Source organism: Candidatus Clostridium helianthi, from assembly GCF_045310795.1.
Classification (GTDB): Bacteria; Bacillota; Clostridia; order Clostridiales; family Clostridiaceae; genus Clostridium; species Clostridium helianthi.
Window position 1 is genome coordinate 1 of sequence record NZ_JBJIAB010000011.1, and the last position, 57671, is coordinate 57671.

A 57671-nucleotide genomic window follows, 5' to 3' on the forward strand; every position below is an offset into this window, starting at 1 on the left:
GCTTCGCTATCGGCTTTTTTTAAAAATTTCTAAAAGTTATCCACAGATTCGGATATTTTAATTATGAAATATCCTCATTTATGAAAAAGTGCGAAGCAAAACCTAGGATTTTTATGATTTATTGGAAACATGCGGGTTTAGTGGATTAAAAGATCATTATAAAAACAGATGTGAATTAGGAAAAATTATTCTAATTCACATCTATTTTTTTGCTCAAAAGCTCAGTAAAATTCAAATCAATTATTTTATTTAATAAACTTATAACGCATTATGTTATATAAATTGAAAATGGTAATTCTTATATGCTTCCATATGTTATAAAATATTTTATAAAAACTTATTAGACGTTATGCTTTCGATTTTTGGATTTAGTTGGAATATAAATTCATAAATAATAATATTATTATAACAGCTAAATTTCTAAAAGGGATAATTGCTCTTAAATAATAAACTTTCTTTAATAATCGATAGCATATTATAAAAATCTGGAGGTGTATAGAGAAATGACAAAGATTAAGACAGTACAGGAAGCAGTAAAAAATATTAAAGATGGCATGAAGATAATGACAGCAGGTTTTTTAGGAGTGGGTGCTCCATTAAAGATGATAGACACGCTAGCGAATACAAATATTAAAGATCTTACACTTATTCAAGCTGTATCAGCTCAACCAGGAGAGACTCATGATGTTGGTAAGCTCATAGCAAATAAACAAATAAAAAAATTTGTAGGGGCACATATTGGTACTTGCCCTGAAGCACAAGAACAATATAATGCAGGCACATTAGAAGTAGAATTTATACCTATGGGAACCATAGTTGAATGTATACGGGCTGGTGGCGCCGGACTTGGCGCAGTTATAACACCAACTGGACTTGGTACAGAAATCGAGAAGGGAAGAGATAAACTTATTGTAGATGGAAGGGAATATTTAGTATTTCCAGCTATAAAAGCAGACGTTGCATTAATTAAAGGCTATAAAGCTGATAAGTTCGGAAATATTGTATATAGAGGAACAACAAAAGGGACAAATACAAGTATGGCACTTGCTGCTGATTTAGTTATAGCTGAAGTGGATGAAATCGTTGAGGTGGGCGAAATCCCTCCTGATAGTGTTGGAACACCGGGTATATTAGTAGATATAATAGTTCAAGGTGATTCTTTTGAAGATAGAAGAAAATATTTTGAAGATTTATGGATAAGAACTAATAAAATGAGATAGGGGTGAAAATGATGAATGGTAAAGAGATAATTGCAAGAAGAATCGCAAAAGAATTTAAAGAAGGAATGGTTGCTAATTTAGGATTTGGTATACCTAATATGGCGGCTAATTACTTACCAAAAGGAATGGAAATAACACTACAATGTGAAAATGGCGCATTGAAGTTTGGCGCAACTCCAAAGATAGGAGAATCTGACCCAGATCTAGCTAATTCAGGTGGATCTCCAATCACTTTACTACCAGGATCATCAACCTTTGATATGGATTTATCTTTTGCAATAATAAGAGGTGGACATGTTGACATAACTGCATTAGGCGCTTTAGAGGTAGATCAAGAAGGAAATATTGCAAATTGGCAAATACCTGGAGTTTTTTCGCCTGGTATGGGCGGCGCAATGGATCTTTTAGTGGGAGCTAAATACGTAATAGCTGCATTAAGTCATAATGATAAAAAAGGGAATCCAAAAGTATTAAAAAAATGTACATTGCCTTTATCGGCTGCCAAATGTGTTAATCTAATAATTACAGATAAAGCAGTTATGAAAGTTACAGATAAAGGATTAGTTCTAATAGAAGTAGCACCAGGTTTAACTGTTGATGAAGTTGTAAAAACAACAGATGCCGATTTAATAATAGCAGATAATGTTAAGGAAATGGAAATATAATATAGAGTAAAAGTTGTTCCTATCTTTGTTTACTATGAGCTTTCTTTCGTGCATTTAGAGATGATCTGTTAACCAGTTACCAGAATCTTATAATTATCTTTCTAGAAACTGCATAACAGACCATCTTATCATTTGATAACCTATACTATATAAAAAAAGCATATTGTTATGTTTATTCTACTCTAGATTTCAATGCTTCAGACATTGAAATTTTGTTTATCTTTTTTCTGCTTAGTAATTTTGATAATTCAAAGGTTAAGTATATTATTACGAAACCAATTATAATATAGATATAATCAAGTGTTACAGGGAAAGATATGCTCATTTCTTTTGTCATTGATTTAAATAGTGCAGTTAAGGAACCAAGTAGGAGAGGTACTCCTAGTATGTAACCAAGTACCACTATAAACCTAGAACTATTTAAAATTAATGAGTAAATCTCTTTTTTTCTATAACCTAAAACCTTTAAAAGAGAAATATTATCTTTATTCTCCTCTATAGTTAGAGAAGTAACAACATATATTACAATAAGCCCGATTATAAAGGATATGAAAGCTATACTTCCGATTATTGCTTGGAGCGGTTTTGTCATTGTATCAAAGGCTTTTTTCATATCATCAACAGTTACAACTGTTAAGAGTTTATTTTCTGGAATGTCTATTTTTTCCGTGCTCCATAATCCAATATAACTTCCAGAAGGGAAAGCAAGCATATTATTAAGTGTATCTAGCGGCATATAAACGTATTGTCCTACAAACGTTTCTGCAATGCTGTCAACTGTTATGGTGTATTCTTTTGAATCCAATCTATTGATAACTTTTAGAGTATCCTTTGGCGCTATATTAAATTTATCGGCAAGAGGTTTTGTAACGATGATTCTATCTGGTTTCAATGTATTACCTGATTTATCTTTAAATGAAATATACTTTGAATCAGGATTTACACCATATACTGTAAAAGTAGTTTTATCGTCGTATTTCATCACAAATGGGATTTCCAAGAAGGGTTCTCCTTTTTCTGGCTCACCATTTTGGATAGAGTTAAATACATAATGATAATTATACTTAAAGGCTTCATTAAAAGATTCTTTAAGTAAGGAGTCAATTGAGCTCTTAGATGCAAAGCCCATGAGCAGCAGCATTGTTGACATAACTATGCCAAGTAACAGAAATATGCTTCTAGGTATGCTTCTTAGGAGTTCACGTATTTTAAATTTAGTATTAAAACTGAATCTTTCAAGGTTTACTTTTCTTTCTAAGAAACCAACCTTATTCTTTTCAGTCCCACCTCGCATTAGCTGGAGTGGTGAATTTTTTAGGGATTTATTAACCACAAAGTAACTGAAGATTACTAAGAAGAATATTGGCAGTAAAATGCTTACTATAATATAGCTTATATCATAGCTTAAAGAACCTACTGGAATATTAAAGAATGAAACATAATAGTTCATCATAGGTCTTAAGGTTAGTAATCCAAGGAGAGTTCCTAGAATACCGCCTACAAGTGAAATGACTATGGGGTATAGGAGATAGTGCTTCATAATCTCTTTCTTTCTATAACCCAAGGCATAAAGGGTTCCGATAATAACAGCTTCTCTCTTTAACATTCTATACATAACAATTCCAGTTAATATACAGGTTAAAAGAAGTACAGCTATAGGCATGGAAGAACTCATCTTATCAATACCAGAAAGCTTTGCTGTAAAATACGTAACTCTTGGATTATCACTTGTGTTCATCCAACTTATAAGAATAATATTTTCATTTCTTAGATAATCTTTAAACTCTGATATCTTGATATCTATATTACTTCTATCGCCATTAAATCTTATTGAATAAGAAACATTGCCTTTATTTAAACTATTAAAGTCCTCTTTACTTATAACAGCTACTCCAAAGCTGCTTGGATCATTCATTATGTCTGATTCGCTTTTTAAGGGATAGATATAGTTAGGAAGAGACATAAAACCTGATATTATAAAATTCCTATCATTAATTTCTATGCTGTCTCCAATATTTAATTTGTTAGCTTTTCCATATGAGGGATCTATGAGAATTTTACCGCTATTTAGAGCTTTTCCTTGAATTATAGCAGGAATATTAACCTTCTTATTTTCACTAAATATTCTTAGGGTTTTATCTTCTGATACCAAGTAGTCAAATGACTTTGTTTCCTCGATACTCATATTAAATTTTGTTTCCAGAGCTTCAATGTTATTTATTCTTGGAGTGGCTATAAAACTTACATCTTCTTGCTTATAATCTTTTTCAAAGGAAGAAGATAGTTTTGTAAGATTCCTCGAAACCAAATTAAACATTATAAAAAGCAGACAGCTAAAAACGATAAGTACTAATGAGCCTATATATTGTGATTTGCTTTCCAGCATGGTTCGTTTGATTTTTTTATTAATAATCATTACCACTCAATCCTTTCTGCAGGCATTGCGATGCTGTTAACTGTACTCTCTACAATTTCGCCGCTTCTAACCCTATAAACCTTATTGACCATAGCACTAATTGCAGTGTTATGAGTTATCATAAGTATAGTCGTGCCAAACTCTTTGTTTACCTTTTGAAGAAGCTTTAAGATTTCCCTTGAGGTTGAAAAATCTAGAGCACCTGTTGGTTCATCGCATAGCAAAAGAGTAGGATTTTTAACTATAGCTCTTGCAATGGAAACTCTTTGCTGCTCACCACCACTAAGTTCCCTTGGAAATCTATGCTTTTTATCAAGCATATCCACAGCTTTCAGTACCTCGTCAATGTTAAGCGGTGATTTGCTTATATTTGAAACAACTTCTATATTTTCACCTACAGTAAGATTAGGTATTAGGTTATAAAACTGAAATATGAATCCGATATTTTCTCGCCTATAATCTGTAAGCTGATTATCATTTAGTTTAGTAATGTCTATGTTATCAACTGAAACAATACCTGAATCGCATCTGTCAATTCCTCCTATAATATTAAGAAGTGTTGATTTTCCAGAACCAGAAGGCCCTAGTATTACTCCTATGTCACTTTTATCTAAACTTATATCGGTACCTTTTAAGACAGTAGTAGTTATATCACCCGTATTATAGCTTTTTCTTAAATTTTCAACTTTTAAAAACATTATTTATATTCTCCCATCATTAAAGTTCTGTTAATTAGAGATATCTTTTTTATGCTTCTAGTAAATAAAACATATTTCTTTAGACATAGTGTTCACTTAATAGCAAGGCCTTATTCAATATAAAGACGGTTTTGTAGACTTGCTAACAAAACCAGCTCTAGGACTTATTATTGATGAAGATAAAGTAAAAGAAGTTGCCATGGAAGGTATTAACTGGTCTAATCCAAGTTGGAAAAATTATGATGGAACAAAAGCTGAATGGTAGAATAATATAAGTTATATAGGAAATAAGATTAAGGGATAACTATAATAATTATGGTTATCTCTTTTTCTATGTAATGGTGACCAAAATATACTAATCTTAAAGTAATATTCAAAAAAAGTGATTATAAATTCATTCAACTTTATTTCTTAGCCATTAGATAAAATAAAGATTGCTAAATCTTAACGTAATAGCCATGATAAAATATAATTGTTAGTGATATTCATTATCAATAATAATTATAAGGAGTAGAAATATGATCTTTATTTGTACATTAATTCTAGTAACGATTTTATCATTACTTTTAACATCATCAATTAAGAAGCATTATTATCTTTATTATTCGCTGGCAACGGGTATTGCGATAATCACATCATTTTATGAAATACTACGGATAACATCTAACGCGAAGCTTGAAGGGGTTATTCTAACGCTTGAAAAAACTTCAATAAGAGGATTGATATCAGTATCATTTTTTATATTAGTAATGTATGCAGGAGCTTTAAATCAAAAATGGACAATAACAAAGAAATTACGCAGCATTAGAGCAGAATTAGCAATTATAGGTGCAATCATGCTGTTACCTCATGGAATAGTATATTTTATTCGATTTATAATACTCAAGCTTCCTAAAATCATTAATGAAGGTTCGTTTCCTGTATTATACTTAAGCTATATAGCAGTTGGACTCATTGGGTTTATTATAATGATACCATTACTCATTACCTCATTTAAGAAAATAAGACGTAAAATGCAAGGAAAGCAATGGAAGAGGATTCAAAGATGGGCGTATTTGTTTTACTTTTTAGCATATCTTCATATTATACTTATACTTTTAAACGAAAAGGAAATAGATTGGGTAAGGTTAAGCAGTTACACCATAGTGTTTATTAGTTATATGGGTTTAAAGTTATTAAAAAACAAAGAAATCAATATAGAAAAACCATTTAAATTAAGTAAAATGAACAACTAATATTTAATATAAATTTATGTAGTGAAAATATCAATATCTCTATAATCAAGTTTGTGATATTTTCTTATCATATTTAGAAAACAGCAACAAACATGAGAGTATTCAATTTAATTATATAATCAATTATTTATCTTTATTGCAATAATTTTAATGTTTGATAGAATAATTAAAAAAATGTTTCTTATATATTAGTTTATATCTTACTTATTTTCGAACAAGCACTTTATATGAATAAATATGTAGAAAAATAAGTGATATTAACTTGAAGTTGTTTTCACATAAAGACAATAATTTACAAGAAAATAAGTTATAATGTCAAATGAGAAAATACAATAGGCTATTTTCATAATAAGTTTATCCCTATTTCGAGCTAATTTAACTTTTAACTTTTTGTAATATTATATTAAGGAATTATTAACATAATCTAAAGATAATAAACAGAGATTTATAGTAACATATAAACATGAAAAAGCTGTACTAAGAGATTTAGAAATAAAACAATATTAAGGCGGTGATTTTATTTTATGAAAGATGTAAATATAGATACAATCAAAGAAACAATAAAATATCTTCCTGAAGATGAACAAGAGATAATATTGCATTTGACAGAAATATTTGAAGGCGAAGAAGAAAATATTAATGAATATGTTAAAAATGAATTAATAGGTGAATAAATTAAATATTAGTAAAACTAAGAATCCAGAAAATAAAGAATTGTACATACTGAAAATTCTGAATACGCAGAGTATGTGCTATCTGGAAAAGAATCATCTGAAGGAGAAAATGATGATTCTAGTGAAATTAAAAAAGTAAACCCATTGTGCTTAGCGCTGGCTGGAGTATTAGTAGCTATTTTTATTTTTGGGGGTATGTATTTATTAGGTTCATTTAATTAAAATAGAAATAGAAGAACTAAACTAGTTAATATATGACCTAAGATTTAAAGGCTAATGTTTAAGTGCATTAGCTTTTTTTATTGTAAAAAATATTTTTGAAGAGCATTTTATATAATATCTTTTTTTAATAGTATATAAAGCAGATAAAAATAGTCTTGTATAAATTTTAAAACTATGTTAATATTAATTTACACAATGCTAACATTATACTCCCAAGATAATTACAAACTTTCTTATAGAGCGGTTCATTTAATAAGGATAATAAACAGTAGAGATATTGTTTATTATCCTTATTTTTATTTCTGAATTAAAACTAAGTTTTATTTATTATTCTAAGCTTAATTAAGTTATAGAATCAAATCTCAAATATCCTCTTGTTTAAGTTTTAGTACTTTATTTAAGTTTTCAAATACAGACTGATCATAATCTTGGTGTACTGAAACTTCAATAACATCATAGAGTTTTTCCAATTGCTTTATTATTTGATCAAGTACAGAATCATTTTTAACAAGTAAGTACATTTTACTTGTAGAACCATCACCTATTTGTGCACATAAAATTCCTTCTAAATTAAATGCACGTCTTGCAAAAAGCCCAGTTATGTGGCTCATAACACCAGAATGGTTTCTAACATGTAGCTCTATAAGATAAAAGTTAGTATTAATCATTTAAATTTTCACCACCAATCATATCTATATTTGATTTACCAGGAGGAACCATGGGAAGTACATTTTCAGTTTCCTCAATAGGTATATTTATTACACAGGGTCCCTCAACGGTTAACAATTCTTTTAATTTTTCTAAAGGTTTTTCCTCATTACCTAAATCACAAGATTGTATTCCAAAGCCTTCTGCTATCATTTTGAAGTTAGGATTTGATATAAATTTTGATGCTATATAATGTTCATTATAAAATAATTGCTGCTGCTGACGCACTAGTCCTAAATGATGATTATTTAAAATAATTACTTTTATATTTAGATTAAAGTCAGCAAGGGTAGCGAGTTCCTGAATATTCATTAAAATAGATCCATCACCACAGAAAGAGATTATAGTCTTATCTTTATTGGCCAATGCAGCACCTATGGCTACTGGAAGTCCAAATCCCATAGTTCCAAGACCACTAGAAGTTAGTAAAGCCTTTGGTAATTTAAAAGGGTATCTTTGAGCTACCCACATTTGATGCTGCCCAACATCAGTAGTAATAACTGCATCACTAGGAACTATGTTTCCTACAAAAGGAATTATATTAGCAGGATGCAGTATGTTTTTATAAGAAGGGAGTGGATATTTAGATTTAAAACATTTAACTCTTTCCCTCCAAGTGTTTCGACTTTTACTTTCAATATGTGGAAGTATATCTTCTAAGAAGTCATCAACATTTGCGATCATAGATAAACTACTGGTTTTAACTTTATTTATTTCAGATGGATCAATATCAATATGAATTATAGAAGCATTAGGGCAAAACTTTTCTATATTACCTGTAGCTCTATCATCAAACCTTACTCCTAGGGCCAAGATTAAGTCAGCTTCGTTTAGAAGATAATTTGTATATGGTGCGCCATGCATCCCAAGCATTCCAATGCTCAATTCACCATCACAAGGAAAAGCACCAAGCCCCATAAGGCTTAAAGAAACTGGTATATTATTTTTCTTTGCAATTTTATATAAGTTGGATGAAGCGTTTGAATTAACTACACCTCCACCTGCATAAATTATAGGCTTCTTTGAATCATTAATTAATTCAGCTATGCAATAAAGAGTAGAGCTTTTTATTGCATCTCTTTTAGGTAAATCTTCAGATGCAATTTCAGAAGGAAAGTCTTCTAAGTCTATAAATTCATTCTGAATATTCTTAGGAATATCAACAAGCACTGGTCCAGGTCTTCCTTCTAAAGCTATTTTGAAAGCTTCTTTTATAACTGTAAAAAGTTCATGTATGTTCCTAATTAAGAAATTGTGCTTAGTAATTGGAATTGTTAATCCATAAGCATCAACTTCTTGAAAGGCATCAGTACCTATTGCTGATAGAGGAACCTGACCTGTTATAGCAACAAGAGGAATTGAATCAAGTTTAGCATCTGCAATAGCAGTTAAAAGATTAGTTACTCCAGGGCCAGAAGTTGCAAAGCATACCCCAACTTTATTTGTACTTCTTGAAATGCCTTGTGCAATAAATCCAGCGCCTTGTTCGTGACGTGCTAATATATGTTTGATTTTTTTGCTTTTATATAAAGCATCATAAAGTGGGAGATTAAATCCTCCTGGAATGCCTGATATATATTCTACTCCTTCGTTCTCTAATAATTTAATAACTATTTCAGCACCATTATATTTCAAAGAAATCACTCCTTACATAAATATCTTAGAATATTTCATTATCTTTATTGATTAAATAAAAGTTCGATTTTATTACTTTTTGATTACTTGATATAAGATTAAATATTATTTTGTGTAAAAAAAAACTCCCAATCCTATAAATATTATAGGACGAAGAGATAATCACCGCGGTACCACCTAATTTTGTATAATCAAATACACACTTATTAATAATACGGGTTAAAGAACCGATATTATTGTCCTTTTAACGGTAGACAATCCGTTTAATTCTACTCTCTAACAATTAAGATTTCGATTAAAAACTCCAAGGCTACATTCCATATATACATCATGAGAATTTCCAGCAATTATTCTCTCTCTTTATTTCAGTAATATATGTACTCTTCCTCTTCACAGTTTTTAAATTATATAGGTTTGTATAAATTATAGTAAAAAGCTATAAGCATTGTCAATAATTTTTTGAAAATTCTGCAAAATTAATAATTATGAAAACAATAATTAAGAAATTGATGTAAATAGAAATAAAAAAAGCAAAATAGTATATCGTTTACATATGGATTGTGTTATAATAAATATATAATCAGATCCATATTAAAGGGGGAATAATTATGCTAGGAATAGTAATTTTTGTTTGTGCTTTATTGATTGGTTGTAATGCTTTTTATAATACAGAAGATAATGAAGAAAGATATGAAATCTCAAGTCAAAATCTTAAAAAAAATAAATGAATCATTAATATATACAGTAATTATTTGAAACAAGATATGTTACTTTTAGACTATCTATATTATATAGGTAGTCTTTTTTTGTTTAAATTCAATCTAAATTTCTGTTTATGAGCATCCTATGTTAAAATAGTATGTATATAATCACATAAAGGAGTTTAAAATTAATGAATATAATTACTTTGGAAAATATAAGCAAGAATTATAGTGATAAAATATTATTAAATAATGTCTCACTAGGAATTAATGATGGAGATAAAATTGGTTTAATTGGAATAAATGGTGCTGGTAAATCAACATTTTTAAAAGTAGTTTCTGGCCGAGAGGAATTTTTCGATGGAAATATAGTAAAGGGTAAAAATGTTAGAATTGAATATCTTGATCAGAATCCTTTATTTGATGAAGATGCAACTGTTTTAGAACAAATTTTTAAAGGTGACACTAAAGAAATGAAACTTTTAAAAAGATATGAGGAGTTATTAGATAAGATTAATAGTTGCAATGGTGAAAACTTTGATTCTTTAAATAATGAATTACTTAAGGTTCAAAGTGAAATTGACTCCTTAAGCTTATGGGATATGGAGAGTGAAGCAAAGACAATTTTAAATAAAATTGGAATAAAGAATTATTCAGAAAAGGTTGGAAACTTATCTGGAGGACAAAAGAAGAGAATAGCACTTGCTTGTTCACTTATAACACCATGTGATCTTCTTATATTAGATGAGCCTACCAATCATCTAGATTCAGATTCCATTGAATGGCTTGAAGAGTTCCTAAATTCTAGGAAAGGCGCTCTTTTGATGATTACTCATGATAGATATTTCTTAGACAGAGTTACAAATAGAATTATTGAATTGGACAGAGGAAATTTATATACTTATCCTGGAAATTATACTGCATTCCTTGAAAAGAAGATTGAAAGAATTGAAGTAGAACAATCACAAGAAGAAAAGAAAAACGCTCTTATAAGAAACGAATTGAAATGGGTTAGACGTGGTGCTAAAGCCAGAACTACTAAGCAAAAGGCAAGACTTCAAAGATTTGACGAATTAGTAAGCGAAGAAAGCATTAAAAGACAGGAAGATGTAGATATATCATTTGTTGGTTCTAGGCTTGGAAAAAAAGTAGTTGAATTATACGATATCTCTAAGTCATTTGGAAATAAAGTTATAATTAAAGACTTTAATTATATATTTTTGAGAAATGATAGAATTGGTATCATTGGAGAAAATGGGGCTGGAAAAACAACTTTAGTTAATATTCTTAGGGGAAGACTTCCAATAGACAGCGGAAAAATTGAAATTGGTGATACAGTTAAAATAGGATGTTTTGCACAAGATAATAGCAACATGGATCCTAAGCTAAGAGTAATTGATTATGTTAAAGAAGGTGGAGAATACATACCTGTAGAAGATGGGACTAAAATAATGGCTTCTACTATGTGTGAAAGATTTCTATTCGATAGCACTATGCAGTATACTCCGATTGAAAAATTATCTGGTGGCGAAAGAAGAAGACTTCATCTTTTAAGAGTATTAATGGAATCACCTAACTTTTTAATATTAGATGAGCCTACTAACGATTTAGATATCGAAACATTAAAAATATTAGAAGACTTTTTAGATAAATTTATGGGTGTAATCATTGTTGTATCCCATGATAGATATTTCTTAGATAGAATTTGTACAAAGATATTCTCTTATGCAGGAAATGGGTATATCAAGGAGTATAACGGTAACTATAGCGACTTTTTGATTTCAAAAGAAATTGAGAAGATTAAATCTGTTGAGTCAAATGATAAAAGTGGCAATGAATTTGCAGCAGATAAAGGAAAAGGCGTTAAGGAAAAAACTAAAGACAATAAACCTAAGTTTACTTTTAAAGAGCAAAAAGAATATGAAACTATAGATGAAGATATTGCTAAGCTTGAAGAAAAAATCAATTCTTTAGAAAAGGAAATGGCAAAGAATGCTTCAAACTATGGGAAACTAAATGAATTGATGCATGAAAAAGAAGAAGTACAAAGTGAACTAGATAATAAATATGAGCGATGGGAATATCTAAATGAAATCGCTGAAGCAATTGAAGAATTCAAAAATAATAACTAAATATAATTTTAAAAGGAGGATATGGGATTATTTTTAAATTACTAATTTAAATAATCTCACCTAATGAAATGGAAATACATATATATTTAAAAGGAAAAAATGAACCTACTATATTTAATGCTGAAAGAATTGATATATTAGATATAAATATTGAAGGCCGTGACTATAAGCAAATAAGATATTTTAGAAAAGGGGTTTCTAAATCCCAATATATCAGTGTAGATTTAATTAAAAGAATTAAAGAAGTTAAAAATAAAAATGCAGGTGATAAACATTGATAAAACAAATTTTACTAGAGGGTTTTAATAAGAATATAACAAATTCATCTCTTACAAAAGGTCAACGTGTTCTGAAAAATGATTTGTTAAGAGAAATAAATGTTAAAGTAGATAAAGATTATATAAAAATAAACTCAAATGTAGTTTCAGAAAGCCTTCTAAGTGAATATTCGTGTAAGCTTGAAATTGATAATATGACTAAAGAAATTATAGGGACTCATTGTAGTTGTCTAGACTTTGAGAAAAACGAATTTTCTCGTGACAATTACTGTTGTAAACATATAATAGCTACTTTTTATACATTCTTAAAAAATATTGATGAAGATGAAGAGTTAAGAACTAAGTTAAATAATAATTTATCTGCTAAAAATAATAAAGCCAGAATTAAGGAGAATTCTAATGATGATTTATTATCTTTACTTGTTGGGGATACGGATAAAGAAAAGCTAAAATTCGAAGTTATTATTAATAAAAACAATTGGTCCTCTAAACTTCAAATTGAGTTTAAAATAGGGTTAAGAAGAAGCAATAAGATGTATATAGTTAAAGATATTAATCAATTTTTAACATGCGTTTATAATAAAGTACCAATTAAGTACGGAAAAGAATTTATTTTTGATATAAAAACTCAAAGTCTTTCTTATGAAGATAGAAGATTAATAAAATTCATGAATAATATAAAAAACTTAGCAGATCATGATAGAAATTTTAGACGTTATCAGGATAAGTTAATAGAAGGAAAGACTCTTACAATTCCTGATATGATGTTTAAAGAATTTTTATACATTATAAAAAAGAATAGAGTTTTTTTAGGCGATGGATTCTTTTATAGAATATTAGAATCTGAAATAATAGAAGAGGATATGCCTATTCCATTTGCTTTATTGAGTAAGAATAACAATATAATTTTAGAAGCTCCTAATGGAATACCAGAATCATTAACTCAAAATGAAGATGTATTCTTATTCGGTACTTCCATATACATTCCATCAATAGAACAATGTGAGAGATTATCACCATATTTAAAAATATTTAATGCTACTAACAAAGTTAGTTTCAATAAGATCAATGAAAGTAGAATTTTGAAAGAATTAATACCTTCGATTCAAAAAGTAACAAATGATTTAGTTTTATCTAAGGATATTAGAGAAAAAGTTGTAATCGCGCCCGTAATCTTCAGGTTTTATTTTGATAAAGATAAGGATATTTCATTATTGTTTAAGGTATCATATGAAGGACATGAATTTAATTTTTTTGAAGAATACAAAGATAAAATTATTTACAGAGATACTAATAAAGAATATGAAGTTTTAGGAGTATTAAAAAGTCTTGGATTTGAAGAAGTCAATGGAAGATTATTCTTTTTAAGGGATGATGATGAGGCTTTTAAATTCTTTAAATATGAAATAGAAAAGCTTCAACGATATGGTGAAGTATTTTATTCTGAGAGATTTAAGGGAATAAAAGATATTAAGAAATCAGATTTTGTTGGAGAAGTTAGAAAAGGTAAATTCAACTATTTTGAGTTTGGATTTAAAATTTCTGATATATCTCCAGAAGAAACTGCAAAAATACTTAGAAGCTTTAGAGATAACTTGAAATATTACAAGCTTGAGAATGGAGAATTCTTAGACCTAGAAGATGAAGCATTGAAAGAATCATTGACCCTTATAGATAATTTACTTTTAGAAGAAAAATTAAATGAGAATCTCATTAATGTTCCAATTAACAAGGGAGCTTATCTTGAAGATTATTTAGAAGACAAAGAGTTAAGATATATAAATAGCTGTGATGAAATTAAGGATCTTAAAGAAAGATTAAGTAACATTAAGGATAAAGCCTTTCAACCTCCATATGGACTTCAAGCTAAACTTAGAAAGTATCAAAAAGAAGGCTATAATTGGCTTAGAACTTTAGATTACTTAGGTTTTGGTGGAATACTTGGTGATGAAATGGGACTTGGAAAGACACTGCAAACAATAACATTATTGCTTTCAAAGCCAGATTCAAAAACTCTTATTATTGCACCTACTTCTTTAATCTATAATTGGAAAAATGAATTTAATAAATTTGCTCCATCAATGAAAATTGCAATCTGCAATGGGGTAAAAGAAGAAAGAGAAGAACTGATTAATAACTATAAAGAATATGATGTAATCTTAACTACCTATAATTTATTAAGACGTGACATAGAATTATATAATATGAATTTCGATTACTGTATCTTAGATGAAGCTCAAAATATAAAGAATCAATCTTCTTTAAGTTCTAAGTCAGTCAAGGAAATAAAAGCAAGAATCAGATTTGCATTGACAGGAACACCGATAGAAAATTCATTGATGGAATTATGGTCAATATTTGATTTTATAATGCCAGGGTATTTATATAACGAGAAGAAATTTGTAACTAGATATCATAGAAGGCTTGAAGAAGGACCAGAAATTCTTGAAGAGTTAAATAGGCTTGTAAAACCATTTATTCTTAGAAGGTATAAGAAAAATGTAATTAAAGAATTACCTGATAAAATAGAAAAAAGACTTCTTGTTCCTTTAAGTGATGAGCAAAAAGTTGTATATGAAACCTATGCTAACTATACTAAAGATTTAATTCAAAAGAAAGTTGAAGATTTTGAGTTTAGTAAGAGCAAAATAGAAATTTTGGCTTATATAACTAAGCTTCGTCAGATATGTTTAGATCCGTCTGTAACTATGGATAATTACTTAGGAAGTAGTGGAAAAATTGATGCATTAATTGAATTATTGGAACAAAGTATAGATGAGGGACATAAAATATTAGTATTCTCGCAATTTACTTCTGTATTAAAGAATATAAGCAAAATACTTAAAGAAAAAAATTTCTTATTTTCATATTTAGATGGATCAGTTTCATCAATCAATAGAATGAAGATGGTTGACGAATTTAATAATGGTGAAAATACCGTATTCCTGGTATCCTTAAAGGCTAGTGGTACAGGTCTGAATTTAACAAGTGCGGATATAGTAATACATTTTGATCCATGGTGGAATCCTGCAGTTGAAGATCAAGCAACTGATAGAGCACATAGAATTGGTCAAAAAAACGTAGTAGAAGTGATTAAGTTAATTGCCCAAGGAACTATAGAAGAAAAAATAGTGGAATTACAGGATTCAAAAAGAGAGCTAATAAATAAGATTTTAGGTGATGATTTATCCGTAGGAGAATTCATACATTCGTTAAATGAAAATGAAATTTTAGAATTATTTAATTATAATTAACAATAAGATACCAGCAATTATGAAGGTGGTTATATGGAGAATACAATAAATGAACTGACAAACTACTTAAGGGAAGTTAATACTGCATCTATAATTTTAAGGCTTACTCTTGCTACTATTTGTGCAGGGATTATTGGGCTTGAAAGAGGAAGAAAAAAAAGGCCGGCTGGTCTTAGAACTCATATATTAGTTTGTATTGGTGCAACTTTAATTATGATAACAGGGCAATACATGAGAGATATATTACACATTCAGGATGATGTAAGCAGAATGGGTGCTCAAGTTATAAGTGGTATTGGATTCCTTGGTGCGGGTACTATTATCGTAGTTGGGCGTAATGAAGTTAAAGGCCTTACAACTGCAGCTGGTCTTTGGGCCTGCGCATGTATGGGACTTGCCATTGGAATTGGTTTTTATGAAGGCGCTATTATTTCATGCTTTTTCTTATTAGGTGTATTAACAGTACTTCATAAAGCAGATTTACATTATAGGGCTAAGTCTAACGAATTGGATGTATATGCTGAGCTCAAGCATATAGCAGGCGTTACGAACTTTATGAATGCAATAAAACTAGATGGAACAAAAATTTCTAATCTAGAACTTAAGAAAGCGAAAGAGCTTGACAATCATATAATTGGGCTTAGAATGACTTTAACATTACCTGAAAAAATTAATCATTCAGAGTACATTTTAAAGCTTCATAGCCTTGAAAATGTAATTACAATAGAAGAAATTGTATAAGTTTTTATAAAAATACGAGAAAGCAAGAATTAAAAAGTAATCTTGCTTTTTTTGTATTCAAATAAAAAAATCGCAGGCGACTGTGGAGCCGGAGATTTTTTTCACGCATCTGCCTTTTCGAACGCATGTGAGAAAAATCTGCACATCAGAAATGGCAGCTATGCTGCATATAAGAACATTTTATGCAGGCGAATAAGATTTTCTTTTTATTCTTTTTTAAATACCCAAACTATCCAATAAACCTTTTTTAAGTTATCCATAGATTTTACTGGAATATAAATTCCTAAAGAATAAAAAAAAATTATCATTGTTAAAATCAAAACATAGTGGTAGAATATGTGTGGGTAGTATCGAAAAAGAGTTACACCAAATTTTTTAGCATTAATTATATATAATACAACTCATATCTATAATGAATGAGATTGAAATTAGGATGTTGTATCACTCACACGCATATGGAGGTGATACCATTAAAATTGGATTTATTGGTCCTGGGAAGGTAGGCGTGAGTTTAGGACGCTACTTTACTCATAAAGGGATAGAATTAAGCGGCTTTTATGGAAAAGATGACTTAAATACCATGGATGCAGCAAATATTACAAAATCTAAATTTTATAACAGCATTCAAGATATTATTAAAGATAGTGATATATTATTTATTACAACTCCTGATGACATCATTTCAATTATAGATATTGAATTATCAAAATTTGATCTAAATAACAAATCTATTTGCCACACAAGTGGTTCACTCAAATCAAATGTATTATGTAATGCGAAACATTCTGGTGCAATGATTTATTCTCTACATCCAATATTTGCATTCTCTAGTAAAGAAACAAACTTAAAAGAATTGGAAGACATATATTTTTCAATTGAAGGTGATATTTTAGAAGATTCATCTATTATTAGTGTACTTAAGCTCATTGGAAATAGGTACTTTGTTAGAAAAGCAGAAGATTCCTCAACATATCATTTAGCTAGCGTTTTTGTATCTAATTTGACATTATCTTTGCTTGATATAGGTACAAGTTATTTAAAAAAACTTGGGCTAGATGATGAAGAAGCTTTAAATGCTTTAAAACCTTTAATAAAGGGTAACATTGATAGTATTTATGCAAAAGGCTTTGTTAATTCTTTAACAGGTCCTATAGCAAGAGGAGATATCACAACAATTAAGAAGCATATTTCTGTTTTAGATGATAAAGATAAAGATTTATATAAGATATTATCTTTTAATCTATTAAAACTTGTGGCTTTGAGAGATAAAAATAATGCAGATATTACAGAAAACATAGAAGAATGTTTCTATGACATGGAAAATAAGAGTCAAATAGAAAATGTATTAAGTAATTCAAAGAAGCATTTGGAAATTTATAAGTTTTTAGGAGGCGTAAATTAGTGAAAAATACAGTATTAACTTTTAAACAAGCCAAAGAAGAGAAAAGGAAATTAAGTATGCTCACTGCATATGATTACTCAATGGCAAAAATCATTGATGAAAGTGGTGTTAACGGGATTTTAATTGGAGATTCTCTTGGCATGGTTATTAAAGGTGAAGAAGATACATTAGCTGTTACTATGGATGAAATCATTTATCATACAAAAGCTGTTAAGAAGGGTGCTAAAAATGCTCTTATTGTAAGTGATATGCCTTTTTTATCATATCATGTATCTATCGAACAAGCAGTTTTAAATGCAGGAAGATTAATTAAAGAAGGTGGAGCTAATGCTGTTAAGCTTGAGGGTGGCGCTAATGTTGCAGCTCAAATTAAAGCTATTGTAGATGCTCAAATACCAGTTATGGGACACATAGGATTAACTCCCCAATCAGTAAATGCTTTTGGAGGATTTAAAGTTCAAGGAAAGAGTGAAGCAGCGGCGAAACAGCTTATAGATGATGCTATACTTATTGAGAAATCAGGGGCATTTTCAATTGTTCTTGAGGGAATTCCTGAAAAAGTTGCAGAGCTTATAACAAATGCAGTTTCAATTCCAACAATAGGAATAGGAGCTGGAAAATATTGCGATGGTCAAATTTTAGTTTATCAAGATATGTTAGGCATGTTTAATGACTTTGTGCCAAAGTTCGTAAAACAATATGCAAATGTAGGTACCGTTATGAGAGATGCCATTAGCTCTTATGTTAAAGAAGTACAAGCCGGAGATTTCCCAGAAGAAAAACATACTTTTAAAATAGATGAAAATGAATTAAAGAAATTGTACTAAATTTATACTTATGTGATAATGAACCTAAATTTTAGTATTAAGATGAGAAGGGTGATCAGTAATGTTAGTTAAAGAGATTAAAGAGCTTAGAAATTTGATTAAGGCATGGAAGAGAGATGGACTTTCTGTAGGGTATGTTCCAACAATGGGAGCTTTGCATGAAGGTCATGAGAGCCTTATAAAAAGAGCTGTTGAAGAAAATGATAAGGTCGTTGTGAGCATATTTGTAAATCCAACACAGTTTGGCCCAAATGAAGATTATGATAGTTACCCAAGAAACATAAATAAAGATTTGGAACTTTGCGTTAATGCAGGCGCATCAATAGTGTTTAATCCAGAACCAAGTGAAATGTATTATGGAGATAAATCTACAAGTGTTAGTGTATCAGGTCTTACAAGTGTACTTTGCGGTGCTAAAAGACCAGGGCATTTCGATGGAGTATGTTTAGTTGTTTCAAAATTTTTAAATATAGTTACTCCTGATAAAGCTTATTTTGGAGAAAAAGATGCTCAACAAGTGGCTGTTATAAAAAGAATGGTTAGAGATTTAAATATTGATGTAGAAATAGTTGCTTGCCCTATAATCCGTGAAGAAGACGGACTAGCAAAAAGTTCAAGAAATACTTATCTTTCTAAAGATGAAAGAAATGCAGCATTAGTATTAAGTAGAAGTTTAGAAATAGCTAAAGATGCCTTAAAAAAAGGTGAAAGAAATGCTAATAATATTAAAAATGCAATAAAAGAGGTACTAAATTCAGAACCATTAGCAAAAATAGATTATGTAGAAATTGTAGATAGTGATTCACTAGAAAGTGTTGAAATCATTAAGAAAAATGTATTGATTCCAATTGCAGTTTATATAGGAAAAACAAGATTAATAGATAATTTTACATTTGAAATATAGTAAATAACAAACTTATACAACCGAAAGAGAGGGTACTCTGTTGTTCGGTCGCTAGAGAATATCACTGTGAATTTCTAACAGCAGAAGTTGTACCCAATTCTGCATGATCCCAAGACAAGCTTGTGACAAGCAAAATTGGAACAACTTCTACTGAAGAAATATCTACAGTGATATGCTCAATGCAACACTGCACAAAAAAGCACCTTCTCTTTCTGGTATAGTGTGAACTTTAGAATATAAAAATAATTAGTTTATCATGAGTAAGAGAAGAGAAATATATCAACTTTATTATATTTATATAAATTAGGAGGAATTCATAAATGATACTTACAATGTTAAAGGGAAAGATACATAGAGCTACAGTTACACAGGCAGAATTAAATTATGTAGGAAGCATTACAATAGACAAAACATTAATGGAAGCATCAGGTATCTTAGAAAACGAAAAAGTTCAAATAGTTGATATAAATAATGGTGCAAGGCTTGAAACATATGTGATTCCGGGTAAAAGGGATTCAGGAGTTATTTGTTTAAATGGTGCCGCAGCAAGGTTAGTACAACCTGGTGATAAAGTTATTATAATAGCTTATGCGCAAATGAATGAGGATGAAGCTAGAAAATATAAACCTTCCGTTGTTTTTATGAATGAAGATAATACAATAAAAGAAATAACAAATTATGAATCTAATGAATAATAACTATAGTAAAAGAGTAGGATACACAAAATCCTGCTCTTTTTTAATACCAATTAAAATATAAAAATTCAAGGATACAAAATCTAGTTATTTAAAGTTCTAAGAAAATTACTTCCATAGCGCACGTTAAAGTAACTCTTTTAATAATATAAAGCATGGAAACAAATTTGATAGATAACAATTGGTGTAGGAGGTCAAAGTTTAATGTGCGCTATGGTTAAAAAGATAATATCAGGAAATGAATTACTAAAAAAAAGAATAATAACAATGAATGCTTTTCTACCAAATGATAAATACATACTACTTAAAGGTACAGTCTGTAATCCGCATGGGAAGCCATTGTCAGGTGCGGCTATAGAAATTATTCAAATAAACAACACTTTGGATCCAGCAGTTGAAAAAAATATAGGAATAACATTTACATTAAATGATGGCTCTTATGGAATACCTTTATTATGGAAAAAAGGATATGCTTATAAATTAACTGCATATTCTCCATGATAAAGTTATAAATAAAACAATTATAAGCTAGATTTATATTATGAAATATATATCAGTTAAAAAATAGAAGAATTTTCATGGTCCTGTGAAATAACAATGTTTCTCCTTTCGGTGAATTATTGTATAATTCTAAGTTAAATATTGTTTATCTATAGTAACAATACAAATTTTTTTTCATATTATATAGGTAGAATAACTTTAGAAGAAGTATGTAAGGAGAGAATATTATGGCTAATTATAAACCAAAAACAATGGTAGTGCCATCGAGTGAAGCAAATTCAGGATTGCCTTTTACTCAAAAAATCAGCACAAATACGTGGGGAATGTTTTTATTGAAAGGAACTGCTTTAAGCCCTTCAGGCGCTGCTATGAAAAGTGGTGCTGTTCAGGTTTGGGAAAGTACTAGATTAACAACTGATCCTGCAGATCACACTACTTTTACAGATGCAACTGGTAGGTATGGTGTAACTTGTAGAGCTAAAACTCAATTAAGAATCAAATTCTTTGGTGCTTAGGATTACAAAAATATATGAATGTGTCTATCCCAAAATAATTTATAAGTTAATTTGGGATAGCTTTAATATATACCCGAAATATTCGTATCAAACAAATTAATATTTAATATTATATATTGTAAATAAAAATACCTTAGAGGTAAATAAGGGGATAGTATGCAAAAGGTAAAAACTTTAGATGGTTATCATGTTTTTAGTATAGAAAAAGATGATAATAATTGTTATCTGGCTGATAAAGAGAATTACAAAAAAGAAATTGAAAATTTATTAAGCTCAGTAAATGATATTAAGTTCGATTCATTAATTCTTATTTTTGGAATCGATACAGGAGAATACTTAGATAGCGTACATGATGTGCTATGTGAAAAGAACAAGGTACTAATATTTGAACCCAATAAAGATATATTTAACTACAATAAAGAAAAGATTAATAAGGACAATATTCATCTGATTTTTTATGATAAAGATAATATAAAAGCTAATTTATATAAAGAAATAAATAGTACAAATTTCAATAATTTATATGTTCATGCTTTTGGAAATTATGCTGAAGTCTACAAGTATGATTATGAAATATTTATAGAGAATTTAGACGATGCATATTATACGGCATGCTCTTCCATAAGTGTTGCAAATAGATTTAAAGATATATTTATCAAGAATTTTATAGCTAATTTGAAAGCTTTAAAAAATTCAACCCCTCTTAATTCTTATGAAGATATAAACAAAGGTATCCCAGCCATAGTAGTTTCTGCCGGACCATCTTTAGATAAAAATATAGCCGATATGGTTACGCATAAAAAAGAATTAGAAAGATACTTCATAATAGCTGGAAGCAGGACATTAAAAGCCCTTATAAAAAATAATATAAAACCAGATATGATAGTTTCAATAGATCCAGTAGATGATAATTACGATATGATGAAGGATTATTTAAAAGAAAATTCTCCCTTAGCATTTTATGAATATAGTAATAGATATTTAGTTAGAGATTATGAAGGGGAAAAGATTTATTTATCAACTTTCTTATCAAATACTATACAGGAATTAAATAATCTTAAAGGAACATTTTTAGGAGGATCTGTAGCGCATACATGTATAGATATTGCAAATATTATGGGCTGCTCTCCAATAATATTAGTAGGACAAGACTTAGCCTTCACTTATGATAAACATCATTCAGAATCAGCTATATTTGAAAGTGATGATACCAAAAATTATGAAGCAAGTTTAAAAGTTGAAAATATATTTGGTGAAAAAATAAGGACTAATATAACACTTAATCAATTTAGATTAAAAATGGAAGAATATATAGACTTCTACAAAACGCATAAGCAGGTAGAATTTATTAATGTATCTTATGGAGCAGAAATTAAAGGTGCACCTCATAAGGAATTATGTGATGTATTTAAGACGTATACAAATAATAATGTTAATAAAAAGTGTATTGTAGATAAATCTATACAAGTAGACGCAGAGACTGTCGTTTCAGATGTAATAAAATATCTAGAAGAATATATAGACAAAACAAATAATGGAGAAGCTCTGTGCAATAGTCTATTAACAAATGAATTAGATAAATCTTTAGTTGATATAGACGAAAATGATGAAGATTTTCAAAAGTTTCTAGACGTTATGGACATCGTAAATGACTTTGAATCATCTACGGAAAGGTATTATCTTGGCGGATACTATAATAAATTCTTGTTTGATGTAAAGGAAGAAATTTTTAATATGCATGCTGTAGATTACGAATCTTTGACTTCAAATTTAAAATATCAAAGTAAATGCTTCTTATCATACTTTCTTAAAATGAAAGGGCTTCTCGAGAAAGTTAAATCATTAGCATTAGAAACATTTGCAGAATTTTATTATGCAATAAATCAGTAGAGGTGAAGTTTTATGGAAAAAATAATAGATGGAAAATCTTATAAAGAGGTAAAGATAAATAAAATTATAGTGAATGGAAAAGAAATATCTGGATCCATAATACCAGCTGAAGACGCAACAGAAGATAATGATATGACAGTAACTATATTTACTGAAAATGCCAATGAAGAAAAATAGAAATGGTAAGAAAAAAGTTAGCACATGTTCACAAGATTCAATATTGATTAACACAAATAATTTGGATTCAAGAGCAAATCATAAACTAAATATAATTATGATGCCTAGAAAAAGGGTCATTATTAAAGGGGTCGCTTACAATGTAAGAATGCAGCCAATTTCAGGTGCTGCAGTTGAAGTCATAGAAGTTGATTATAAAGAAAATATCAGAAAAGTATTAGGTTACTCGTACACTGATAATGAAGGAGAATATGTACTTTCTATAGAGGCTTTGCCAGAAATGTTTTATGAAATTGTAGTATATTCTCCTTTAAATATTAAAATAAAGGAGATATGAAAAATTGTCATCATATGCAGAAATTATGATAACTCCAAGAGAGTTAAAGTTGCATAGGATTATAAACAAAAAAATTGTAGTAAAAAGAAAAAGAACAATATTAATAGAAGGAAAAATTTTAGATAGAAAATCAAATCCGATAGATGGGGCAATTATTGCTATAAAAAAAATAGATTATAATTATAAACCATATAAAGCAATTGATATCGGATATGCAATTTCTAACAAGCATGGAGAATACGCTATAGTCCTTGAAAAACTCTATAATATTAACTATAAAATTAAGGTATATGAACAACAAATTAAGCTGCTCAATCAAAAGTGATTACTCGATATAGAAGGAATCCTAAAATGAAAAATTATAATTATAAATCATATTTTAAAGAAGTGATAATAAGAGGCAAAGTATGCTACGAAAATGGATATCCAGTCCAAAATGCAGTAGTTTTTCTTGAAGCATACTTTCCATATAAAAATCGTTCAAATCAAATAAAATATCATAAAAAATTTTGTGGCTATACTACTACAAATTATAATGGAGAATTTTACTGCTTCATTTATGACATAAGATATTACTACAAAATAAAAGTTTTTAATAATAAACTAAGTAAATTTAAGAATCTAAGTTATAAAATTTGTTTGAATTAGATCAAGAAAATTAATATTATTGGAGGCAATAAATGAAAAAAGTTTTAGTGACAGGAGCAGCCGGTTTTATAGGTAGTCACTTAATAGAAAAACTTTTAAACATAGGATGCAATGTTAAAGCTTTTATACATTATAACTCAATTAACTCATGGGGATGGTTAGATTCATTAAGTAAAGATAAGTTAAAGGAAATAGAAATATTTACTGGAGATATAAGAGACCCAAATGGTGTGAGAGAAGCAATGAAAAATATTGAAGAAGTCTATCATCTTGCAGCACTAATAGCAATTCCTTTTAGTTATCATTCACCTGATTCTTATGTGGACACTAATATAAAAGGGACTTTAAATGTATTACAGGCGGCTAGAGAACTTGATACAAAAAGAATATTAATAACTTCCACTTCGGAGGTTTACGGAAGTGCTAAGTTTGTACCAATAACTGAAGAACATCCCTATCAAGGACAATCACCTTATTCAGCTACTAAAATAGGTGCCGACAGATTAGCTGAGTCTTTTTATAGAAGTTTTTCTTTACCAATAACAATAGTAAGGCCTTTTAACACTTACGGACCTAGACAGTCAGCAAGAGCCATTATTCCAACAATAATAATGCAGTTGTTGTCAGGTAAAAATGAAATAAAATTAGGATCATTAACGCCTACAAGAGATTTTAATTACGTAAAAAATACTGTAAATGGCTTTGTTGAAATTGCGAAAAGTCAGAATACAATAGGGGAAGAAATAAACATAGCCAGTCAAAGAGAAATATCAATAAAAAATCTTGCAGAAGAGCTTATAAAGCAATTAAATCCAAAGGCTAAAATTATATGTGAAGAAGAAAGAATAAGACCTAAAAACAGTGAGGTAAACAGGTTACTTGGATCCAATGAAAAACTAAAAAAACTTACTCAATGGTCAGAGGAATATACTTTTGAAGAAGGTATTAAAGAAACTATTGAATGGTTTAAAATAAGGAAAAATTTAAACAAATATAAAACAGATATATAATATTTAAATAGTTCAATTCCATAGATAAACCAACTATAATCTATACTTATGCGCATACCTCACCGAAATGAATAATATACTTTTGTTCCAGTTTCTAGGCAATTCTGATGGGGGATTCTAAGGCTATAAAGTTGCACCCAAAGTGCTAGCCTCAAAGAACAAGCTGTGAACTAGCACATTTGGAACAACTTATAGCCAAAGAATCACATCCATCAAAATTACCAATGAAACATTCCACAAAAGTATATCACTCATTTCTGGTTGGAAGATATTTCATAGTCTAAGTATAGTTCATGATTGTATTATCTATATAGATACCCAACTTTAAAATCAGATTTAGGTGGTAACTTACCGAAATAATAAATATTTTAATTCCGAAAAACTATGAAAATATCGCTGAAGGCTATAAGTAATAATTATAGGAGGTCTTATGGAAAGAATAATATTAGTAGGTGGTGGTGGCCATTGCAAAAGTATTATTGATTCAATAAATGGATTAAAACAATTTGAAATTGTAGGAATTGTTGATAAGAAAATCAATGAAAATATGGGACTAGGTATAGATGTTATAGGCAGTGATGAAAATTTAGGTGAATTATATAAATCTGGTATTAAAAACGCGTTCATTTCTGTTGGATCTGTAGGCAATCCTTGCATAAGAGTAAAACTTTATAACATACTAAAAAAAATTGGATATAATTTTCCTAAAATAATAGATAAAACAGCTATAGTATCGGAGAGCGCTTTAATTAATGATGGAGTTTTTGTTGGTAAAGGTGCAATTATCAATGCAAAAGTTACAATAGAAAAACAATGCATTATAAATTCTGGTACCATAGTTGAACATGATTGTAATATAAGCGAGTTTGTTCATTTAGCACCTGGAGTAACAGTAAGTGGCGGCGTTAATATTGGAAAGAGAACTCATGTAGGAACAAATTCTACTATCATTCAAAATGTTAATATTGGAAATGATGCAATTATTGGAGCAGGTTCTGTCATAATTAAGGATATAAAAAATGGGCTTAAGGTCTATGGAAATCCAGGAAAAGAGGCACATGTTCATGAATAATATTTTTATAATTGCTGAAGCTGGAGTAAACCATAATGGGGATATAAACATAGCAAAAAAGATGATTGATAATGCTATACTTTGTGGAGTGGATGCAATAAAATTTCAAACATTTAATTCAAATAATTTAGTAACGAAAGACGCAAAGCAAGCTAAATATCAAATTAACAATTTAAAGGAAGAAACTTCACAGTTAGAAATGCTAAAGAAATTAGAATTAAGTCACGAGCAATACAAGGACTTAAAAAAGTACTGTGAAGAAAAGAATATAATATTTTTATCATCACCGTTTGACTTAGAAAGTATAGATTTTTTAGACAGTATAGAAATGAAAATTTTCAAAATACCTTCAAGCGAAATCGATAATGTTCCGTATTTGAGAAAAATAGCTATGCTAAAGAAGAAAGTTATATTATCAACCGGAATGAGTAATTTATCAGATATAGAATTTGCATTAGATACTTTAAGGACTGGTGGAACAGAAGATATTGTTATACTTCATTGTAATACTGACTACCCAACAAAAATGGAGGATGTAAATTTAAAAGCAATGGAGACTATAAGAAATGCATTTAAAACTCCAGTTGGATATTCAGATCATACAAGTGGAATAGAAGTTGCTATAGCAGCCGCAGCTCTTGGTGCTACAGTAATAGAAAAACATTTTACATTAGATAGAAATATGACCGGACCAGACCATAAGGCAAGTTTAGAACCTTTCGAACTTAGAAATATGGTTATTGCAATTAGAAATATAGAAATAGCTCTTGGAAATGGAATCAAGCATCAAACTCTTTCAGAGAAGGTAAATAGTATAGTAGGAAGAAAAAGTTTAGTAGCCAAAGTTCATATAAAAGCTAACGAAGTTTTTACTGAAAAAAATTTATGTATAAAGAGGCCAGGGACAGGTGTATCGCCTAAGAATTGGGATTACGTTATAGGAAAAAAAGCAAAAAGAGATTTTCAAAAAGATGAACTTATAGATTTATAAGGTGGGAGGAGTTTTATGAAATTTGAGTTCATAAATAAAAATGAATATTTACGAAGAATACAGGAATTTAAAGAGCTCTTTATGTATTGTTTTAATAAAGAGGTATCTAAGGAATTCTTAATATGGAGATACATAAAAAATCCGCTTGATGACCTTCTTATTAATGTTGCACTAGATAATAATAAAATAGTCGCAAACTATTCTGTATCTCCATATACAATTTATATTGATGGAAAATTAGAAAAAGCCGCACTGTCTATGACCACGATGACTCATCCTGATTATAGAGGAAAAGGATTGTTCCCTAAGCTAGCTACTGATTTGTATAAGAGAATGGAAGGAGATAACTATATAGCGGTAACTGGTTTTCCAAACAATAACTCTCATTCGATTTTTGTAGAAAAATTGAATTGGAATAATATATATGAGATCCCAACTATGAAATTAGACTTATCAAGAATAAATAAATCTAATAGTCCAATAAGCATTAGTATTATTAACGATAGTAACTTTTCATTAGATTATTCAAAGCTTATAAATAATAAAAAAAATAAGATAAAGGTATATAAAGATTTAAATTATTTGAAATGGAGATTTAAGGACAACCCTGCGAATAAATATGCTAATTATATAATTCTTGAAAACAACTATGTAGTTTCATCAATAATTACTAAGAGTTTTAATAAGAGTGAATCTGATATAGTAGAAGTTAATTCGTTAGATGATTTCTCCACCAAAAGGTTACTAGAATACATTATAGATATAGAAAAAGGCAATGGTAAAAAATATATTAATATGTGGTGCCATCTTAATAGTAGTACCCATGTAATAGCTGAAAAAATTGGATTTGTTAATACTGAACCGATTTCTTATTTTGGAGTTAGATACATTAAAGGTAACGTAAGCAATTTGAGCAATTATAATAATTGGGATATTCAAATGGGGGATTCGGATGTCTATTAAAAAAGTCTTAGGATTTACTGGGATAAGATCAGACTATGATCTATTAAGTCTCTTATATAAGAAACTTAATGAATCAAAGGATTTTGAAATTAAATTAATAGTATCGGGTGCTCACCTCTCTGAAACATATGGGTACACCTTTAACAACATAGTGCAAGACGGAATTCCAGTAATAGCTAAAATTGAAAATTTGATTGATTCTAATTCTAGAGCATCTAGAATTAAATCATTATCTATTTTGCTACAAGACTGTATTCATACAATAGTAGAATACAAACCTGATATTATAATATATGCTGGGGATAGAGAAGAGGTTGTTGTTGGAGGGCTAATAGGAACATATTTGAGAATTCCTACGATACATTTTTTTGGAGGGGATCACGCTTTAGATGGAAATATTGACAATCCAATAAGACATGCTGTATCTAAATTATCATCTCTTCATTTTGTAACTAATCAGGAATCAAAAAAAAGATTGATAAGATCTGGTGAAAATGAACGCAGAATATTCAATGTAGGAAGTCCTGCTTTAGATAAGTTCATATCTACAAAATACATTAATAAGAATGACGTCCTTAATAATCTGGATAGGCCGGGCTGGGATGATTATGCAGTCATGATATATCACCCGTTTGCAGGTGAAGAAAATGAAGCTGGAAAGCATTTTGAGGAAATTCTAATAGCTTTAGAGAAAAAATCCATAAAAACCTTTGTGAGTTATCCAAACGTAGATGCAGGAAATAAAGAAATAATAAAAATAATAGATAAATACTCAAGTAAAGATAACTTTAAATTTTATAAAAATCTTTCTAGAGAGTTATTTGTAAACCTACTTAGAAACTGTATGTTTATGATCGGAAATTCAAGCGCTGGATTATATGAAGCGCCCTTATTAAAATTAGGAGCAATTAATGTTGGAAACAGGCAAAAGGGAAGATTATGTGCAGCAAATGTTATTTTTGTTGAACAAGGAATCAATAACATAATAAAAGGCATAGAAAAAATTATGACTAGAGAATTTCAAATCTCATTAAGTAAAGTAGAATGTCCATATGGAGATGGAGACTCTATTGATAAAATTATGAACTTAATGAGAAATTTAGATTTTGAATCCTATGTATCTAAATCAGAAGACCCATTATTAATGGAGGGATATTATGAGTAATATTTTAGTTGTGGCACCACATCCAGATGATGAAACTTTTGGATGTGGTGGAACTATTCTAAAACATATAAAAAGTGGCGATAAAGTTTATTGGGCAATAGTGACTTCCATGAAAGAAGAATTAGGCTTTTCAAAGGAAATCATAAGTAGAAGAGAATCAGAAATTGCATCAGTAGCGCAAGAATATAAATTTGAAAAGGTATTTGAATTAGGATTTCCAACAACACTATTAGATAAAATCCCCATTAAGGATTTAGTAAAAAAATTATCTGAATGTATTATCGAATCAAAATGCGATACTATGTATATACCTAATTATGGAGATATACATAGCGACCATAGAACTGTTTCAGAAGCAGCAATATCCTGCACAAAATGGTTTAGGCATGAGAAAATAAAAAAAGTATATGCCTATGAAACATTGTCCGAAACTGAATTTGGAATAAATAATTCTATAGGAACTTTTAATCCAAACGTATTTGTTAATATAGAAGAGTTTTTAGAGAAAAAGCTAAGTATTATTAGCATATTTAAAAGTGAAGTAGGCGAAGCACCATTCCCAAGGTCTCTTGATGTAGTAAAAGGCCTCTCAATATTCAGGGGGGGAACTTCAGGATATAAAAATGCGGAGGCATTTATGTTATTAAAAGAGAGATTAGACTAATATATATGTTGCAATTCACAATGCACAATTACGGCTAAAATTCTTGCAATATTTTTAGACTTATGATGAATAATTATTTTTGCAATATATATATGACAATTGAAAATATATTAAAAATATAAGAAAAAGTTTGGAGATGAAACCATGATACCGCTATCTGTACCAAATTTAAAAGGAAATGAGGAGAAATATGTAGTAGATGCTATTAGAAGTGAGTGGGTTTCTACATCTGGGAATTATGTAAGTAAATTTGAAAATAATATAAAAAGCTATCTAAATGTAGATAATGCAATTGCATGTCAAAGTGGCACTGCTGCAATTCATTTAGCATTAATATTATCAGGAGTTACAAATAATAACGAAGTTATTGTTCCTACCCTTACATTTATTGCAGCTGTTAATCCAGTTAAATATTTAGGCGCAGATCCAGTATTTATGGACTGTGATGATAGCTTAAATCTAGATTATTATAAGCTTAAAGAGTTCTTAGAAACTCAATGCATAATGACTAAAAATGGGTTAAAAAATAAATTAACTAATAAAATAATAAAGGCAGTTATAGTTGTACATGTCTTCGGAAATATGGCTAACATTGAAAAGATTATTGAATTAACTAACAAATATAATTTAAAGTTAATAGAGGATTCTACCGAAGCTCTAGGAACCTACTACCTTAGTGGAAAATATAAAGGAAAATTTGCTGGAACACTAGGAGATTTTGGAGCTTATTCATTTAATGGAAATAAAATAATAACTACTGGTGGTGGTGGACTTTTAGTATCAAGATCATCTGAGGATATAAAAAAAGCTAAGTATCTGTCAACACAAGCGAAAGATGATGAATTATATTATGTGCATGATCATATAGGATATAATTATAGAATGACTAATCTGCAAGGCGCTTTAGGAGTAGCACAGCTCGAAAAAGTAGAAGAATTTATTAATATAAAAATTAGAAATTATGAGTTATATAAATCAAAAATGAGCACTATAAAAGGATTATCTCTTTTGGATTACAATAATGAAGCCAGAAACAATCATTGGTTCTATTCATTAGTTATAAATGATTTTAAATTAAATAGGGATCAGTTATTAGTATATTTATCACAAAATAAAATTCAAACTAGGCCTATTTGGAAATTAATACACACTCAAAAACCATATGTTGATAATCAATCTTATAAAATAGAAAAAGCTAATCTATATTATAATAAAATATTAAACATTCCATGTAGTACCAACTTAAAAAAAGAAAGCATAGAATATATCATAAACACGTTGAAAAAAGCGTAAATAACTCAAGGAGTGTTCTTATGAATATTCAAACTCTTTTTATAAGTAGAGATACATCTATAACAAAAGCAATCGAAAAATTAACTAAAACTGCTAAAAGGGTTCTTATAGTAACGGAAAGTAATAAATTAATTGGAGTAGTTACGGATGGAGATATAAGAAGATGGATTTTAGCAAACGGAGACTTATCATCATCAATAAATAATATAATGAATACCACTCCAATATATTTAACCAAGGAAAATATAAACAAAGCAAAAGATATTATGAAAAACTATTCTATTGAAAGTATACCAATAGTAAACAAAGAAAAAGAAGTTATAGACATAATATTTTGGAATGATTTATACGAGAATATATCTGATTATACTGAAACTATTAATATCCCAGTGGTTATCATGGCAGGTGGAAAAGGAACAAGATTATATCCATATACCAAAATTATTCCGAAAGCACTAATTCCTATTGGAGATATACCAATAATCGAAAGAATAATAAATAAATTTTTAGAATTTAGATTTAAAGATTTTTATATTACTATAAATGATAAAAAGGAAATAATGAAGGCTTATTTTAATCAGAAATTGCCATATAGTATTTCACTAATAGAAGAAGAAATTCCACTTGGCACGGCAGGAAGTTTAAGTATATTAAAGGATAAATCATTAAGTACTTTTTTTTTAAGTAATTGTGATATATTAGTTGATGCCAATTATACAAGGATCTTAGAAAGCCACAAAAAGAATAATAATAAAATGACAGTTATTACTGCCTTAAAGAACTATGTAATTCCATATGGAGTTTTTAACCTAAGTGAAAATGGAGACATAGAGTCAATTAATGAAAAACCAAACTATGAGTTCTGGGTTAACACAGGCATGTATATCATAGAAACAGATATATTAAAATATATCCCTGAAAAATCATACTTTGATATGACTGATTTGATTAAGGAGTGTTTATTAAATGGAGATAAGGTGGGTATATACCCCATAAGTGATAACAATTGGCTAGATATGGGTGAGTTTAAAGCAATGAAAAACATGATAGAAAGATTAGATATATAAGCTATATGTGTTTGTATAAACTTGCCAGCTGTTTTCAACTATATAATCAAATTTATTGAGATTTTACCATAGAGTCATTAATTTATTATTGGTGAGGATATTATATGTGTGAAAAAGTTTTAGCTATAATCCCAGCAAGAAGCGGATCTAAAGGAATTAAGGATAAAAATATTAAAAATTTAAACGGTAAACCATTAATGGCTTACACTATAGAAGAAGCAATTAAAAGTAAAGTTTTTGAAGAGGTAATCGTATCTACTGATTCAGAAAAGTATAAAAAAATAGCTGAAGAATATGGAGCTTGGGTTCCATTTTTGAGAGACAAAAAATTAGCAGAAGATACATCAACCACTATTGATGTAATAGAAGATGTATTATTAAAATTAAAGAATATAAAAAAAGAATATGATGCTTTAATGATATTACAACCAACATCGCCACTACGAGATGAATATGATATTAGAGGCGCTTTTAAATTATTTTGTGAGAAAAAAGCGAACTCTGTAGTTAGTATGTGTGAATGTGATTATGCTCCACAATTAACTAAAAGGTTAAATGATGAAATGAAGTTGGACGGCTTTTTATCAAATATAAACAAAATACGAAGACAAAATCTTGGAAACTTTTATAGGTTAAATGGAGCAATTTATTTAGTGAAGATTCAATACTTCTTAAAATATAAATATATTTACCAAGAAAATAGCTACGCATTTATCATGGATAAGAGAAAGTCAATAGATATCGATGATTTAGATGATTTTGAATATACCGAATTTTTAATGCAGAAAAATCACTTCCATATAAATAATTCTAGTTAAAAAAGTGTTTCAAGTTGATTTTTATAATTTGAAGCACTTTCTTACTATAACTAGCTTTTGAATTTTAGTTTTTATCAATCAAAAACAAATAATCTATTATTTATATTTCTAGTTTAATGGATTTATGTATTATTTTTAATAATAAGAAAAAAACAGCATTATTAGATGGAAACATATATATATCTATTTCATACAATAAAGTAGAAAAAGATGGAATATCATCGAACTTAATGACAAATTTCAATACGAGGAGGATATAAATTATGTCTGAAATAAGAAATTGTGTTTCTACAGCACAATGTCAATCAGTTGGATCAACAATGGAATGTTGTACAAGCTGCCAATCAAATATGCAGGATAACTGTAGCTGTGAAGGATGCGGTCCAATAGGTGTAAGTTGTGGAAGTATAGAAGATGCAGTATGTCTACCAATTTTAGCAGATGAATTGTATGATTCTGCATTTAGTGAAAAAGAAGATATAGGATCATTAACTAATCTTACTTTTACTTTAGATAGTCTTAATCCTAACTTAGTTCCAGGTCAATTAGTATGTATTCAACAAATAGGAATTAGTTACGATTTTATAGGATTAGCACAAACAGTTCCTGTTAATAGTCAAATTCTAATTAATGGACAGACATTTACACTTACTCCATCATCATTATTTAATGTTAGTACTACACCTGGTACTCCTATAAATTTATTTGATGAATTAAATGGAACTATCACTTTGCAACCACCTTGCTGCTGCAACCCTCAAACTCAACCTGGAACAAGATTTAGAGTCATTGAAAGAAATAGAGCTTTCCAAGTAGCTAATTTACGTATAGTTGCAAGTGGAGTAATAGGTTGCACTAGATTTACTGCTACAGCTGTTACAGCTAACTTAGCTCAACCAGGAACAAATGCTATACCACTTAGCGTATTTGGTATAACTAATATGGTATTTACAGGAAGAATTTGTTGGCCAAATAACAGAAATAGAATGACTTTAACTGATAGTTATACTCCTAATTTATCAGTTGACTGCATAGTTCCAACAAGTAATTTTATTGCCCCAGCAGCTGGAGGAGCTGGAACTTTCACAGCTAATATAGATCTTTCATTCATAGTTGATAGAAGATTATATATAAGTAGCAGAGAACCAGTGGCAGTATTTACAACACCTAATGCTGTTATAATAAAAAATGGAGATATTATAGGATAGTTGTGTAATCAGCTTTTTTATTTAATGTAGCTCTAAATTATTACTGCTCATATAAATTATGATTATGATTGAAAATATTAAATTAATATTTTCATTGTGATAAATGGTTATCTTAAAGTAATACTAAATTTAAGATAACCATTTTACCATTAATATTTCCCTCAATAATACATATAAATTTCATTATAAATGGTATAACTAAGAAATTTAAAGATCTCAAATTAAAAACTATAACAGCATTTAGTCTATTTAATATAAAGATCTAATCCAACTATTCATAAAAAATAAATAATCAAAATATTTAATTTTTTAATATTATAAAAAATTCATAAATAATAACATTATTAAAGGAGATATGGGTTTGATGTTTGAGAATAGAAAAACTTCAATAATAATTTTAACCTATAATAATATTAATTATAATCGTATTTGTATTGAAAGTATTAGAAAATATACAGCCACCGGAACCTATGAAATAATAATTGTAGACAATAATTCTACAGATGGTACCAGAGAATGGCTTAAAGAACAAAATGACATTAAACTTATTTTAAATGATGAAAATGTGGGCTTTCCAAGAGGATGCAACCTTGGAATAGAGGCAGCTGAAAAAGATAATGATATTTTATTATTAAATAATGACACTAAGGTGTCTCCTAGATGGCTAGATAATATAAAAATATGTTTATATAGCGATGAATCTATTGGTGCTGTAGGGCCTATAACAAATAATTGTTCAAACTATCAAGGTATTAACGTACCTTATAGTACTATTGACCATATGATTGAATTTGCAAGTAATAATAATATTTCAACACCTGAAAGATGGGAACAAAAACCAAGGTTAATAGCCTTCTGTATGCTAATAAAAAGAACGGTTATTGATAAAATTGGAAACTTAGATGAACGCTTTACACCTGGAAATTTTGAAGATGATGATTTATGCATGAGAATAATAGAAGCTGGATATAAGCTTATGGTTTGTAATGATAGTTTTATACATCATTTCGGCAGTACTTCATTTAAAAAAGATTTTACTAACTTTAACAATGCATTAATTATTAATGCTCAAAGATTTGAAGCAAAATGGGGATTTAATTCTAATAATAGCAGCAGTATAAAATTTGATATAGTAGGACAAATAAACGAGCCAAATGATAGAGAATTAAATATCCTTGAATTTGATTGTGGATTAGGTGCTACATTATTTAGATTAAAATATATGTATCCTAATGTCCAAATATATGGTATAGAAACAAATAAAAATATAGCAAAGATATGTGGGAAAATGATTGAAATAATGACGGAAGATTTCGAAGATATATACACCATGAAATTTAAGGAAAATAAATTAAACTTTTTTGATTATATAATTATAGGAGATAGACTTCAGTTAAGCAAGGATCCTTGGAAGCTACTGAAAGAGTTAAAAAACTTTTTGAAGCCAGGAGGATATATAATAGCTACAATATCTAATTTAATGCATTACTCAGTAATAAAAGAATTACTAAATGGAAATTTCATATATAATAAAAATTCAATATTAAATGTACGGAATTACAATAAGTTTTTTACATTGACTGACATACATGAAATATTCAAAGAAAGTGGGTATGTAAACCCTTATGTATTTCATTATTATACAGATATATCACAAGAAGATAATGAATTTCTAAATAATCTTTGCAGCATTATAGGGAATCATATGAAGGAATATTTTCTTTCATATGAATATGTTGCAAAGTTTCAGAAAGATCTTAATGATAAAAATAGTAATATTTAGTAGTAGTTAGACCAACTTAATTAATTTATAGAGATTTATTAAGTTGGTATTTTTGATTACGTAATTTGATGTTAACGAAATCTATTCTGGAATATATTTTAAATGCTCTTATTTAGCAACATGTATCAAATGATATTTGTTTTACATATATTATAGTAGCTAAATTTATTTTGTATAAATAAATACAAAAGATAAACAAAGATAAAAAGTAAGGAGATGGTGGGATGCCTACTATATTTATAAGTCCTACAGATGATGCATTTATATCATTGTTAAATCCAAATGCTAATTTTGGTTTATCAGGTGACTTATTTACAGGCATGTTTATTCAGGTTGGTGACGTATATAGAAGCTTACTAAAATTTGATCTATCGAGTATTCCTCCAGGAAGCTATGTTTCAAACGCTTCACTAAATTTGTTTGTTTATAGAAATGATGTACCAGATTCTGCGCAATTACCACAAACTGTTCGAGTATATACAAATTCAAGTAATTTTACAGAAAATACTGTTACGTGGAATAATGCACCTATAGCTAATTTTACACCAGATTCTATAATTATTACTGATGGAGATGTTGGAAATCATATTAATATTGATATAACTGACATAGTAAATGGATGGATAAACGGATCTATACCAAATAACGGTATAACCTTAATAGGTATAGAAAATTTAATGGATACTATCATAGGATATTTCTCTAAAGAATGGCCATTACAAACTCAGAGGCCTTTCTTAAGTGTAACGTTTGGACCATCAGGGCCAACAGGAGCAACTGGTCCTGGACCAACTGGACCTACAGGTCCTACAGGACCTACTGGAAACACTGGAGCTACAGGACCTACTGGTGACACTGGCGCAACTGGAGCTACCGGAGATACAGGAGCTACAGGACCTACTGGAGATACTGGTGTAACTGGACCTACCGGAGATACTGGTGCTACAGGACCTGCTGGTGACACTGGCGCTACTGGACCTACTGGCGACACTGGCGCTACTGGACCTACTGGAGATACTGGTGCTACAGGACCTACTGGCGACACTGGCGCTACTGGACCTACTGGAGATACTGGTGCTACAGGACCTACTGGCGACACTGGTGTTACAGGACCTACCGGAGATACTGGTGTAACTGGACCTGCTGGTGACACTGGTGTAACTGGACCTACCGGAGACACTGGTGCTACTGGACCTGCTGGCGACACTGGTGCAACTGGCCCTACTGGCGACACTGGTGCTACAGGACCTATTGGTGACACTGGCGCTACTGGTCCAACTGGAGATATTGGTGTAACCGGACCTACCGGAGATACTGGCGTAACTGGACCTGCTGGCGATACTGGTCCAACTGGAGATACTGGTGTAACTGGACCTACCGGAGATACTGGTGCTACAGGACCTGCTGGTGATACTGGTGCTACAGGACCTATTGGACCTACTGGTGCTGGATTAGCCGCAGATGGTTATGTATATCAGTTAGCAACATTAGCTGATGCAACTGTTGTAGGTGGAGCCGATGTTCCATTTTCTAATAACGGACCTTTAGTTGGTGTAGCACACACACCAGGAACAACAACAGTTACAGTGGCAACAGCTGGTGTTTATGAGGTTAATTACGGTATTAGCATAACTGCAGGAATTGGATCTCAAATTGCTATTGCTGTAAATGGTACAGTTGATCCATCTACTCCTATTTCAGCTCTTGTCGCAACTGGAGAACTCTCAGGAAATGCTATCTTAACTCTTGCTGCTGGAGATGTAATTACTTTGAGAAATAATTCATTATTAGTTTTAACACTAACTTTGGCACCATCAGTTGGAGCACAATTAACTCTTAAGAAATTAGATTAATTTATAAAAATGGCCCTCTGCATTTATGCGGAGGGTTTTTAATTTGACACTTTAAGTAATGGCACTTTAAGTAATGGCACTTTAAGTGTCAAAAAATTCTATTTTACATATATTATAATAGCGCTATCTATCATGAATAAATTAATAACAAAAGAAAACGTAAAATAAGGAGATGGTGGGATGCCTACTATATTTTTAAGTCCTACAGATGATGCGTATATATCGCAGCTGAACCCTAATGCAAATTTCGGGCTATCAACCGATTTATTTACAGGCATGTTTGTTCAAGAAAATGATGTTTATAGAAGTTTATTAAAATTTAATTTATCTAGCATTACCCCGGGAAGCGCTATATCAAATGCTTCATTGAATTTATTTGTATCTAGAAATGATGTACCAGATTCAGCACAAATACCTCAAACTGTTCGAGTATATCTAAATACAAGTAATTTTACTGAAAATACTGTTACGTGGAATAATGCACCTATAGCTAATTCCACTCAATATTCAATAAATATAAACAGTGGAGATGTTGGTAACTACGTTAGCATAGATATAACTGATTTGGTTAGTGGGTGGATAAATAACACAATTCCTAATAATGGAATAACTCTAATTGGAATAGAAAATATAATTGATACTATTATAGGATATTTTTCCAAGGAGTGGCCATTACAAACACAAAGACCTTTCTTGAGTGTAACAATTTCTTCAGAAGGTCCAACCGGTGCAACAGGTCCAGGTCCAACTGGAGCAACTGGACCTGCCGGGCCTACAGGACCTACAGGAGATACTGGTGCTACAGGACCAACTGGTGACACTGGAGTTACAGGAGCAACCGGCGACACCGGAGCTACAGGACCTACTGGCGACACTGGCGTAACAGGATCAACCGGAGATACTGGCGTAACCGGACCTACAGGCGACACAGGTGTAACCGGACCTACTGGAGATACTGGCGTCCCAGGTCCAACAGGCGATACTGGTGTAACCGGACCTACAGGTGATACTGGCGTAACCGGACCTACTGGAGATACTGGAGCAACAGGACCTACAGGTGATACTGGCGTAACCGGACCTACAGGTGATACTGGTGTAACTGGACCTACTGGTGATACTGGTGTAACTGGACCTACTGGTGACACTGGAGTTACAGGTCCAACTGGAGATACTGGAGCAACAGGTCCTACTGGAGACACTGGAGCAACAGGACCTACAGGTGATACTGGCGTAACAGGTCCAACTGGAGACACTGGCGTTACAGGCCCTACAGGAGATATTGGAGCTACAGGTCCAACTGGAGATATTGGAGTTACAGGAGCAACCGGCGATACTGGAGCAACCGGACCTACTGGTGACACTGGAGCTACAGGTCCAACTGGAGACACTGGAGCTACAGGACCTACTGGCGATACTGGCGTTACAGGTCCAACTGGAGACACTGGTGTTACAGGACCTACTGGCGACACTGGAGCTACAGGACCTACTGGTGACACTGGTGTAACAGGACCTACTGGTGATACTGGCGTAACAGGTCCAACTGGAGATATTGGAGTTACAGGACCTACTGGTGACACTGGAGCTACAGGTCCAACTGGAGATACTGGAGCAACAGGTCCTACTGGTGATACTGGTGTAACCGGACCTACCGGAGATACTGGAGTTACAGGTCCAACCGGAGATACTGGTGCAACAGGAGCAACTGGTGACACTGGAGTTACAGGACTTACTGGTGACACTGGTGTAACAGGACCTACTGGTGATACTGGAGTTACAGGACCTACAGGCGATACTGGCGTAACCGGACCTACCGGAGATACTGGTGTAACAGGACCTACTGGCGATACTGGAGTTACAGGTCCAACCGGAGATACTGGAGTTACAGGTCCAACCGGAGATACTGGTGCAACAGGAGCAACTGGTGACACTGGCGTTACAGGACCTACAGGCGATACTGGCGTTACAGGACCTACCGGAGATACTGGTGTAACAGGACCTACTGGTGACACTGGTGTAACAGGTCCAACCGGAGACACTGGAGTTACTGGACCTACTGGAGACACTGGCGTTACAGGACCTACCGGAGATACTGGTGCAACAGGAGCAACTGGAGACACTGGTGTAACAGGACCTACTGGAGACACTGGTGTAACAGGACCTACTGGTGATACTGGAGTTACAGGTCCAACCGGAGATACTGGAGTTACAGGTCCAACCGGAGATACTGGTGCAACAGGAGCAACTGGTGACACTGGAGTTACAGGACTTACTGGTGACACTGGTGTAACAGGACCTACTGGTGACACTGGAGTTACAGGACCTACAGGCGATACTGGCGTAACCGGACCTACCGGAGATACTGGTGTAACAGGACCTACTGGTGATACTGGAGTTACAGGTCCAACCGGAGATACTGGTGCAACAGGAGCAACTGGTGACACTGGAGTTACAGGACTTACTGGTGACACTGGTGTAACAGGACCTACTGGTGATACTGGAGTTACAGGACCTACAGGCGATACTGGCGTAACCGGACCTACCGGAGATACTGGTGTAACAGGACCTACTGGCGATACTGGAGTTACAGGTCCAACCGGAGATACTGGAGTTACTGGACCTACTGGTGCAACCGGGGCTGGAAGTATTATTTCTGCAACAGGTGATACAGCTCCATTGACTCTACTTCCACTTACCACACCAACAATTGTTGCTAACTTACCAGTTACAACAACTTCTGCAACACAAATATTAAAATTTGATTCTATGGTAGAAGTCGATATAACAATTGCCGCTGCTGGCGCTTATGACTATACAATCACTTATGATTTGATAGAAGCTACAGCAGGTGTGGTTGTTACAGAAACTATTGATAATTCTGGTACAGATATTTCTGCAGGTCAAATACACTCTGAAGTCCCTAATTTAACTTGGGTTGTTAACCCTGGATCTGCTGGTGCGTTCACTTATTCAATTCGAATTACAGTTAACAGTACTATTCCAGGTAATATATCAGCTGCAACTGCTAATACTAGAGCTTTAAATTCAATAATCTTTGGATAATTATTAAACAATATTTAGGCTGCCTTTTTTTAGGCAGCCGTCTTTTAATAAAATAATGTTTATGTCAAAAATTTCTTATTTTCATATTATATATTGTAGAAATTTTTAAGAAGGTGATTACTTGATAACAGTTAGTCTTTGTATGATAGTAAAAAACGAGGAAGATACAATAGGTCGCTGCTTAGATTCGATCAAAGATGTAGTTGATGAAATAATAATTGCTGACACTGGATCTACTGATAAAACCAAAGAAATATGTAGTAAATATACATCAAATGTATATGACTTTAAATGGATAGATGATTTTTCAGCTGCAAGAAATTTTTCTTTTAGTAAAGCATCTAAAGATTATATTCTTTGGTTAGATGCAGATGATGTATTGCTTCCAGAAGATGCAGAAAAATTTAAATCTCTAAAAGAAACTTTAGATACTTCTGTAGATTCTGTAACTGCAAAATACAATATAGGTTTTGATGAATACGGAAATGTGACCATGAGTTATAGGCGCAATAGATTAGTTAAAAGAGAAAATAATTTTAAATGGATAGGATTTGTTCATGAGTATTTACAAGTAGCAGGAAATATAATCAATAGTGACATTGCAATAACTCATAAGAAATTAAAACAAACTCCTAAAAGAAATCTTGATATATATAAAGGAAAGTTGAAAGAAGGATTAGAATTTACGCCAAGAGATACTCTTTATTATGCTAATGAATTATATGATCATAATATGTATGATGAAGCCCTGGAGTATTATAATAAATTTTTGGATTTAAAACAAGGTTGGTTTGAAGACAATATCAGAGTTTGTGGTAAAATATGTGATTACTATCAATCAGTAAACCAAGTGGAAGATGCACGAAAATATGCTTTTAAAAGCTTTGAATATGATACCCCTAGAGCTGAAGCCTGTTGCAAAATTGGTTTTTCTTTCTTACATGAAAGAAAATATAAACAAGCAGCTTTTTGGTATGAAGAAGCTACAAAGCTTGAAAAGCCAAAAGATAGCTGGGGATTTTTTAACGATGCATGTTGGACATGGCTACCACACCTACAATTATGTGTTTGTTATGATAAATTAGGAGATCATAAGCTTGCATATGAGCATAATGAAATTGCTGGCAAATTCAGGCCTAATGATAGCCGCATATTATATAATAAAAAATACTTCAAAGATATTGGTGTTTCTTAAAAAACTAAAAGTGCAGAGCTCGTTTTGTTTAGCCTGCACGATTTTTTAAGGTAGTTAAATTAATATAGGTTGAACATACTTTATAACATTCTACTCCTAACACTACATTCACATAATCTTTATAATAATTAGAGTTATGTAACAAATAAACATTAATCTTTATAAAATAATAATATAATAGATTTTTTGAGATGAAATTTTGGATGTAGAAGTTTTAATAGATAAATTAAACAAAAAACAAATGAATTTCATAAAAGTGAAAGGTGGCTTAATTAATGTGTGTTCAAAAAATACTAAATAATATTACCTGTAAAGAATACTGTAGTACTCATAATTTTAAATATTCTCCCATAAAAGAAGCTCATCCTCAAAGAGTCTATATACCCAATTATATCAATGAGATTAGTACCACAAATTCTATATATGTAAATTTTCCAGAGATATATGTTGCAGAATTAAATAATGTAAAATTAATTGGCGGCAACTATATAATTTTTGATGATAATAATTACTGCATTTATGACCTACCATTTATGGATAGTGAAAATAAGTTTGATTTAAGATGTCATCAAACAATTGCTGTGAATAAAAATAACACTGTTGTTTGCTATAACGAGACTGGAGAAACCATTGAAGAGGGAATAATGCTAATATCAGGTTCATCTTATAATTACTCTCATTTTCAATTTGAAGTATTAGCCAAACTTTGTCTTATTAATGATACTAATGAATATAACGATATGCCAATAATAATAGATGATGCTTGTCTTAGAGTGCCGCAGTTTCAAGAAGAATTGCAGATGCTAAATAAACAAGGACGAAAAATCATTCCTTTAGCAATAGGATATAGTTATTCTATAAAAAAATTGATAGTTATTTCAGATTTAGGAGTTTATCCATGCAATATTAAACCAGATTTCTTATTAAAATATCAAGATGTTGCACTTGATGATTTAGCTGTTAAACCTATAAATAAAAACTTAGCAATTGAGAGTAGTAATGTTCATAGAAAGTTATATGTCTCTAGAAGCCAGTCACCTAATTCTAGATTGCAAAATCAACCAGCTGTTGAGAATATTTTTAGGTCATTCGGATTCGAAATAATATTTCCAGGATCAATGTCTTTCCATGATCAATTAAAAACTTTTTCAGAAGCAGAAGTTATAGCAGGTGAATCAGGTTCTGGACTTACCAATATTATTTTTGCTAATAAAAATGCAAAGGTTATATTTATCCAGCCAAAAGTTATTCAATCACCATGGTATTCCAATATTTCAGGCGTATTAGGATTAAAAACTTACTTTTTGGATGGATATCTTTATGGTAACTCAAGATTACCATACTATCAAAATGGATTTATTGTAGATGAAAATTATCTCAAAGATTTTTTGTATAGATTAAATTTAAGTAACTAGACTCGGTTTTTATTTGAATGAATACTATATAAATAACTTTAAATAAATACAAAGTAAGGAGAGGTTATTGGTAAGGAAAATGAAAAAAAATAAAATAGCATTTATTACTTGTGTTAATAATGAGGAACTATATAAGAAAAGTTTGACTTATATTAATAAAATCAAAATTCCTGAAGATATGGAAATAGAATTTATAGCCATGAGAAATTCTAAAAGCATAGCTTCAGCATATAATGAAGCTATGCAAAAAAGTGATTCTAAGTATAAGGTCTATCTTCATCAAGATGTTTATATTCAAAATACAAATTTTGTTGAAGATGCTTTAAGCATTTTCAATAGTAATCAAGATATAGGTCTAATAGGTGTAGTTGGTGCAAAAGTTATACCAGTATCTGGAGTTTGGTGGGAGGACCCTTGCAGGGTGGGAAAAGTTTTTGACAGCCATAGAGGCTCAATGGAACTTCTAAGTTTTAATGAATTTATCGAGCCATATACAAACGTTAAAGGTATCGATGGGCTTATAATGATAACTCAATACGATATAAAATGGAGAGATGATCTTTTTGATGGATGGCATTTTTATGATCTTTCACAAAGTACTGAATTCATTCAAAAGGGATTTAAAGTTGTAGTTCCAAATCAAAAAATACCTTGGTGCATTCATGATTGTGGTTATGTAAATACGGCCAATGGATTTGAAGAATATAAGAATATATATTTAGATAATTATTCTAAATATATATTCCCTTTAGTTAGCATACTGATACCAGCCTATAATCAAACAAACTACCTTAAAAAAGCTCTTGATTCAGCGCTAAATCAGAGCTATAGGAATACAGAAATCATAATATGCGATGATAGTACTACTAATGATGTACAGAAGTTTATAGAAGGATACAAATTAAAAACAAATAAAATAAAATATATAAATAATGGTGGTCCATCAGGTCAAAGAGGAAAAGTTAATCTTGGTAAATGTCTTTCAGCTTCATCAGGGGAATATATAAATTTTTTATTGCATGATGATGTATTTAAGTTAAATAAATTAGATAGAATGATGAATTATTTTCTTTATGATAATACACTTACTCTTATTACGAGCTATCGGAAAATGATTAACGATAAGGACGAATACCTTAATGATAACTTTAGAACTGTACGGCAATATCCTTATGATATTCGTCTAACAGGTGAAGAAGCAGGCAGAAAAATTCTATTTTCAATGATTAATTATATTGGTGAATTAAGTACAGCAATATTTAAAAGAGAAGCAATAGACAGCGATATTACTAAACACAGTATAATTGATTATGATAGCAATGAAATATATTGTCTTGGAGATATATCTTTATGGCTAAAATTATTAAGAAAAGGGAATATGATTTATATCGCTGAACCTCTAAGCAATCTTAGAATTCATAATTCACAAAATACTCAAGATAAATTTCTGACTTTTCGAGCTGCAATAGACTTTTTTAATATTATTATTTCATCTTATGAAAATAAGGCATTTATAAAAACTAAAGATGAATTATTAATAATCCTTAGAAAATGGTTCAAAGAATATTCTAATTTTTTAACTAGTTTCAGTGAAGAATTTAATAGCAAATCTGAAAAGGACGAGGAGACAATTATTCTTAAAGATGAATATATAAGGTGCTACACTAAATTCATAAATATATTATTTGAATAGTTTAACAATAAATAATTTAAAAATACCAACTTAAATCTAATTTTCTTAAATCCACATAAAAGTTGATACAAAATTTCTATATATATTGCAAGAATTTTATCTGTAATTGTGAATTGTGAAATGTGCATTGTGAATTGCAATATATATTTTAATTTTCACTAGGCTTTAGATAATAAGTTTTATTTAAGGCCTATTTCCATGTTTTATATTACTAAATAAAGTTAGGTACACTTTATTTTAAACGCGCATAGTATGTTTGTATAATGGAATTTTACAAAAAGTTAAGATTCCTATAAGAAGCTTAATATAAATTATGTAAGTATATAAAGGAAGTAATAATATGGATAAAAATAAGAAATTGGTTATAATTGGTGATGGAGAATTTGCCGAAATTGCTTATGAGTATTTCACTTATGATTCACCATATACTGTAGAAGCTTTTGCTGTAGAAAAGCAATTTATTACTCAAAAAAGCCTTTTCGGATTACCTGTTATAGCTTTTGAAGAAATGGAGCAAACCTATTCCACTAAGGAATATGAAGTATTCACAGCTATAACATTTACAAACTTCAATAGAGTTCGAACTCGTCTTTATAATGAAGCTAAGCGTAAAGGATATAGTTTTGCCTCTTATATTAGTTCGAAAGCTTTTGTATGGAGAAATGCAAAAATAGGTGAAAATTCCTTTATTTTTGAGGATAATACTATTCAATACAATGTTGAGATTGGAAATAATGTAGTGCTTTGGAGCGGAAATCATATTGGTCACAGGACTAAGATAAAAGATAATTCTTTTATAAGTTCCCATGTAGTGGTTTCTGGTTATTGTGAAGTTGGTGAAAATAGTTTTCTTGGTGTTAATTCTACCTTTGTTAACAACGTATCTATAGGAAAAAACTCATTTGTAGCAGCTGGAGCTCTCATAACAAAGAACTATGGAGATAATTTATTTTTAAAGGGTAGTCCTGCAAAACCAGATAGTAAAAGTTCTTTAGAATTATTCAATATAAAGGAATAGGGGGAATAAAATTGAAGTGGGAAAAGAAAGGAATTATTTATAGCCTAGATGGTAGTAGTACTTGGGCTAAAAATTCTACACTACAGCCAACTCCATTATTTTTAAATGATGATACTATTAGAATTTTTGTTGGGCTTAGAGATGATAAAGGAGTAAGCAGAGTTGGATATGTTGACGTAGATGCTAATAATCCTAAAATAGTAAAAAAAGTTTCAAAAGAACCTTTGTTAGATATAGGTTTGCCAGGAACTTTCGATGATAATGGTGTGGTTCCTTGTGCTGTTATAAGGAATGAAGGAAAAATACACTTATACTACGCAGGGTATCAAGTAGGTTACCATGTAAGAATGATGATATATTGTGGGCTAGCTATAAGTGAAGATAATGGTAATAGCTTTAAAAGATATAGTAAAGTCCCAGTCCTAGAAAGATGTGATGATGAACTTTTATTTAGAGTAATTCATTCAGTTGTTAAAGAGGATAGTAAATGGAAAGTTTATTACGGCGGAGGTAGTTATTTTAAAGAGGGAAAGAAAAAGACACTTCCATTATACGATATTAGATATATGGAATCCGAGGATGGTATAAACTTTGTGGGTTCTGGAGATGTAATTATAGGAACACAAGGTGATGAATATAGGGTTGGAAGACCTTATGTTATTAAGGATGAGGATATATACAAAATGTTTTTCTGTGCAGGAAGCGAAGATTTGACTTATAAATTAGCATATGCAGAATCATTAGACGGAATAAACTGGACAAGAGATGATGATAAATTAAATATTTCTTTGTCTTCATCGGGATGGGATTCACAAATGATGGCATACCCATCTGTAGTTAAATATAATGATAAGACGTATTTATTTTACAATGGAAATAACTATGGCTATGATGGATTTGGATATGCAGAATTAATTAAATAATTTTAGGAAGTGAGTCACTCACATGAATTTATCAGTAGAAAAATTCAATAATGATAATGAACAAGAATGGGATAAATTTATAGAGAATAATAGTGTGAATGGAACTTTTCTTCAAAGCAGAAATTTTTTAAACTATCATAAAGATAGATTTAAAGATCATTCTTTAATAATTAAAAAGGGGACGAGTATAATTGCATTAATCCCTGCATGTGAAATAGTTGAAGATCAAAAAAAAGTATTTTATTCTCATAAAGGAAGTACTTTTGGAGGAGTTGTAATTAATAAAAACTTTAATAACATTAATCATATTGATAATCTTTTTAAAGCTTTAGATAATTATTTAATCCAAAATAGTTTTGATGAAATAGTTCTTAAAAGTACCTCCGAAATATTTTGCAGCGGAAATACGAATTTATTAGATTACTTTTATTTTAAATATAATTATGAAAATTATACTGAGTTAAGTTTATATATTGATTTTGATAACTATTCACCTGTTATAGCAAATAACTTTTCTGCATCTAAAAGAAGAGATTTGAAGTACAGTTTGAAATACAATTTAGAATTTAGAACACTAGAAGCCGATGATGAAGTAGATGATTTTTATAGTTTATTATTAAAATCACTTGAAAAGCATAATACAAAACCTGTACATTCACTAGAAGAATTGCTAGATTTTAAAAATACAAGGTTTAAAGATATTGTTAAATTTTATGGAGTATATTATAAAAACAATTTAATAGCAGGCAGCATGGTATTTAACTTTAGTAATAATGTTTTCCATACTCAATATCTTGCTTCTGATTCTCTTTATTCTAGTTATTATCCTATGAATTTTCTAAATTATAATCTAATTAGTCAAGCTTATCTAAACAAATTCAAATTTTTTTCTTTTGGAATAAGTACTGAAGATAAAGGAAAATTTCTCAATGCTTCTTTAGCTCAATTTAAAGAGGGGTTTGGGACTGTAGGTGCTATTAATCGTACCTATTATAAAGAATTAAAATAACAACTCTGAGGTGATGAAATGTATAATTGTTCTCTATTTAAATTTCTTAATATAGGTAGTAAATATGGGAACTTAACACCGATTGAGGGACTTGTTGATATTCCGTTTGATATAAAACGAATATATTATATTACAAAAGTTCCTCAAGATATATCAAGAGGTTTTCACGCGCATAGGAAACTTCATCAAGTATTAATATGCCTTAATGGTTCTGTAAAAATAAAAGTTAAATCTCCAAAAGAAGAAGCTGAATTCACATTAGATAACTCGGCAGTTGGGCTATATATAGGTCCATATATTTGGAGAGAAATGTATGATTTTAGTGAAGGTGCAGTTCTTTTAGTTCTAGCATCAGATTATTATAATGAAGACGACTATATACGAAATATAGATTTTTATATGAAAGAAGCTTTTAATAGATATTAAGAAGGGGTTTTATGGAAGTACCATTTTTAAATTTTAAACCAATGCACAATGAAATAAAAGATGAGATTTTAGATGTTTTTGAGAAAATATATGACAATAACTGGTTTATTTTAGGACCATATGTGGAAGCCTTTGAAAAAGAGTTTTCTAAATATTGTGGTGCTAATTATTGCATAAGCTGTGGAAATGGCTTAGATGCACTTTCAATTATTTTGAGAGGATATGATATTGGTGAAGGTGATGAAGTAATAGTTCCAGCAAATACTTATATTGCTACTGCATTAGCAGTTTCATATGTTGGGGCTAAAGTTATTCTTGTAGAACCTGATATCAATACTTTTAATATAGATGTAACTAAAATTGAAGCAGCTATTACTAAAAAAACTAAAGCAATAATTGCTGTTCATTTATATGGTAGACCAGCAGAAATTGATAAAATAAAACCATTATGTAAAAAATATAATTTAAAACTAATAGAGGATTCAGCTCAAGCTCACGGTGCAATATATAACGGACAAAAAGCTGGGAATCTTGGGGATGCTGCAGGATTTAGTTTTTATCCAGGAAAAAATTTAGGAGCACTAGGTGATGGCGGAGCGATTCTAACTAATGATAAGGAGTTAGCAGAAAAAGTTCGAGCTATTAGAAACTACGGATCTAAAATAAAATATTATAATGAATACAAGGGCGTTAATTCAAGACTAGATGAAATTCAAGCAGGATATTTAAGCATAAAACTAAAATCTCTTGATAAATGGAATTCTTATAGGCAAAAGGTGGCCAAAGTATATTTAGAGAAAATTACTAACAATAAATTAATTCTTCCTAATATAGACTTAGAAACTGACTCTATATGGCATGTATTTGCACTGCGAACAGAATTTAGAGATGAATTAGTAGCTTATTTAAATTCTCATGGCATTAGTACTGTAATTCACTATCCAATACCTATACACCTTCAGAAAGCGTACAAGGAGTTAGGATATAAAGAAGGAGACTTTCCATTGGCAGAATCTATCTCTAAGACAGTACTAAGCATACCAATATGGTATGGGATGACTAATGAAGAAATAAATTATGTAATAGATATTTTAAACAAATGGTAATATAGCTATATTATTTAAAAATTCATGTTTAAAAATATTATTTATGAAAGAATAGTAAAAGCAACTTGTTAAACAGCATTTTCTAAAAGATAAGGGAATGCTGTTTTCTAATTTTATGAAATTAGAAAGTAACTATATGCTTAAGTTTTTCATAACATAATTAATAAACAAAATTATCTTAGCTAATGTAATAACTAAGATATTATGGGGGATTAAAATGAGAGGAATTATTTTGGCAGGTGGTAGTGGAACACGCCTGTATCCAGTAACAAAAGCAATGTCAAAACAAATGATACCAATATATGATAAACCAATGATTTATTATCCAATGTCAGTTTTAATGCTTTCAGGAATAAGAGATATTTTAATTATCTCAACACCTAGAGATATAGTTAGTTTTAAAGAATTATTTAAGGATGGAAAAGATCTAGGATTAAATATTCAGTATGCAGTTCAAAAAAATCCTAATGGACTTGCAGAAGCATTTATTATTGGAGAAAAATTTATTAAAGATGATAATGTAGCAATGGTGCTTGGTGATAATATTTTTTATGGCCAAGGCTTTTCAGATATTTTAAAAAAAGCTGCAAGCTTAGAAAACGGAGCATATGTGTTTGGATATTACATTCAAAATCCAAAAGCTTTTGGAGTTGTTGAGTTTGATAGTAATGGAAAGGTTATCTCATTAGAAGAAAAACCAGAAAATCCAAAATCAAAATATGTTGTTCCAGGTCTATATTTTTATGATAATACAGTAGTTGAAAAAGCAAAAAAGTTAAAACCATCAGCAAGAGGAGAGTTAGAAATAACAGATTTAAATAAAGCTTATTTAGAAGAGGATTCATTAAAAGTTCAATTGTTAGGTAGAGGGATGGCTTGGCTTGATACAGGTACTCATTCAGCAATGCTTCAAGCATCTAATTTCGTTGAAACAATTCAAAGCACTCAAGGCATATATATAGCATGTCTTGAGGAAATAGCCTATTGTAAGGGTTGGATAACAGCAGAAAAGGTACTAGAAATTGCTGAGACTCTAAAAAAGACTGGATATGGAAGATATCTAATCGATGTAGTGAATAGTGTTGAATCAAATACTAAATGTTAGTAAATAAGAGGTGAATTATGGGAAATTTCAATTTTATTGAAACCAAGATAAGTGATGTTTATGTAATAGAACCAAAGATTTTTGGAGACAATAGAGGCTATTTTATGGAAACTTATAACAGAAAACATTTTGAAGAAGCAGGGCTTAATATGAATTTTGTCCAGGATAATGAATCAAGATCCACTAAAGGAGTGTTAAGAGGACTTCATTTTCAGAAAAGGCATAGTCAAGGAAAACTTATTAGAGTAAGTAAAGGTGAGGTTTTTGATGTAGCTGTTGATTTAAGAAATGGTTCAAAAACACATGGTAAATGGGAAGGAATCATTTTAAGCGAAGAAAATAAAAAGTTATTTTATATTCCAGAAGGTTTTGCACATGGATTTTTAGTACTTTCTGATGAAGCTATATTTAATTATAAGTGTACAGATTTTTATGCACCTGAGTACGAAGAAGGTATCAAATGGAATGATCCTAATATAAATATTGAATGGCCTTTAGACAAAGTTAATAATGTAATTTTATCAGAAAAAGACAAACTTAATATAGGTATAAACGAGATAGATCTAAGGGAATATCCAGATTATAACATCTAGTTAAAAGAGGTGCGTATTTGACAATGAAAATATTAATAACTGGAGCAAAAGGACAATTAGGCAGAGAGATTACGGAAATAATAAAAGTCGGAAGAGCTGATATAGGCGAAATATCAGAAAATATAAAGTTAGCTGAGGTTATTGGCTTTGACGTAGATGAGCTGGATATAACGAATTTAGTCAAAGTTAAAGAGGTATTAAGTTATTTAAAGCCAGAAGTAGTAATAAATTGCGCTGCAGCCACCAATGTTGATAGATGCGAAATTGATGAAGATTTTGCGTTTAGAGTTAACTCAATAGGACCAAGAAATCTTGCTATAGCTTGTGACTCAATAGGCGCTAAACTAGTACAAGTTTCTACCGATTATGTGTTTAACGAAAATACTCATAAGCCATTAAAAGAATATGATTTAGCTTCACCATCTAGTGTATATGGTAAAACTAAATTTCTAGGAGAGCAGTATGTGCAGCTACTATGTTCAAAGCATTTTATTGTAAGAACAGCGTGGCTTTATGGTTATGTCGGAAGTAATTTTGTTTATACCATAATGAAACTTTCTAAAGAAAAAAGCCATATTAATGTTGTGAATGATCAAATGGGAAATCCCACTTATGCTAATGATTTAGCATATCATATCTTGAAGCTAATAGAAACAGATGGTTACGGAATATATCATTGTACCAATAATGGTGAGTGTACATGGTATGAATTTGCTAAAAAAATTGTTAACTTATCTGGAGAAGAATGTGAGGTAATACCTTGTACTTCTGAAGAGTATAAGACTCAGGCAAAAAGACCTAAATATTCGTCTCTCGATAATATGATGTTAAGAAATACTGTTGGCGATGAAATGAGAGATTGGAAAGATGCAATAGAAGCGTTTATAAGTAAATTAGGCAAGTGAAATGAAGGAGTTGTAGTCATGAAAACTTATTTAGTTACAGGTGGAGCTGGATTTATAGGGTCAAATTTTATTTTATATATGCTAAATAAATACGAAGATATTAATATAATAAATTTAGATAAGTTAACTTATGCAGGGAATTTAGAAAATCTTAAATCTATAGAAAATGATAAAAGATATGAATTTGTTCAAGGAGATATTTGTGATAAAGAATTAGTTGAAACACTTTTTAAGAAATATCATATAAATTATGTTGTCCATTTTGCGGCAGAATCTCATGTTGATAGAAGTATAAAAGAACCTGAAGTATTTGCGAAAACAAATATACTTGGTACTGTTAATATCCTAAATTGCGCAAAAAATGCTTGGGAAAATGAACAAGGATTTGAAGAAGGCGTTAAATTTCTTCAAGTATCAACAGATGAAGTTTATGGATCATTAGGATCTAAAGGCTTTTTTAAAGAGACTACCCCTTTAGATCCTCATAGTCCATATTCTTCAAGCAAGGCAGGGGCAGATTTAATAGTTAAAGCTTATTATGATACGTATAAAATGCCAATAAATATAACAAGGTGCTCAAATAATTATGGACCTTTTCAATTTCCAGAAAAGTTAATTCCTTTATTAATAAATAATTGTTTAAATCATAAGAGACTTCCGGTCTATGGGGATGGAATGAATATAAGAGACTGGCTTTTTGTAGAAGATCATGTGAAAGCTATTGATATGGTAATTAATAATGGCAGGATAGGAGAGATATATAATATTGGTGGTCATAATGAAAGAACTAATATACAGATTGTAAAAACAGTTATTTCTTATATTAACGAAAATGTAGACAAAAATGTTAGTGAAAGCTTAATAAAATATGTTGAGGATAGAAAAGGACATGATAGAAGGTATGGCATAGCACCAGACAAAATAAAAAAGGAATTAGTTTGGTACCCAGAAACTACTTTTGAAATTGGAATAAAACAAACAATTAAATGGTATTTAGATAACAAAGAATGGATGAAAAATGTAACCTCTGGTGATTACCAAAAATATTATAAAAATATGTACAAATAATATACTCCAATTTCTTGTTAAGAATTGCCTAAATTTATATTTAATCTAAAAAAGCATTATTATGATGCTTTTTTATTTTTTCAAGATAGTATGTGATACAACGTAGTAAATTCACGTTTATAAAGTAACATAAGAAGTAATTGAATCATATTATAAAATACTACGAGTAGAAAATGAGGTGCTAAAGATATGGATGTTGTAATATTATGTGGTGGAAAAGGAATGAGGATGAGAGAGTACAGCGAAAGAATTCCTAAGCCTCTTGTAACAGTAGGCGATAGACCTATTATATGGCATATAATGAAGACTTATTACCATTACGGTTATGATCATTTTATTTTATGTCTTGGATATAAAGGAGAATTAATTAAACAGTATTTTGCTAATATGCTTATTCTTAATAGAAATTTCACAATAACAATGTGTGATGATGATTATAAAATAAAATATTTAGATGGAGAAAAAGAAAAATGGTCTATAACCCTTGTTGATACCGGATTAGAAGCGAAAACAGCAACAAGACTAAAGAGGGTTAGTGATTATATTGAAGGCGAAGAATTTTTTATGACATATGGCGACGGATTAAGCGATGTTAATATAAACGATTTACTTGAGTATCATAAAAATAAAGGTACGTATGTAACTTTAACAGGAATTAATCCAGTATCAACTTTCGGCGAATTAAAAACTAATAATGGAATAGTAGAAAATTTTGAAGAAAAACCAATCAAAGATACAATAATTAACGGTGGATATATGGTTATTAATAAAAAGGCTCTAGACTACATTCCTAATGAAGACTGCATGTTTGAGCAAGAACCTTTAAGAAGTCTCGTTAAAGATAGACAAGTGTCGGTATTTAATCATTACGGTTTTTGGAAAGCTGTAGATACAGCTAAAGATGTAGAAGATATAAATAATCTATATAATACGGGAGAAGGTAAGTGGAAGATATGGGAGTAGAAGACAAAAGATTAAATCTTGATAAATACAAAGGTAAAAAAGTACTTGTAACAGGACATACTGGATTTAAGGGATCGTGGCTATGTTTGTGGTTGCTAAAAGCTGGAGCTAGTGTAATTGGAGTGTCTAAAGACCCATATACAAAATATGATAATTTTGTATTAGCTAAATTAAGTAATAAAATAGTTGACCTACGTAATGATATACGAAATTTAGATGAAATGGAAAAGATATTTGATAAGTATGAGCCTGAAGTTGTATTTCATCTCGCTGCACAACCATTAGTGAGATTATCTTATGAAATGCCAGTGGAAACTTTTGATATTAATATAAAGGGGACTATAAATATACTTGAATGTATACGAAAAAGCAAAAGTGTCCAAGCTGGGATTATCATAACCTCAGATAAATGCTATGAAAATATAAATCAGATATGGGGATATAAAGAAACTGATAGACTCGGGGGATATGATCCATATAGTTGTAGTAAAGCTTGTGCAGAGCTTGTTACTGGATCATATATAAATTGCTTTTTCAATCCTAATGAATGCAAAAATCATGGAAAATTTATTGCAACTGTAAGGGCTGGAAATGTAATTGGAGGAGGAGATTGGAGCAAGGATAGAATTATTCCGGATATAATAAGATCATTGCAAAATAAGGTTCCCATAGTAATAAGAAACCCAGTTGCAATAAGGCCTTGGCAGCACGTTTTAGAGCCGCTAAGAGGATACCTGATGTTAGGTAATCATTTGATTTCACATGAGTCTGAATTTATTGGAGCTTGGAACTTTGGATCAAATTCAAATGATATTTTAACAGTTAAAGATATTGTTTCTAGAACAATAAAGCTTTGGGGTAATGGTGATTTTATAATTTCTCAAAATAATGGTCCACATGAAGCAGAGTTATTAAGTATTGATTGCACTAAAGCTAAGAGGTATATCAAGTGGAATCCTATCCTTGGTATAGACGAAGCACTTAAAATGACTGTTGAATGGTATAAAGGCTATAAAAATAGTGATGTTTATGAGCTATGCATGAAACAAATAGAAACCATAGAAAACAAAAGTTTTGAGTAGAGGTAGGGTAATAATATGAATATTTTAATTACAGGTGGATTTGGATATTTAGGAAGTTATTGTGCAGAATATCTCTCTTTAAAAGGAAATAAAGTAACGATTATTGGAAGAAAAATTCCAAAATATATGGAGGAATGGACTAAGAAATTTAATGTGGTAATTGCGGATATAACTGATGAAAAATTATTCTTAAAACTATTAGGAAATAAGTATGATTGTGTTATACACTGTGCAGCAGCCAATGAGGTTAAGTGTAAAAATTCACCTAAGGAGTCTATTTTAATAAACACGTATGGTACTGAAAATATGCTTGATATATGTACCAAATTAGGAATAGGAAGATTTATCTACGTTTCAACATTTCATGTATATGGAAGTTCCAACATTGTTGGAACAATAAATGAAAAAAGCAGCATTGAAGCATCGACTTTATATGGAATAACTCATTACTTTGGAGAACTTCTCACAAAACGTTATTCAAATAACTCTAATATCTTAGGAACCTCTATAAGACTCGCAAACCTTTGTACTAGACCACTTTTCAGTGAAATTGAAAGATGGAGTATTGTGCCAAATAACTTCATAGTACAGGCCTTTAAAACTAATAAAATCATAATAAATTCATCAGGAAACCAAAAAAGAAACTTCTTATCTATTAAAGATTTGTGCAGTGCAATTGATATTATATTAGAAGAGCAAAAACAAAAATATGATGTCTTTAATATAGGAGGCGATTCAAATTATTCTATAAATGAAGTTGCAGAAATTGTAAAAAGTGTTGGCGAAAAACTTTTAAAAGGAAAACAAATCGAAATATCTCATACAAAAAAACTTGATCAAATAATTGAAAAAGATGACTATATATTCGATATATCTAAAATAAAATCAATTGGATATAAACCTAATTGCAACATTGAGGATGAGATAAAGAAAACATTTGAACAATTTATAGAGAGTGAAGTGTAAAATGAAAAATAAAACTGTAATAATAACAAGTATGTTTAATGTTAAACCCTATATACAAAATGGACGAGATCGCTACACTAAAGAATGGATAAATTATAGAATTAAAGTATTCCAAGAATTCACACTAAGAAGTTTAAAATTACAAACCAATCAAGATTTTAACTTCTTTCTTTGTTATGAAGACGCTACTGATGAGTTGATAAAGTCAGCATTAAATAAGTACGATCCTCTTCCAAGTAATGTTCATTTTGTAATGAAATCTAAGTATCGCGAGGAAATAAAAGAATATTTAAAAGACTATGAATATGTTTATTTTGTAAGGCTAGATTCAGATGATGCTTACCATAAAACATTTATACAACAATTATATGACTATAATCCAAAGCCTGAAACTGTTTCTTTGATTAATAGAAGTGGATATATTTATGATTCGGTAAATAAATCAATAGGTAAATGTTATTGCAAGGTTGTAACATTTTATACCTTTATTTATAAAACACAAGACTATTTAAATGGTAAAATATACAACCAAGATTTTACAGATATTGATAATGAACAGTATATAGCTATTAGAGTTCCACATGAATTTATAGAAAAGAGAAATTATTTATGGCATGTTCATGGTAAAAATACTATTACAAGCTTTAATAATTGGTTTACTCAGGTGGATGATGCTACTGATGATATAGAAGTTGTAAATAAAATAATACCTGAATATATAGGTAAGTAATCCATAAAAAAACTTCCAAGGTGGTAAATTACCACCTTATTAATTGTTATAG

At 30.2% G+C, this 57671-nt stretch carries 55 protein-coding genes and 1 other annotated feature (1 of these 56 running past the window's edge); of the genes, 49 read left to right on the forward strand and 6 right to left on the reverse strand.

Annotated features, from left to right (window positions below; genetic code table 11):
* Nucleotides 1-503: 503 nt before the first annotated feature.
* Together ACJDTP_RS10415 and ACJDTP_RS10420 are read left to right on the forward strand one after the other, a co-directional pair.
* Nucleotides 504-1220: a CoA transferase subunit A gene (locus tag ACJDTP_RS10415; RefSeq protein ID WP_406761130.1), complete on the forward strand. Its 717-nt coding sequence runs from the start codon at nt 504-506 to the stop codon at nt 1218-1220.
* Nucleotides 1221-1231: 11 nt separating this feature from the next.
* On the forward strand, nt 1232-1885 hold the full coding sequence (locus ACJDTP_RS10420; RefSeq protein ID WP_012058861.1) for a 3-oxoacid CoA-transferase subunit B: 654 nt from the start codon (nt 1232-1234) through the stop codon (nt 1883-1885).
* 172 nt (nt 1886-2057) lie between these two features.
* On the opposite strand, the gene ACJDTP_RS10425 is transcribed toward ACJDTP_RS10420, so the two are convergent.
* Both ACJDTP_RS10425 and ACJDTP_RS10430 read right to left on the reverse strand, forming a co-directional pair.
* Entirely contained in the window at nt 2058-4301 is a 2244-nt protein-coding gene (locus tag ACJDTP_RS10425; RefSeq protein ID WP_406761131.1) for an ABC transporter permease, read from the reverse strand.
* Complete coding sequence (locus ACJDTP_RS10430; protein ID WP_406761132.1) at nt 4301-4999, reverse strand: ABC transporter ATP-binding protein; 699 nt, start codon at nt 4997-4999, stop codon at nt 4301-4303. Before ACJDTP_RS10430 ends, ACJDTP_RS10425 begins: the two co-directional genes overlap by 1 nt.
* Nucleotides 5000-5138: 139 nt before the next feature.
* Between ACJDTP_RS10430 and ACJDTP_RS10435 the strand changes: the two genes are divergently transcribed.
* The 3 genes from ACJDTP_RS10435 to ACJDTP_RS10445 all read left to right on the forward strand — a co-directional run bounded on the left by ACJDTP_RS10435 (nt 5139) and on the right by ACJDTP_RS10445 (nt 6908).
* Nucleotides 5139-5264: a hypothetical protein gene (locus ACJDTP_RS10435; RefSeq protein WP_406761133.1), complete on the forward strand. Its 126-nt coding sequence runs from the start codon at nt 5139-5141 to the stop codon at nt 5262-5264.
* Between the two features lie 253 nt (nt 5265-5517).
* The gene (locus ACJDTP_RS10440; protein WP_406761134.1) at nt 5518-6234 is read left to right on the forward strand and encodes a ferric reductase-like transmembrane domain-containing protein; all 717 of its coding nucleotides are present in this window, start codon (nt 5518-5520) and stop codon (nt 6232-6234) included.
* 524 nt (nt 6235-6758) lie between these two features.
* The gene (locus ACJDTP_RS10445) at nt 6759-6908 is read left to right on the forward strand and encodes a hypothetical protein (RefSeq protein WP_017210521.1); all 150 of its coding nucleotides are present in this window, start codon (nt 6759-6761) and stop codon (nt 6906-6908) included.
* A 584-nt stretch (nt 6909-7492) separates the two neighbouring features.
* Here the strand turns inward: ACJDTP_RS10445 and ilvN are convergent.
* Nucleotides 7493-7798: an acetolactate synthase small subunit gene (gene ilvN / locus ACJDTP_RS10450; protein WP_077844328.1), complete on the reverse strand. Its 306-nt coding sequence runs from the start codon at nt 7796-7798 to the stop codon at nt 7493-7495.
* Complete coding sequence (gene ilvB, locus ACJDTP_RS10455) at nt 7791-9473, reverse strand: biosynthetic-type acetolactate synthase large subunit (protein ID WP_406761135.1); 1683 nt, start codon at nt 9471-9473, stop codon at nt 7791-7793. The genes ilvN and ilvB overlap by 8 nt, the downstream gene beginning before the upstream one ends.
* Before the next feature lie 143 nt (nt 9474-9616).
* Nucleotides 9617-9876 (reverse strand) — a binding site (T-box leader).
* Between the two features lie 489 nt (nt 9877-10365).
* Here ilvB and ACJDTP_RS10460 point away from each other — a divergent pair.
* From ACJDTP_RS10460 to panC, 7 genes are all read left to right on the forward strand, one after another.
* A complete protein-coding gene (locus tag ACJDTP_RS10460; protein WP_406761136.1) occupies nt 10366-12306 on the forward strand; it encodes an ABC-F family ATP-binding cassette domain-containing protein in 1941 nt (646 codons plus the stop codon).
* Between the two features lie 68 nt (nt 12307-12374).
* Nucleotides 12375-12584 carry a hypothetical protein gene (locus tag ACJDTP_RS10465; RefSeq protein ID WP_012058853.1) on the forward strand — a complete coding sequence of 70 codons (210 nt, stop codon included), beginning with the start codon at nt 12375-12377 and terminating at the stop codon, nt 12582-12584.
* Nucleotides 12581-15838: a DEAD/DEAH box helicase gene (locus tag ACJDTP_RS10470; RefSeq protein WP_406761137.1), complete on the forward strand. Its 3258-nt coding sequence runs from the start codon at nt 12581-12583 to the stop codon at nt 15836-15838. The genes ACJDTP_RS10465 and ACJDTP_RS10470 overlap by 4 nt, the downstream gene beginning before the upstream one ends.
* 33 nt (nt 15839-15871) lie before the next feature.
* Complete coding sequence (locus ACJDTP_RS10475; protein WP_017210515.1) at nt 15872-16579, forward strand: MgtC/SapB family protein; 708 nt, start codon at nt 15872-15874, stop codon at nt 16577-16579.
* 412 nt (nt 16580-16991) lie between these two features.
* Nucleotides 16992-17981 (forward strand): Rossmann-like and DUF2520 domain-containing protein, encoded by a 990-nt coding sequence (locus tag ACJDTP_RS10480; RefSeq protein WP_406761138.1) that lies wholly within the window; start codon nt 16992-16994, stop codon nt 17979-17981.
* Nucleotides 17981-18808 carry a 3-methyl-2-oxobutanoate hydroxymethyltransferase gene (panB, locus tag ACJDTP_RS10485; RefSeq protein ID WP_077845189.1) on the forward strand — a complete coding sequence of 276 codons (828 nt, stop codon included), beginning with the start codon at nt 17981-17983 and terminating at the stop codon, nt 18806-18808. The genes ACJDTP_RS10480 and panB overlap by 1 nt, the downstream gene beginning before the upstream one ends.
* A gap of 61 nt (nt 18809-18869) precedes the next feature.
* On the forward strand, nt 18870-19712 hold the full coding sequence (panC, locus tag ACJDTP_RS10490; RefSeq protein WP_078115479.1) for a pantoate--beta-alanine ligase: 843 nt from the start codon (nt 18870-18872) through the stop codon (nt 19710-19712).
* A gap of 61 nt (nt 19713-19773) precedes the next feature.
* Here the strand turns inward: panC and ACJDTP_RS10495 are convergent, their stop codons facing one another.
* Nucleotides 19774-19905 carry a hypothetical protein gene (locus ACJDTP_RS10495; RefSeq protein ID WP_017210509.1) on the reverse strand — a complete coding sequence of 44 codons (132 nt, stop codon included), beginning with the start codon at nt 19903-19905 and terminating at the stop codon, nt 19774-19776.
* A gap of 127 nt (nt 19906-20032) precedes the next feature.
* On the opposite strand from ACJDTP_RS10495, the gene panD reads away from it, so the two are divergent.
* From panD to ACJDTP_RS10685, 37 genes are all read left to right on the forward strand, one after another.
* Nucleotides 20033-20407, forward strand: coding sequence for an aspartate 1-decarboxylase (panD, locus tag ACJDTP_RS10500; protein ID WP_077845191.1), 375 nt, complete (start codon nt 20033-20035; stop codon nt 20405-20407).
* Nucleotides 20408-20611: 204 nt separating this feature from the next.
* On the forward strand, nt 20612-20908 hold the full coding sequence (locus tag ACJDTP_RS10505; protein ID WP_078115480.1) for a peptidase associated/transthyretin-like domain-containing protein: 297 nt from the start codon (nt 20612-20614) through the stop codon (nt 20906-20908).
* Nucleotides 20909-21135: 227 nt separating this feature from the next.
* On the forward strand, nt 21136-21423 hold the full coding sequence (locus ACJDTP_RS10510; RefSeq protein WP_078115481.1) for a hypothetical protein: 288 nt from the start codon (nt 21136-21138) through the stop codon (nt 21421-21423).
* Nucleotides 21424-21579: 156 nt separating this feature from the next.
* Nucleotides 21580-23313 (forward strand): motility associated factor glycosyltransferase family protein, encoded by a 1734-nt coding sequence (locus tag ACJDTP_RS10515; RefSeq protein ID WP_406761139.1) that lies wholly within the window; start codon nt 21580-21582, stop codon nt 23311-23313.
* A 12-nt stretch (nt 23314-23325) separates the two neighbouring features.
* A complete protein-coding gene (locus tag ACJDTP_RS10520) occupies nt 23326-23490 on the forward strand; it encodes a hypothetical protein (protein WP_161223099.1) in 165 nt (54 codons plus the stop codon).
* A complete protein-coding gene (locus ACJDTP_RS10525) occupies nt 23477-23827 on the forward strand; it encodes a hypothetical protein (protein WP_173714972.1) in 351 nt (116 codons plus the stop codon). Before ACJDTP_RS10520 ends, ACJDTP_RS10525 begins: the two co-directional genes overlap by 14 nt.
* 4 nt (nt 23828-23831) lie before the next feature.
* The gene (locus tag ACJDTP_RS10530; RefSeq protein ID WP_406761140.1) at nt 23832-24152 is read left to right on the forward strand and encodes a hypothetical protein; all 321 of its coding nucleotides are present in this window, start codon (nt 23832-23834) and stop codon (nt 24150-24152) included.
* A gap of 26 nt (nt 24153-24178) precedes the next feature.
* Nucleotides 24179-24475: a hypothetical protein gene (locus ACJDTP_RS10535; RefSeq protein ID WP_406761141.1), complete on the forward strand. Its 297-nt coding sequence runs from the start codon at nt 24179-24181 to the stop codon at nt 24473-24475.
* Nucleotides 24476-24507: 32 nt separating this feature from the next.
* A complete protein-coding gene (locus tag ACJDTP_RS10540; RefSeq protein ID WP_406761142.1) occupies nt 24508-25485 on the forward strand; it encodes an NAD-dependent 4,6-dehydratase LegB in 978 nt (325 codons plus the stop codon).
* A 430-nt stretch (nt 25486-25915) separates the two neighbouring features.
* Nucleotides 25916-26557: an acetyltransferase gene (locus ACJDTP_RS10545; RefSeq protein ID WP_406761143.1), complete on the forward strand. Its 642-nt coding sequence runs from the start codon at nt 25916-25918 to the stop codon at nt 26555-26557.
* Nucleotides 26550-27548: an N-acetylneuraminate synthase gene (neuB, locus tag ACJDTP_RS10550; RefSeq protein ID WP_406761144.1), complete on the forward strand. Its 999-nt coding sequence runs from the start codon at nt 26550-26552 to the stop codon at nt 27546-27548. Before ACJDTP_RS10545 ends, neuB begins: the two co-directional genes overlap by 8 nt.
* Nucleotides 27549-27563: 15 nt before the next feature.
* The gene (locus ACJDTP_RS10555) at nt 27564-28511 is read left to right on the forward strand and encodes a GNAT family N-acetyltransferase (RefSeq protein ID WP_406761145.1); all 948 of its coding nucleotides are present in this window, start codon (nt 27564-27566) and stop codon (nt 28509-28511) included.
* The gene (neuC, locus tag ACJDTP_RS10560; RefSeq protein WP_406761146.1) at nt 28501-29676 is read left to right on the forward strand and encodes a UDP-N-acetylglucosamine 2-epimerase; all 1176 of its coding nucleotides are present in this window, start codon (nt 28501-28503) and stop codon (nt 29674-29676) included. Before ACJDTP_RS10555 ends, neuC begins: the two co-directional genes overlap by 11 nt.
* Entirely contained in the window at nt 29669-30340 is a 672-nt protein-coding gene (locus ACJDTP_RS10565; RefSeq protein ID WP_406761147.1) for a PIG-L deacetylase family protein, read from the forward strand. Before neuC ends, ACJDTP_RS10565 begins: the two co-directional genes overlap by 8 nt.
* A 144-nt stretch (nt 30341-30484) precedes the next feature.
* A complete protein-coding gene (locus ACJDTP_RS10570) occupies nt 30485-31633 on the forward strand; it encodes a LegC family aminotransferase (protein ID WP_406761148.1) in 1149 nt (382 codons plus the stop codon).
* Between the two features lie 20 nt (nt 31634-31653).
* Entirely contained in the window at nt 31654-32700 is a 1047-nt protein-coding gene (locus tag ACJDTP_RS10575; protein ID WP_077845204.1) for a sugar phosphate nucleotidyltransferase, read from the forward strand.
* Between the two features lie 104 nt (nt 32701-32804).
* Nucleotides 32805-33518 (forward strand): acylneuraminate cytidylyltransferase family protein, encoded by a 714-nt coding sequence (locus tag ACJDTP_RS10580; RefSeq protein WP_406761149.1) that lies wholly within the window; start codon nt 32805-32807, stop codon nt 33516-33518.
* Between the two features lie 263 nt (nt 33519-33781).
* Nucleotides 33782-34726: a hypothetical protein gene (locus ACJDTP_RS10585; protein WP_406761150.1), complete on the forward strand. Its 945-nt coding sequence runs from the start codon at nt 33782-33784 to the stop codon at nt 34724-34726.
* A gap of 364 nt (nt 34727-35090) precedes the next feature.
* Nucleotides 35091-36509 carry a glycosyltransferase gene (locus ACJDTP_RS10590; protein WP_406761151.1) on the forward strand — a complete coding sequence of 473 codons (1419 nt, stop codon included), beginning with the start codon at nt 35091-35093 and terminating at the stop codon, nt 36507-36509.
* Nucleotides 36510-36733: 224 nt separating this feature from the next.
* Nucleotides 36734-38362 (forward strand): DNRLRE domain-containing protein, encoded by a 1629-nt coding sequence (locus ACJDTP_RS10595; RefSeq protein WP_406761152.1) that lies wholly within the window; start codon nt 36734-36736, stop codon nt 38360-38362.
* Nucleotides 38363-38542: 180 nt separating this feature from the next.
* Entirely contained in the window at nt 38543-41422 is a 2880-nt protein-coding gene (locus ACJDTP_RS28115) for a DNRLRE domain-containing protein (protein WP_420492549.1), read from the forward strand.
* 121 nt (nt 41423-41543) lie between these two features.
* On the forward strand, nt 41544-42617 hold the full coding sequence (locus ACJDTP_RS10610; protein ID WP_406761153.1) for a glycosyltransferase: 1074 nt from the start codon (nt 41544-41546) through the stop codon (nt 42615-42617).
* 275 nt (nt 42618-42892) lie between these two features.
* On the forward strand, nt 42893-44032 hold the full coding sequence (locus ACJDTP_RS10615) for a glycosyltransferase family 61 protein (RefSeq protein ID WP_406761154.1): 1140 nt from the start codon (nt 42893-42895) through the stop codon (nt 44030-44032).
* A 67-nt stretch (nt 44033-44099) separates the two neighbouring features.
* Nucleotides 44100-45725 (forward strand): glycosyltransferase, encoded by a 1626-nt coding sequence (locus ACJDTP_RS10620; protein WP_406761155.1) that lies wholly within the window; start codon nt 44100-44102, stop codon nt 45723-45725.
* A 340-nt stretch (nt 45726-46065) separates the two neighbouring features.
* The gene (locus tag ACJDTP_RS10625) at nt 46066-46743 is read left to right on the forward strand and encodes an acetyltransferase (RefSeq protein ID WP_077837632.1); all 678 of its coding nucleotides are present in this window, start codon (nt 46066-46068) and stop codon (nt 46741-46743) included.
* Nucleotides 46744-46754: 11 nt separating this feature from the next.
* Nucleotides 46755-47666: a glycoside hydrolase family protein gene (locus ACJDTP_RS10630; protein ID WP_406761156.1), complete on the forward strand. Its 912-nt coding sequence runs from the start codon at nt 46755-46757 to the stop codon at nt 47664-47666.
* Between the two features lie 22 nt (nt 47667-47688).
* Nucleotides 47689-48675: a GNAT family N-acetyltransferase gene (locus ACJDTP_RS10635; RefSeq protein WP_406761157.1), complete on the forward strand. Its 987-nt coding sequence runs from the start codon at nt 47689-47691 to the stop codon at nt 48673-48675.
* 18 nt (nt 48676-48693) lie between these two features.
* Nucleotides 48694-49101, forward strand: a complete 408-nt coding sequence (locus ACJDTP_RS10640) for a sugar 3,4-ketoisomerase (protein WP_077837629.1) — start codon at nt 48694-48696, stop codon at nt 49099-49101.
* Nucleotides 49102-49112: 11 nt separating this feature from the next.
* Nucleotides 49113-50207: a DegT/DnrJ/EryC1/StrS family aminotransferase gene (locus ACJDTP_RS10645; RefSeq protein WP_406761158.1), complete on the forward strand. Its 1095-nt coding sequence runs from the start codon at nt 49113-49115 to the stop codon at nt 50205-50207.
* A 217-nt stretch (nt 50208-50424) separates the two neighbouring features.
* A complete protein-coding gene (rfbA, locus tag ACJDTP_RS10650) occupies nt 50425-51312 on the forward strand; it encodes a glucose-1-phosphate thymidylyltransferase RfbA (RefSeq protein WP_077837627.1) in 888 nt (295 codons plus the stop codon).
* A 17-nt stretch (nt 51313-51329) separates the two neighbouring features.
* On the forward strand, nt 51330-51905 hold the full coding sequence (rfbC, locus tag ACJDTP_RS10655) for a dTDP-4-dehydrorhamnose 3,5-epimerase (protein WP_406761159.1): 576 nt from the start codon (nt 51330-51332) through the stop codon (nt 51903-51905).
* A 23-nt stretch (nt 51906-51928) separates the two neighbouring features.
* A complete protein-coding gene (rfbD, locus tag ACJDTP_RS10660; RefSeq protein ID WP_406761160.1) occupies nt 51929-52810 on the forward strand; it encodes a dTDP-4-dehydrorhamnose reductase in 882 nt (293 codons plus the stop codon).
* A gap of 18 nt (nt 52811-52828) precedes the next feature.
* Nucleotides 52829-53878 (forward strand): dTDP-glucose 4,6-dehydratase, encoded by a 1050-nt coding sequence (gene rfbB, locus ACJDTP_RS10665; RefSeq protein WP_406761161.1) that lies wholly within the window; start codon nt 52829-52831, stop codon nt 53876-53878.
* Between the two features lie 189 nt (nt 53879-54067).
* The gene (locus tag ACJDTP_RS10670; RefSeq protein WP_026887156.1) at nt 54068-54841 is read left to right on the forward strand and encodes a sugar phosphate nucleotidyltransferase; all 774 of its coding nucleotides are present in this window, start codon (nt 54068-54070) and stop codon (nt 54839-54841) included.
* Nucleotides 54832-55923, forward strand: a complete 1092-nt coding sequence (gene rfbG / locus ACJDTP_RS10675) for a CDP-glucose 4,6-dehydratase (RefSeq protein WP_406761234.1) — start codon at nt 54832-54834, stop codon at nt 55921-55923. The genes ACJDTP_RS10670 and rfbG overlap by 10 nt, the downstream gene beginning before the upstream one ends.
* A 15-nt stretch (nt 55924-55938) precedes the next feature.
* On the forward strand, nt 55939-56889 hold the full coding sequence (locus ACJDTP_RS10680; protein WP_406761162.1) for an NAD-dependent epimerase/dehydratase family protein: 951 nt from the start codon (nt 55939-55941) through the stop codon (nt 56887-56889).
* Between the two features lies 1 nt (nt 56890).
* Nucleotides 56891-57619, forward strand: a complete 729-nt coding sequence (locus tag ACJDTP_RS10685; RefSeq protein WP_406761163.1) for a glycosyltransferase — start codon at nt 56891-56893, stop codon at nt 57617-57619.
* 46 nt (nt 57620-57665) lie between these two features.
* Here the strand turns inward: ACJDTP_RS10685 and ACJDTP_RS10690 are convergent, their stop codons facing one another.
* Nucleotides 57666-57671, reverse strand: partial view of a hypothetical protein gene (locus tag ACJDTP_RS10690; protein WP_264647050.1) — the end only. It continues 180 nt past the right edge of the window; only the last 6 of its 186 coding nucleotides appear in the window; its start codon lies off the right edge, out of view — the gene reads right to left on this strand; it ends in the stop codon at nt 57666-57668.

What these genes read in the sequence shown, in the direction of transcription:
- ACJDTP_RS10615 (WP_406761154.1), top strand. Translation starts at nt 42,893, where the DNA reads ATGTGTGTTCAAAAAATACTAAATAATATTACCTGTAAAGAATACTGT.
- ACJDTP_RS10595 (WP_406761152.1), top strand. Translation starts at nt 36,734, where the DNA reads ATGCCTACTATATTTATAAGTCCTACAGATGATGCATTTATATCATTG.
- ACJDTP_RS10515 (WP_406761139.1), top strand. Translation starts at nt 21,580, where the DNA reads ATGCAAAAGGTAAAAACTTTAGATGGTTATCATGTTTTTAGTATAGAA.
- ACJDTP_RS10680 (WP_406761162.1), top strand. Translation starts at nt 55,939, where the DNA reads ATGAATATTTTAATTACAGGTGGATTTGGATATTTAGGAAGTTATTGT.
- ACJDTP_RS10460 (WP_406761136.1), top strand. Translation starts at nt 10,366, where the DNA reads ATGAATATAATTACTTTGGAAAATATAAGCAAGAATTATAGTGATAAA.
- ACJDTP_RS10575 (WP_077845204.1), top strand. Translation starts at nt 31,654, where the DNA reads ATGAATATTCAAACTCTTTTTATAAGTAGAGATACATCTATAACAAAA.
- rfbC (WP_406761159.1), top strand. Translation starts at nt 51,330, where the DNA reads ATGGGAAATTTCAATTTTATTGAAACCAAGATAAGTGATGTTTATGTA.
- ACJDTP_RS28115 (WP_420492549.1), top strand. Translation starts at nt 38,543, where the DNA reads ATGCCTACTATATTTTTAAGTCCTACAGATGATGCGTATATATCGCAG.
- panC (WP_078115479.1), top strand. Translation starts at nt 18,870, where the DNA reads ATGTTAGTTAAAGAGATTAAAGAGCTTAGAAATTTGATTAAGGCATGG.
- ACJDTP_RS10415 (WP_406761130.1), top strand. Translation starts at nt 504, where the DNA reads ATGACAAAGATTAAGACAGTACAGGAAGCAGTAAAAAATATTAAAGAT.
- ACJDTP_RS10590 (WP_406761151.1), top strand. Translation starts at nt 35,091, where the DNA reads ATGTTTGAGAATAGAAAAACTTCAATAATAATTTTAACCTATAATAAT.
- ACJDTP_RS10585 (WP_406761150.1), top strand. Translation starts at nt 33,782, where the DNA reads ATGTCTGAAATAAGAAATTGTGTTTCTACAGCACAATGTCAATCAGTT.
- ACJDTP_RS10420 (WP_012058861.1), top strand. Translation starts at nt 1,232, where the DNA reads ATGAATGGTAAAGAGATAATTGCAAGAAGAATCGCAAAAGAATTTAAA.
- ACJDTP_RS10505 (WP_078115480.1), top strand. Translation starts at nt 20,612, where the DNA reads ATGTGCGCTATGGTTAAAAAGATAATATCAGGAAATGAATTACTAAAA.
- neuB (WP_406761144.1), top strand. Translation starts at nt 26,550, where the DNA reads ATGAATAATATTTTTATAATTGCTGAAGCTGGAGTAAACCATAATGGG.
- rfbG (WP_406761234.1), top strand. Translation starts at nt 54,832, where the DNA reads ATGGGAGTAGAAGACAAAAGATTAAATCTTGATAAATACAAAGGTAAA.
- neuC (WP_406761146.1), top strand. Translation starts at nt 28,501, where the DNA reads ATGTCTATTAAAAAAGTCTTAGGATTTACTGGGATAAGATCAGACTAT.
- ACJDTP_RS10685 (WP_406761163.1), top strand. Translation starts at nt 56,891, where the DNA reads ATGAAAAATAAAACTGTAATAATAACAAGTATGTTTAATGTTAAACCC.
- ACJDTP_RS10580 (WP_406761149.1), top strand. Translation starts at nt 32,805, where the DNA reads ATGTGTGAAAAAGTTTTAGCTATAATCCCAGCAAGAAGCGGATCTAAA.
- rfbA (WP_077837627.1), top strand. Translation starts at nt 50,425, where the DNA reads ATGAGAGGAATTATTTTGGCAGGTGGTAGTGGAACACGCCTGTATCCA.
- ACJDTP_RS10440 (WP_406761134.1), top strand. Translation starts at nt 5,518, where the DNA reads ATGATCTTTATTTGTACATTAATTCTAGTAACGATTTTATCATTACTT.
- rfbB (WP_406761161.1), top strand. Translation starts at nt 52,829, where the DNA reads ATGAAAACTTATTTAGTTACAGGTGGAGCTGGATTTATAGGGTCAAAT.
- ACJDTP_RS10670 (WP_026887156.1), top strand. Translation starts at nt 54,068, where the DNA reads ATGGATGTTGTAATATTATGTGGTGGAAAAGGAATGAGGATGAGAGAG.
- ACJDTP_RS10565 (WP_406761147.1), top strand. Translation starts at nt 29,669, where the DNA reads ATGAGTAATATTTTAGTTGTGGCACCACATCCAGATGATGAAACTTTT.
- ACJDTP_RS10540 (WP_406761142.1), top strand. Translation starts at nt 24,508, where the DNA reads ATGAAAAAAGTTTTAGTGACAGGAGCAGCCGGTTTTATAGGTAGTCAC.
- ACJDTP_RS10535 (WP_406761141.1), top strand. Translation starts at nt 24,179, where the DNA reads ATGAAAAATTATAATTATAAATCATATTTTAAAGAAGTGATAATAAGA.
- ACJDTP_RS10510 (WP_078115481.1), top strand. Translation starts at nt 21,136, where the DNA reads ATGGCTAATTATAAACCAAAAACAATGGTAGTGCCATCGAGTGAAGCA.
- rfbD (WP_406761160.1), top strand. Translation starts at nt 51,929, where the DNA reads ATGAAAATATTAATAACTGGAGCAAAAGGACAATTAGGCAGAGAGATT.
- ACJDTP_RS10520 (WP_161223099.1), top strand. Translation starts at nt 23,326, where the DNA reads ATGGAAAAAATAATAGATGGAAAATCTTATAAAGAGGTAAAGATAAAT.
- ACJDTP_RS10645 (WP_406761158.1), top strand. Translation starts at nt 49,113, where the DNA reads ATGGAAGTACCATTTTTAAATTTTAAACCAATGCACAATGAAATAAAA.
- ACJDTP_RS10480 (WP_406761138.1), top strand. Translation starts at nt 16,992, where the DNA reads ATGAATGAGATTGAAATTAGGATGTTGTATCACTCACACGCATATGGA.
- panD (WP_077845191.1), top strand. Translation starts at nt 20,033, where the DNA reads ATGATACTTACAATGTTAAAGGGAAAGATACATAGAGCTACAGTTACA.
- ilvN (WP_077844328.1), bottom strand. Translation starts at nt 7,798, where the DNA reads ATGATTAATACTAACTTTTATCTTATAGAGCTACATGTTAGAAACCAT.
- ACJDTP_RS10635 (WP_406761157.1), top strand. Translation starts at nt 47,689, where the DNA reads ATGAATTTATCAGTAGAAAAATTCAATAATGATAATGAACAAGAATGG.
- ACJDTP_RS10475 (WP_017210515.1), top strand. Translation starts at nt 15,872, where the DNA reads ATGGAGAATACAATAAATGAACTGACAAACTACTTAAGGGAAGTTAAT.
- ACJDTP_RS10525 (WP_173714972.1), top strand. Translation starts at nt 23,477, where the DNA reads ATGAAGAAAAATAGAAATGGTAAGAAAAAAGTTAGCACATGTTCACAA.
- ACJDTP_RS10625 (WP_077837632.1), top strand. Translation starts at nt 46,066, where the DNA reads ATGGATAAAAATAAGAAATTGGTTATAATTGGTGATGGAGAATTTGCC.
- ACJDTP_RS10570 (WP_406761148.1), top strand. Translation starts at nt 30,485, where the DNA reads ATGATACCGCTATCTGTACCAAATTTAAAAGGAAATGAGGAGAAATAT.
- ACJDTP_RS10465 (WP_012058853.1), top strand. Translation starts at nt 12,375, where the DNA reads ATGGAAATACATATATATTTAAAAGGAAAAAATGAACCTACTATATTT.
- ACJDTP_RS10445 (WP_017210521.1), top strand. Translation starts at nt 6,759, where the DNA reads ATGAAAGATGTAAATATAGATACAATCAAAGAAACAATAAAATATCTT.
- ACJDTP_RS10425 (WP_406761131.1), bottom strand. Translation starts at nt 4,301, where the DNA reads ATGATTATTAATAAAAAAATCAAACGAACCATGCTGGAAAGCAAATCA.
- ACJDTP_RS10640 (WP_077837629.1), top strand. Translation starts at nt 48,694, where the DNA reads ATGTATAATTGTTCTCTATTTAAATTTCTTAATATAGGTAGTAAATAT.
- ACJDTP_RS10545 (WP_406761143.1), top strand. Translation starts at nt 25,916, where the DNA reads ATGGAAAGAATAATATTAGTAGGTGGTGGTGGCCATTGCAAAAGTATT.
- ACJDTP_RS10555 (WP_406761145.1), top strand. Translation starts at nt 27,564, where the DNA reads ATGAAATTTGAGTTCATAAATAAAAATGAATATTTACGAAGAATACAG.
- ACJDTP_RS10430 (WP_406761132.1), bottom strand. Translation starts at nt 4,999, where the DNA reads ATGTTTTTAAAAGTTGAAAATTTAAGAAAAAGCTATAATACGGGTGAT.